Here is a 57,671-nt window from a genome sequence, read left to right as displayed (position 1 = left end):
ATTGCTCCCACCGCAAGGCCTACGAGTGCGATCGCAAGGTAACCCCAAATATTATCGCCACTGGTTTGAATGTTCTTTGGCGGTGCAGGAGTGTTTTCTGCAGTTAGAACGCTTTGGGTGTCGCGGCCAGAGACAATGTTGTCGATCCATTCGGCGGTGCCTGCAACTGTGGTGATTGCAGCACTAGGGGAGGGAAGGTCCGGATCCCCATTGGCAGTTCCAGCGGTAGCAAGTCCCGCAAGCTTTCCGTCGACAAAGAACGGGCCACCAGAGTCACCGCCCTGCATGCCAGCTCCAGAAACTGACTGCACATCCAAGATAGAGGTTTCGATCCTAGGCTGTATGGAGTTGTCGGCTGGGACTTCCGACATCCCCTCAGGATTAGACTCGGTTTGGCTGGATTCTGACATTCCAGGTTTTGACGGTAGAGCCTGTGGCGGGGCAGTCTCTGTAGACGCATCAGCGCCGGTAGGTGCCTTGGAATCGGAAGGAGTTTCGGGAGCACTCGGCGTGTCAGAACCGGAAGGTGCGCCACCTAGTAGCTCTTTGACAACCATTTTGGCCATTGGTAGCTGTCCAGATCGTGCCATTGACGAGCTGCTACTCCAACCGTAAAGAGTTCCCGTCTGACCTGGGGTTGGAATATCGTGGGAGATTTTTGCGGGGGTTGCGTTAGTCACTTTCTCAGTCAGGTGAAGTAACCCCGCGTCAGATGTGGGCGAAAGAGCCCAGGAATCAGCGTTGTAGACTTTTCCAGCGATGCGTGCCTGGGTGCCTTCATTGTTGACTGACTCTAGACAGTGGCGCGCTGTGAGTACCCACTGGTCGGCAATGAGTGTGCCTGTGCAGTCACCAAAGCTGCCGATTTTGCCCATTTTGAGCGCGGCAACGGAACTGCTTTCCGCATTATCGGGCGCCGGATCTCCATATTCGAGTGCGAGAGCCGGAGTGGCAGTCATTAGAAGGACGGCGCTGGCAATGGTCGCGATCGAAAAAGATGTTTTTTTCACGGTTAATTCCCTTTCTTAGAAGGAACAATGGCCTTGATCGTGGTGGCAACGAGTTTCTCAGCAGGACCCTGTCCTGCAAACTTCTTCCAGAGGCTGGCTGCGACGAGGAAGAATACGATGAAACCGATTGCTGACAAAGTGGAATGCAACACGACATTTTGCTGCCAGTAGAAAGCGGTGAGAATGTGCAGAATGTAAATGGTTAGCGACATTGTTCCCATGGCAGCGAAAGGGTAAACCAAGGTTGAAGAGAGATCGCCTATGAGCACACATAGGTGGATCACTACGGCTGCAACGGCAACGGAGAGGATAATCTCTCCGGCAACACCGGTGTGACCGGTAAAGCTGAGCCAGCTGGGAATGTCTGGGTCAAATCGGAAGTAGATGCCGATACCAGCGATGACAACGCTGATAGCGGTTACGATCCAGCTCAGTCGAGTGTTAGGGTTGCTGTTCTCATCGGGGTTGCGCTGTAGTCGGCCGCGCAGGTACACATCGAAAAGAAGCATGCCACCGATGAAGTATGCAATCCATGCCAATAGCGGATAAATCTGTGGCAGTTCGATGGGGGCGTAAACGATTGTTGCGGCGATTGTGGCGGCAATAAATAGACCGAGCCTCCACCACGTTCCCAATGCGGGCATCCAGGAAACTAGGATCATTACCAGGCCCATTACGATGAGAACCAATTGGATTTGTCCACCCACGGGCAGTAGTGCCAGGCCGATGAGGATGATTAAAGCGCCTCGGGCTATCAGCCGCAAGAAAGTGGTGCTGGTGTAGTTTCGTCCAATAATCATCATCGTCGCGCCGGCGATGATGGCAAATAATGATGCGGGTAGGCCAGAGAGTATTACTTTGGTACTCCAAAGTAGCGAGGCCATGTGGATAACTATCATTCCGATGATCGCGAGTGAGCGCGCTACATCAAGCCCCACGATTCGTGAAGGTTTAGACACTCAGTTCCCTCCTTTACTAATACTTTAGCGAACTGTTATTTGGTTAAAAATACTCCCTAAAACCGACGTGTCAAATTATAAATAACTGCCAAATCTGGCAAAATATTTAGAGAATTCTGAGTGTCTTTTGGTTTTTATTTTGACAGTTTGCGATAGCAAATCGAACGCGGGATTCCATAACACCAGTAGGCGGTTGCCATCCAAGACTCAGTTTTGATCTTATGAGAATGTGTAGAAGATGCTTCTATTCAAGGCTGACCTTGGCATGGAAGAAAGCGTGATGCCGTGATGGATTTGCTTACGATTTCGCCTCAGGTTCTGCATACGATCCGTTGGTTTCATTCATGCAGGTTAGACACCCAGGGGATGAGGGAGTTAAAAGCTCCCGTCTAATGCGAATATTTAATGCAGCTGGGGCGTACCAAAAGGCACGCCCCAGCGCTATGTGATTGTTGAAGTGAAGCGTACTGGGTTTTGTTCCTACTCGTTTTTGAGAGGATTAGGGATATGTCTAAGAGGTATTCTCAGGAGTTTAAGGGATCGGGCGGTGCGGTTGCTTTCTGATCGGTTGGCTGCTGATTGTTCGTGTTCGCAGTGGAGGGCGGTTAATGAGATAGCTGTGAAGCTGGGGATCGCAAACGAGTCACTGCGCCGCTGGTATGAGCAGCATTTGGTTGTTACGGGTGAGCGGCAGGGGTTCACGCGTGAAGAGCATGAGGAAATCAAACGTCTCAAACGCGAGAATGCGGAACTGCGTAGGGCGAATGAGATTTTGAAAACTGCTTCGGCTTTTTTCGCAGCGGAGCTCGACCGTCCGGCCCGATGATGATTGCTTATATTGACGAATATAGGGGTCGTTTCGGGGTCGAGCCGATTTGCCGGACACTGGGTGCGAGCCTGGAAGGAGGGTTTATTACCTCTCGCGGCTACCGGCTAGCGAAGAGCAGACCAGCAAGCGTCAGGAGCGTTCGTGATTGGATTCTTGCTGAAGAACTACGCGAGATTCACGCACACAATTTTGGTGTCTATGGTATTCGTAAGATGTGGCACGCAGCCAGGCGCGCGGGCTGGGATATTGGTCGTGACCAGGTCGCTCGACTCATGAAAATCGCTGGGATTGTTGGTGTTCGCCGGGGACGCACAGCAATAACAACCAGACCCGCTCAAGTACTAGATTCTCGCCCGGAATTGGTGAATCGGCAGTTCACGGCCAGTAGGCCCAACGAACTGTGGGTTGGGGATATCACGTATGTTCGAACCCTATCCGGGTTCGTGTATACAGCGTTCGTAACCGATGTTTATAGCCGAAAGATTGTAGGCTAGGCGGCGACCAGCTCAACGATGTAGGCCACCGGCGGGCAAAACACGCGCCAGGGGGTGAATGGCGAGGTCCCCAGGCCGGGGCTGACGCAGACGGTCATGCTCGCCCGGTCAGGTTCCCCAGTTTCGCTTTCGCGTCCGGGGCATGTATCGGCTTGCCACTCGAACAGGCCGGAAGCGAACTGGGGATCCAAATCACAGTTCGTCACCAGGGCGTGTCCGCCCGGTAAACAGACCTGCCCCCCGTGCGTGTGCCCACAAAACACCAGGTCGGTGCCGTCTGAGAGGAACTCATTGAGTACGCGTGCATAAGGGGCGTGGGACAGTCCCAGGCGGACGCTGCGGTTGGTGGCCCGCAAGTATTCATTGGAAAAGCCGACCTCACCGCCACTTGTGACCCCGGCTCTACCCGACACACCAGCGCTTGCCCCACCCTGGTGCGATCCGTCACCGCTTGTGACCTCACCACTCGCGACCTCGCCGCCTTGACCGCTCCGGCCCGCGCCACCAATCGAACCTAGTGAGCTTGAACCGCCGGCCTCAAAACCAACATAACGGTCGCGGCGCCCGTGCGGGTCGTTAACCCCGCTGAACTCCAGGCGCACCCCGCGCACATCCAAGCTGCCGTTCGCGTTATTGAGGTCCAACCAGCCGGAATCGGCCAGCAGCCGGCTGAGATGATTGCCCTGACCAGGCTCGCCGATCCGTTTGACGCCCGCGGGACCCGCCCCGGATTTTTCACTGGTATTCCATAAATACTTCAACGGATTGCCCACGCGACTGGCAAAGAAATCATGATCGCCGAACACGTAGGCTCCCGGCACCCCCGAATCGATAAACGGCTGGAGCGCCGGGGTCACCAAATAATCATCCCCATAACTCGACGACAGCATATCCCCGGTCAAAACAACCAGGTCAAAGTCCGTTCCTGCCCGTTTAGCCAGCACGCGCAACCAGCCGACCAAATCCTCACGGCCGCGATAAAAATGCGTGTCCGACAGGTGCAAAATCCGCAACCCCGGAAAGTGTGGCGTGCCCGCCACCCCGAAACGCGGCGCTGTTGCCTCCGCCTCCGGCGCAGCGATGGAACGTAAAGCCCGTCCGGGCACGGGAACAGTCACATGACGCAGCTGGTAGGAGCGGGAGGCGCGCGCTGCAGTCCACGCCACGGCTCCTGCCGCCAGCGCCCCGACTTTCATTGCGGTCCAGGTCCGTGTCCACGAGGAGGAATCCATAGGGTCTGCCTTCACTTTCCTTGTGCGCCGGTTATTTTGTTAGTTATTGTGCCGAGGGTGCGGGCTGGGCAGGAGGCGCCGGCTGGGTGGGCGCTGGAGGCTGCGGGGCAGGTGGCGCCGGGGTGTTGGCGCCAGGATTTGCTCCGGGGTTCCCCCCGCTCTCACCGGGGGTGGTTCCCGGATTACCTGCGCCGCTACCGGGGGCCGCCGGGCTGGCCGAATCTGAAGGCGTGGGAGTGGGACTCTCCTCAGTCTTGGGCTTGTAGCCCCCGCCCACAAACACGCCGGTAGAGCCGAGATTTACTTTCGGCAGGGGCTGGACCGGAACTCCCTGCAAGGCGGCAGTCATAAAAGTTCCCCAGGTCGGGGCCGCGATGGAGGAACCGTAGAGGGAACCGTAGTAGCGTCCCCCGATAGTTTGGTGACCCACCGGGATATTCGCGTTCGCGTGCCCGACCCACACCGCGGCCGCCAGTTGGGGGACAAAGCCCACGAACCAGGTGTTTTCGTTATGGTCGGTCGTGCCAGTCTTGCCTGCGGCCGGTCGGGGAATAGCAGCGGACCGCCCGCCGGCATGCAGAACTCCCTCCAAGGTCACAGCCACTTTATCGGCCACGTCGGGGGTTAGAACCTGGTGACAGTTCGCGTCTGGCACATCGTAAGATTTCCCGGAGGAATCCGTGACGGAAGTAATGCCGATGGGATTGCAATAGACTCCGTGGGCGGCAAAGGTTGCGTAGGCATCTGCCATCTGTAGCGGGGGAGCGGAGCCGGCACCGATTACGAAAGAGGGGTTTGGCTTGAAGGGCGAACCATCAGGTTCGTTCACCCCCATCTTGGCGGCGGTTTTCGCGATGTCGCACAAGTCTAGTTTGGTCGCCATGTTTGCGAACACGCCGTTGATGGAGTTCGCGGTGCCGGCCGCAATCGTCATCGCGCCTTTCTTGGCGCCGCCGGTTTCGGAGAAGTTCCAGGTGTTGGCCAGCTCCGGGGCACAGGAAATCTTCCAGTCTTTGGCGGGAATGCTGTAGCGTCCCCCGGCTTGGTCATAGCCGCCGTACCCGTCGATATACCACTGGGTCAGGGTAAACACTTTGAAAGTCGATCCGGTCATGAAACCGGCCGAACCGCCGTGAGCGTAGTCGGCGTTGTAAGAGTTTTCGGTCACCGCGTTGTTGCCCGGGTCGACACCGTAGTTAGTGTTTTGGACCATGGCTTTGATTTTGCCGGTGCCCGGTTCGACGCTGGACAGGGCAATCTTTACGTCAGAAGGGTCGCCCACCGGGATGCGTCCGGTAATTGTTCTGTAGGCGTCATCTTGAGTTTTCGGGTCGAGGGTGGTTTTGATGTTGAGCCCGCCGCGCAGCAGCAAGCGTTGGCGTTCCGCATAGGTGGCGCCGAACTCTGAGGAGGAGAGGATTTCCCCTACCACCCAGGCGCAAAAATATGAGGCGTTACCGGCCAGCCCACACCCCTGCTGCTGGTTCGAGACATGCAGCAGTTCCGAAACTGGTATTGACTTGGCTTTTTTGGCCTGTTCCGGGGTGATGTATCCGTCGCGAGCCATCGCGTCCAGCACCAGCCCCTGGCGTTTGGTGGCGGATTCGGGGTGCGCAATAGGGTCGTGCCCGTTGGGGGACTGGGGAATTCCCGCAAGCAGGGCGGCTTCGGCGAGGCTGAGGTCTTTGGCAGGCTTAGAGAAATAGTGCTGGGCGGCCGCTTCCACCCCGTAGACCGAGGGCCCGAACTGGGCAATATTCAGGTAACCTTCCAGGATTTCGGACTTGGTCATCTTTTGTTCCAAGCTCATGGCCAGTTTGGCTTCCCGGGCTTTACGTTCCAAAGTCGCTTCGCTGGCGTCTTCAATCATGTCCGGATCTCCGGACACCCGGCCCTGCTCAATGAGCAGGTTTTTCACGTATTGCTGGGTCAGGGTCGAGGCGCCCTGCAAGTCGTTGCCAGCCAGGTTAGACAGGATAGCTCGGCTCATACCCTCTATGTCGACGCCCTTGTGTTCCAAGAACCGCCGGTCCTCGATGGCGATAACCCCTTGTTGCAGGGTTTTGGCGACTTGCGCCAGAGGGATCACGATGCGGTTTTCCGCATAGAACTCGGCAATGGGGGTGCCGTCAGCAGCGGTGATGATGGATTTCATGGAGGGCTGCGAAGTGGTGAAGTCGGCGGGCAGGTCGTCGAGGGTTTCGGCACCTTTCGCGCTGACGATAGCAGCGGCGCCGACCACAGGCAGGGCCAAACCAGCGGTGAACACGCCCGCCACCGCGCTTGCCGCCACAAAAGCTACCAAAAGGGCGAGCACTCGCGATTTACGGGTCTTGGACAGTGCGGAAGTTGAACTAGCTGCTTTCCCCATAGGTCAATCCTAAAGGTCGGGCGTGATTCTTTCTAAATTAAACTCAGGCAGCACCACCTGAAAACGTCACCTGGCCGCTTTTGGGCAAAGATTTTTCACGCTCCTGGTGATGATTGGAAAAAGACTCAGTATGCTCAGGGTAAAATCTGTCCCGGAAAATTTACAAAAAATCACCCTTGAAATTCCTTTGACCGGCGGCTAAGGTGTTAAAGGCAAGCTGGCTTTCGAGAAAGAAAGATTCATATGTCAGTCAATGGAGACCAAACATGGGCAGCTAAAGCACTGTGTGCAGATTGCCCGCCGGATCAACTTTTTGTTCAAGGTGCAGCCCAACGTGAAGTCCGTTCTATGTGTTACGGATGCCCCGTCCGCTTGGAATGCCTAGCCGATGCGCTAGATTCCCGCGCTTCTTTCGGGGTTTGGGGCGGTTTGACCGAACGGGAGCGTCGCGCCATGTTGCGCCGTTATCCCGAGGTGCGTTCCTGGGAAACCTGGCTGCGTGAAGCCGATGATGAGCTAGCGGCGGAGCTGCGCACCAAGCACGCCCCCCACGTGCTGGCTCACGTTCGCGCCTCGCGCCGTCCAGCAGCGCTCTCAAAGTAGCTTTCACCAGTGTTTATGTCTCAAGAGTGAGGCGGTCGGTTTCCGGCTCGACCCGCCACGGTTTAGGCTGAGTTCATGACGAAGTGGGAATACTTGACGGCACCGGTGATGGTGCACAATACGAAAGCGATTCTGGACCAATTCGGCGCGGACGGTTGGGAACTGGTGGCGATAGTGCCCGGGCCGGGCGGTGGGGATTCCCTGGTCGCTTACTTCAAACGCCCCTTGGCGTAGCTCGGTGCCGTCTGCGGGGGTGCCGCGTTTGTTCTACGAGGCCCGATACCGCAGCCGCTCCTCATTCATAATGATGATTGACCTGCGCTTTTGAACAATCCAGCCGCGGGCGATAAAGTCTGCCAGCACCTTGTTGGCCGTCTCTCGGCTGGCTCCGGCCATTTGTCCTAACTCCAGTTGAGTCAGTCCGTGCGGTAGCCGCACCCCGCCGACAGGAAAAGCGGCTCGAGGCGGGTTTCCGCTGCTTGTGACCGCGGCGGGAGGCGCCATTTGTCCTGACATTTGCCCTCCGGTGAGGCTTTCCTCGGTTGGTCGGGGTTGGTTTGCGGTTTCGGCTTCCAACGGTTGTCCGAACCGCTCCATCAGTTCCAGCAGTGCCGCCGCGATACGTCCCGGCACGTCCACGTCCCGCAGGGCCATAGTGCGCTGGTAGAGCAGCTCAGTTTGCCGGTTCAGGGCGCGTAGCAGCTCCAGGTGCAGTCCCTGGTGTTTTGCCAAGTATTCCCGGGCATCCGTCACTAAGACCCAGTCCAGGTGTACCGGTTCCAGGGTGGTTGCGGTGGCAAACCAGGTTCGAGCTGCGTTTTGTCCCGCTGAACGGTGGGTACTGTTGGGGGTGGCGTTTCCCGAATCGTCGGGCTGTTTCGGTGCGGCGGCAGAGCGCTGGACAGAATTGGAATCGTCAAATTCCTCCACAGGGTCATCCGTGAGGGCGTTGAGGCCGAATGTGTCGGTTGGTCCCAGGACTTCCAGCAGGTGATCGCGGCCCATAGAAGTGGCGCGGGTCAGCTTAACTTTCCCCGAGTGCAGGTGAAAAATCCGGTCTTGGACGCTACCCTCGGCAGCCAGGCGAAAACGTGGATCCAAATCGGCCTCACGCGCTCTGGCGCCCAGTCCCGCCACCACCTCGGCCCACACTGCGCCGAGGCCTGCTAAACCGCTGTTTCGTGCCACCGAAGACTTCCTCGTCTAAACTCTGGATTGCCGCCTGGGGCTAAGCGTTTTCGGCGCGAGCCAAAGCCTTGTCGGCGATTTGGTCAACCCGGCCCTTGCGGCGGGCGGAATGTCCCACCACGCCAATCATTATCAACAGGATGCCGATGACGAGGAATTGTCCCGATGCCCCGGCTGACTCAATGAGGTAACCCAGCACCTTCAACGCCATCACCGGGCTGTCCTGCATTCCCTGCAAACTGGTGCCTACCGCACTTTTCATCGCTCCCGGAACCACCACGAAGGCGCCGCCCAGGACGGTAAATAAGATTCCCGACACGAACATTCCCAGCGAGGACAGTCGCACAAAGCTCCCGATGACTATGACTGCCACCAGACCCAGAATCAGGAAGACGAGCCCTTCCACAGAATATTTGCCCGTATCCCAAGCGGAATGGTTTGAACCGTAGAGCAGTCCTCCCGCGTGGCGCAGGAATGCCCACGCTAGGGGCACCCCGATGAGGCTAATCAGCAAGGACCAGGCGTGCGCCCCGGCCCGGCTGATTTTCGCCGGTTTGATGGAGGCTCCGGCCAGCATCGTGGATTCATTGAGCTTTTTGTCTTCGTTACCCAAAAGTTCTGGTTGACGTGGTTGCCATTGTGGGTCGACTTCCTCCGGGGTTTCGTTGGCGGCGTCTGTCGGTGCCGCGCCAGCCCCAGGGGCCGCTTCGGGTTCCGTTCCCAAGAGGGATTTGCGGCGCACCACCGTGGTTTCCAGTTCCTCGGTGGGTTGCGCGGGCGCCGTATCCGGAACATCAGAGTCAACCACGTCAGTGGGAGAATCTTTAGTTTCCGCCATAGTTTCTTCGTTCAAGAAAGAGGACCAGGCCTGCGTAGAGGTGTCACTCATCGAGTCAGGTTCCGGCTCGGGTTCCGGCGCGGGGGCGTCTCCCTCTGTCACTGGAGCCTGCGGGGTAACCAAGTTTTCGTCGTTATCTGAACCAACGGTGGTTGACTGACCCTCGGGTTCGCTGTCCTCAACCGGGTCGCTAACTGGCTGCTCGGCGATTGGTTCAGTCTGCGGGTCTGCCTCCGGGTCGATATCGGAGTCTTCGCCGGACTCGGCAAAAGCCTCAGCCCAAGCCTTGGCGGCATCAACTTCCTCGTCCAAGGTCTTATCGGCGTCCTCGGATGAGTCGCGCAGGTAGTCAGGCAATTCTGCCGGCTGATTTTCTTCGGTCACGGGAGTCTCCCTTCGTCAGTCACCTCGGAAAACACGTTAGCGCACGAACCCAGCCAATCTCACCAGGCGCGCTGGGGAAAACCGAAGAAAGCAACGAAAAAACCGGGGCAAACCCCTTGTGAACACCGTGGAAAAACCGGCTAGGACTGGACGGCGAGGTCTGCCTTTTCGTCGCGTTGCCCGGCTTGCCGGCACCACCACAACGTCAAAGCGCAGGCAATGAGCACAAAACCGAAGGTCGTCAGCGGTCCACCGGAAACGTGCATGGAGGCCGTGAGGTGGTCCGAAAGGAACCTGACCAGGCGTTCGGCCCACCCAGAAGTTGAGGCCTCGCCGAAAGCCAGAATTATACCGGGGATAATACCGCAGGTCACGCCCGCAAACAGTAAGCCGGCGGCGGAGCGGGAACCCGAATAAACCGCTATGAACAGCATGAGGATGCCCAGAATCGGCAGCCCGTAAGTCGCGACCGCCGGTAACTTGGACAAATGTCCGGTGGCTCCGGTGATAATCGCCAAACGGTCATGCAGTGGGATTAGCGCTAGCATTCCCGCAATCGTGCAGATGACAGCCACCACAATCGCCAGAATGTGGTTCTTCAGGCGTGACGGCGGGGCGATGGGAGCGCCAGGTTCGCGGTCGTTAATTTCGCGGAGCTGATGCTCCTGCAGGGCAAAGTCCCGCCCCTCCAGATAGGCAATCTGAGACGCCAAAGATGCCCCGACCATGACTATTGCCATGGTGGGGAATAATCCGGATGCTGTCAACGTGGAAACTCCATCGAGGAAATCCCACCACAGCGAGTACTGCGAGGCTCCTGTCAAAGTGTCGTTGTGGGTGGCGACCAAGCCGCGAATCGGGCTGGCCAGGACGGTCAGCAACACTGGCCAGAGCGCAGAAATGGCCCAGGACAGTGACGAATAGTAGCCCGTGACCACGCCGGTTATTGACAGCAGCGCGGTTCCGGCCAAGATTTCAAAAATCCCCAAAAAGATGGCGACAACTCCCGCGCCGTAACTGGCGTCCATTACGGTTTTCGTACCCCAAATCAGGAACATCATCGAGATGGGCGCCACCAGTAGGCCGGTGAGAATCCCGATGAGGTTGGCGCGCAAGGTGCTGGGTGGAGGATTCGGGGCTCCCGTTTTCGCTAGGGTACGAGACTGATCGCGCAGGTAAGCCAACCGTTTCCAGGTGCCGGGGCGCTTGGAGGGTGCCTCCGGGGGGGCGGGTTCGGGGCTCAAGTCCTCGGGGACCTGTTCGACTTCGTTTTGAGCTGCGGCGGCAGCGAGTTCGATCCGCCAAGCTGCGGCTTCGGCCTCATCGATGCCTACGTCCGGCAAGACGGTCGGGGTGCCGGCGGCGGTCGGGGTGAGCGGAGCGGGGTGGGACTGGGCGGGTTGAGCGGGCTGAGCGGGCTGGGGTGAGGGAATCACCGGGGATACTGCGCCCTCGGGATTTGCCTGACCGGGCTGGACGTTGGGTTGTGGGGTCGCGGCGCTCTGCCCCGGGGGAGTCACCAATCCGCGCCGCACCGCGGAACGGGACGGCAACACTCGTGGCTGAACCGTTTTTTGGCTCGAAAGCTGGGAGGGAACAGGCGGATTGCCAGATGTTTGCGCAGGCTGCAAGGAATTAGCCGGGGCCTGCGGGCGGGCATGAGGAGGCGCCGGTTGCTCCTGGCGGCGGCGCTGCGAGCCGCCGGTCTGCCCGGGAACCGGATTCCTGGGAGGCTGTGGAAGGTTATCGGACACCGAGCCATTGTATAACGCGGGGCTACAGCGATACTTAACTTCCCCAAAATTGGGTCAAGTTTTAGCGGTTTTCCCAGTTTGTGCCATGTTTTATTGAGTTATCCACAAGGCCGCGATTTCGGGGTTTTCCACAGGTAAAAATTTTTCTGCTTTTGCCATGCCGGTCGGGGACGAAAACTGGGGGGCATGGTCAATACCTCCAAAACGGTGACGCTGCTGTGCGAACCGCACGAGAAAGCGTGGCGGGAGCAGCTCGAAATGCTCGCTACGCTGGCGGGCGCCGATTTGCGGGTCATAGCACCGCGAAACTGGTCCGGGACGTGGCCCGGCCCGGTCTTTTGCTCTACCCAAGCGGCTGCCGCCTGTCCAGGCAGGCTCGCGGGGGGAACCTACCTGGTGAGTCTGCAAGGTGAGACCAGCGGGGGCGCAGAGGCCGGGCCCGCTCTGGTGTTGCCCGCTGATGAACGCGAAGTGCTGAGCCTCATGCTCCAGCAGTCCGGCAACGCTTTCACCGTGGCGGTTCGCGGCCTGGTGCCCGGAGTCAATACGACGGTCATTGCGGGGTTGCTGGCGCGCGCCCTCGCGGTGGCGGCAGAGGGCGAAACCGGTAGCGAACACACTCGTGAACACACGCGAGAAAGCGGGCGTAACCGAAACAGAGGGCTCGGGGGCAGCTATGCGACCGGTCGCGACTCTATTGGCGACGGCGAGGGGCACAGCGGCACTCCCCCGGTTTGTTGGGTGGACTGCAGTGGCTCCTACCTGCCCTTAGACGCCTGGGTGGCGCCGGTCAGCGGGGCGGATTTGGATTGGAACGCTTGGCAGGTTACGGGACAAATTCCGGGGTTTCGCGCGGCGGCGGGACTGCCGACGTGGGAAAACGTAGCGTTGCTGGGCGGTTCGGGGTCCCTAGTCCGTGCCGAAACTGTTCCGGGTGTGATGCGCGATTTGGCGGGGATTTTCCCGTGCCTAGTACTGGATTTGGGTTCCGGCGCCGGCGCGCAGGTGCTATCCGGGGCGGGGATGCCGCGCGGAACAGTGGGGACGGATGCTGTCGTGTGGGTTGCGGATTATTCCCGGGCGGCGCTGCTGGCTTGGGAAACGCTACCCCCGGACTTGCCCTGCCCCGCACACCTCGTCGTGGTTCCGGGCGGAGGTTTGCCCCCGCGTCAAGCCCGCCGGGCATTGCGCGGAATTCACCCAGAAATCGCCGTTTCAGACTGGTCCTATTCGGCACGCATTTGGGACAGTTTCGGCTGTGACGGGCTCATCGCCCCGCTGCCCCGAAAAGTGGCGCACCTCACAGAGAACCTCGCGGCAAGTCTGCTGCATTTGTAACAAAGGACACGACGATGAACATTAGTGAGATGAGACGCCTGGTCGCGGGCGGTTTGGATCCGGCACAGGCCGTTTTACAGACGGCTCCGGCAGCCACCACAACCGGCGAGTTAGCACAGGGCGCCCGCGGGCTGCGCCAATCCTTGGAGGGGGTCGATGAGCCGCTCGGTTCCCTGCTGACTCGACCCGGAGTCACGGATTTGCTGGTCAATGGCCCCGAAGAGGCTTGGATAGATGCCGGTGCGGGATTGGAAAAAGTCCCGGATTTCTGCATGGGTTCGGCGCTGTCTCTGCGCCGGGCGGCGGTGCGGATGGCGGCCGCGGCCGGGCAACGGCTCGATGACGCGACCCCGATTGTCGATGCGACCCTGCCTTCGGGAGTGCGTCTGCACGCCGTGTTACCGCCGCTGTCAGGGGATTCGACCGTGATTTCGTTGCGGGTGCCCAGTCCGGTGGCTCTGCCTTTGGAGGCGGTGGTGGCATCTGGCATGGTTTCCCCCTGGCTCGCTGAAGTGCTGCGCCAATTGGTGCAGGTGCGGGCTTCGGGGTTGATAACCGGGGCTACCGGCACGGGGAAAACGACTTTGTTGGCTTGTTTGTTGGGGTTGGCGGCCCCAGATGAGCGTCTCATCTGTATCGAGGAGGTTTCGGAGCTGCGCCCGGCCCACCCGCACGTGGTTCATCTGCAGGCACGGGGTGCCAATGTGCAGGGGGCTGGCGGGGTGTCTTTGTCCGACTTGGTGAAGGCCGCGATGCGAATGCGCCCGGATCGTTTGATTTTGGGTGAGGCCAGGGGTGGCGAAGTGCGGGAGATGCTGTCCGCGTTGAACACGGGTCACCGCGGCGGTTGGGCGACGGTTCACGCCAATTCGGCGCTGGAGGTGCCGGCGCGTTTGGAGGCTCTGGGGGCTTTGGCGGGTATGAGCCGCGAGGCTTTGTGCGCCCAATCCCTGCCGGCTTTCGATGTCATCGTGCATCTGCGCCGGTTTCGTGATCAGGACGGGCGGGTGCGTCGCGCGGTGGTGCAGTTGGCACGTCTGACGCGCGGTTCTGACGGGGCGTTGGCGGCAAAAGCGGTGTTGGATTTCGATCCCCAGACCGGGGCGGTGCAACGGTTGGAGGGCTGGCGGGACTTTGCCGCCCAGTTTGAGTTGCCCGAACCACCATTGGATCCCGCGCCGACTGTTTCCCCTGCGGTAGGCTCCCCCGCCACCGGGGCGGACACGACCAGCCGCAGCAACGACCTTGTGACCCCGAGACCGGAACACGCAAACCCAAAACTCGAACTTGTGCATACAGACCCAGAAATTTTTCACCCAGAACCGGAACTGGCAGAAACCAGCCGGGTTGCCACCCCAACACCGCCACCGAAATGGCAAGTTCCCCACCTGGAATGGAATCCTGTGGGGGAGCGCAATCAGGTGCCGAACCTGTCCGCCCACGAATTTGCGGGTACTCAGGGGGTGCGCTGATGGATTCGACACAGCTGGTTACCGTGGTGGTGGCCGTGGTGCTGCTGGCAGGTGCGGGACTGTTAGCGGGGATGGGTTCACGCAGCGGGCGTGAACCGCAACCACGCGACCTGTCCTCCCGCGCCGCAAGGGGTGTTCGCGGCGCAAAACGTTCGGGAGGCGCAGCACCCTGGTTCACTGTGTTTTCCAGGCGAAGCGAGCGCCAGGTGCCACGGGGGCTGAGGGATTTGGACGTGGGGCTGCTGTGTGCAGAAATCGCCACTCGTTTAGAGGCAGGAGCCAGCATTGAAAATGCCTGGGCCACCACCTTGCATCGCCTGGATGCGCGTCTGGATTTCGCCGCGATACAAGCCTTTGTGGCTCATCCGCGGCCGGGACTGCGGGAACGCTTCGTTTACTTGCGGGCGGGGCGAGAGGCGGAAACAAACCCGCTGGCTCGGGTGCGTCACCCGGAAGCGGCCGCTCAAGCCTTGCGGGGTATGTTGATTGCCACCCAGGTAGCGACCCAGGTCGGAGCCCCTTTGGCCGAGATTTTGAACCGGGTTGCCGACGGGATTGCCGCCACGCTAGAGACCGCGGCGAAACGTCACACCGCGCAGGTCGGCCCCAAAGCTACCGCTCGCCTGCTGGGGGTGTTGCCTTTGGCGGCGCTGGGAATGGCCCAGTTTATCGGGGTGGATGTCATCGATATGGCTTTTCGGGGCGGTATCAATACCTGGGTTTTTGTCATCGGTTTGAGTCTGATGGTGGTGGGAAACCTGTGGTCAGCAGCCATGATTCGCAAGGCTACCGGCAGCCCCACGCCGGGCCTCGATCCGACTTTGGCGATGGACATCATCGCGGCCTGTCAACAAAACGGAGTGTCATTGACGTCCACCCTGCAAGCTGTGTCCGTCGCCAGCGAGGAGGCGGATTTGGCGGTGGTGGCGCGAATGCTGCTGTTGGGGGCGGACTGGGATGAGGCGTGGGCGCAGGCGGATACCAAGTGGGTTGATTTGGCCACCGTGTTGCAGCCGGCGTGGGAGGAGGGCGCATCCCCGGTGCCGCTGCTGGTGCGCGGGGCTTCGCGGACTCGGGCCGCGGAGATTCACCGGGCTTTGGACGCGGCGGAACGTTTGGGGGTGCGGCTGATGATTCCCCTGGGGGTGTGCCTGCTGCCGGCGTTTTTTGCGCTGGGGATTGTGCCGGTGGTGGTGTCCACGATTGAGGACCTCATTTCGTGAGGGCCGAATACATACTTCCCTTTGTCAACGCACAAGGGGGTGCCAGTTCGTCACCGTGACTGCTGGTGGTCACGCGGAAGGTCCGCGAGACAAATCGGAAAAAGGAGAGAGAAAATGAACAAGATTAGCGCATTGCAAACGAAGGCACTGTCTTTTTGGGCTCGTCTCAAGGGCGAGGAGAACGGCATGGCCACCGCGGAATACGCCATCGGTACTCTGGCGGCGGCCGCTTTTGCGGGACTGTTGCTGATGATTATGAAAGGCGGCGAGTTGAAAGGCGCGCTGCAGTCCATCATCGAAGCGGCTTTGCAGGTCTGAACATGATGATGAATGTCGGGAAAGGTTGGCGTCAACAGCTCAGTCGGCGCCTAGTGCGCCGTTGGCTGGCTCACGGGCGACGCCTCAGTTCGGAAAACGGGATGGTTACGACCGAGCTCGCGCTGACCTTCCCCGCAGTCATCATGATTGTGGTGGCGTTGGCGTTGACCGGGGCAGCCGGAATGGCGGGAGTCCAGGTCAACGCGGCAGCGCGAGCGGCTTGCCGGTCGGTAGCGATTGGTGAGGACAGCGCGGCGGCGGTTGCAGCCGGCAATCGGTTGCTCGGGGGTGCCGGAGGTTCGGCTGGTGCGGTAAGCGTGAACACCACTGGCAAGGACGTGCAGTGCAGCGCCACCAAGAAAATGCCCGCGATGCTCGGAATGCTCGGCATGAGCGCAAAAGCGCAGGCGGTGATTCCTCGTGAAGATTCATGGTGAAACCGCCGGTCAAGAGTCGCTCCGAGAGAGACTGCGTGATGAGCGCGGTTCGGGAACGGTCATGGCGTTGGGGCTGATTCTGTTGGGATTGGCTTTGACCTTGGGTTTGGCTCAGGTCGGGGTAGCTGCGGCGGGTGCCACTGCCGCTCATCAGGCCAGTGATTTGGCTGCCATTGCGGGGGCTACCGCCGTGTTGACCGGTGGGGACGGTTGCGCGACCGCCGGCGAATACGCCACCAAGAACGGTTCTCACCTGGAGTCTTGCACGGTTTCGGGATGGATGGTGACTGTTCGGGTAGCCAAACCGTTGAAAATCGGGCTGGTGGCGGAGGCTCCATCGACATCCCGGGCAGGCCCAGAATTCTTGGGCTAGGAGGTCTGGTTGAGCGCACGGTCCTGGCAGAATCGGCAACTAGCTTGAGGCTCGGGCAGGTCTGGCAGGATTGGCACTCTGGCAGAGCTGGGGGACGGGCAAGCCTTGCGAATTTTCCGGTTCTGCTGGTCATAACAAGAGGCGTGGTCCTGGCATTTCTGGAAGTCCTCGCCGGGCTCGCGCTCAGCTCAGGCTTTGGCGCACTCGGGCGGCGGTGCCGCGCGCCCAGCCGGTCGTGGCCACCACCGCGATGATGGCTACCGCCGCCCCCAAGGCGATGGTGATGTACCAAGCCGGGTGGGCGGCCTCGTGAATGGGCAGGCCGCGCGCCACCCCGAGGTTCATGAACGCGCCGAAGCCCGCAATGCCCAGGGACATACCGATTTGGCGGGCGGTGGAAGTCGTGGCGGAAGCGACCCCGGCTTGACTTTCCGGCATGGCTGCCAGCACCCGGTTCGTCACCGGCATATTGGTAAATGCCAACACCACACCCGCCAAGGTTGTGGCCACGAACAGCAACACGACCGGGCCGGTGCTGTTCAGAGGTAGCAGGCAGACACCCAACAGCAGGGTGCCGATGCCAGCTACCAGGAACGCCGCGCGGTAGTTGCCTGCGGCGACGATACGTCCCGCCGCCACAGCCGCGATGGTGTTGGCAATCGCTAGGGGCAGCATCATCAACCCGGCCTGCAACGGGGTGAAACCGAGGTCTAGTTGCAGGTAGAGGGCAAACACGAACATGAAACCGCCGTGAGTAATGAAAACGAACTCCATGACGGACAGGGACCCGACGAAAGGAACGGAACGGAAATAACGAAAATCTAGCATCGGCCAGGGCGTGTGGGTTTCTCGCCACACGAAACCGAGGGAGGCCGCCACAAATATCCCCGCCAAAATCCACTCGCGGAGACCAAAAATGCCTTCCCCGAAGCTGATGATGTCATAAGTCAGGGCACCCATGAGTACCGCGGTCAAAATTTGGCCGGGAATATCCAGGCGGCGTCCGGTTTCATCACGCGATTCGGGGACTTCCCGGATGATGCCCGCCAGGGTCAAAGCCAGCAGCGGGAGCGGCGCCCAAAACACGGCGCGCCAATCGACCCAGGTCACCAAGGCTCCAGCCAACACCGGCCCGGCGGCTAAACCGACTCCGAGCAGCGCATTCCAAAACCCGATGGCTTTCGCGCGTTCCACCGGGTCGCGAAACACCTCGTTGATGACCGCGAGGCTGATAACCGGCAGCATACACGCCCCCAGCCCTTGCAAACCGCGGCCGACTATCAGCACCAGCGGCACCCACGCGGCGGCAGCCAGCACGGTGCCGGCCGTGAAAGTCGCCATGCCCACAATCATGGTGCGGCGGCGTCCGAAACGGTCACCCAAAGCTCCGGTCACCATCAGCATGGCCGCCAAAGCGAGGGCATAGATGTTCAACGACCACTGCAGCTCCCCGGTGCTGGCGTGCAAATCCGCCCGTATCGCCGGTAAGGTCACGTTCATCGCGTTCAGATACAGCTGGGTACACACGACGGTCATCGAGCACACCAACAGCACTCGTTTGCGTCGAGCCGGCGTCAAAGCGTCAGCATCACCCTCAGAAGCCACTTTGCACCGTCCCTTCGCTGGCCTCCCTTAGTCTAGCGTCTTTACGCCCAGCGCCAATCCGCCAAAAAATTGAGTACCACCCGGTTCGCGCCGCGGTGCCACACGCCTAAAAACCTGGCGAAATCACAGGTGGACGCGGTTTAGGCGCAGAGAGTTCAGCACCACCAGCACCGAACTGGACGCCATGAAAGCCCCCGCCAGCCCCGGATTCAACATCCCCGCGGCCGCCAGGGGTATCGCCACAATGTTGTAACCAAAAGCCCAGGCGAGGTTCTCTTTGATATTTCTCAGGGTGGCTCGAGACACGTTGATGGCCTGGGCGATGGCCCCCAAACTGGGGTTCACCAGGGTGATGTCCGCGGCACCGATAGCCGCATCGGTGCCAGTGGCCAGGGCAATCCCCAGGTCGGCAGCGGCCAGAGCGGCTGCATCGTTGACGCCGTCCCCGACCATCGCCACGATTTTCCCGGCGTCTTGCAGTTCCCGGATTGCGTCGACCTTGCCTTCCGGGCTGACTCCCGCCACGACGGTTTCGATTCCGGCCTGGTCGGCCGCTAGGCGTGCCGGTTCGCTCTGATCCCCGGTCAGCAGGACGGTTTCGATACCGGCCGCTTTCAAGCCGGCTACCGTGTGTGCGGCTTCGGGTTTGACCGGGTCGCTGAACGTAAACACGGCGAGGGCTCGCGCCTGCACCAGGTCTCCCGCCACCGCGGCGATATTGTTTTCGCTGCGCCGGCCCGGTTTGGCCACGGTTCCCGCACTGTCCAGCAAACTGGCCCCGTAACCGGCCTTTTCGACCTGTGCAATCAGGGTTTCAGCCGGGACATCCACGGTGAGTGTCACGGTGGCGATTTCTAAGGGGAGGTTCACCGAAGCCGAAACCCCGTCGAGTTTATTGAGTCGCTTTTCCACTCGGGCCACGCAAGACGCGCAGGTCATTCCCGTGACTTTCAAGGTCATTTCCGTGCTGTCCCGCTCCGCCGACAGCTGTCCGTTACCGGCGGGCTCGCCTGACAACACCGGGGAGGCGTCCCCGGAAACATGTGAAGACCAGTCCGCACCCGTAGCCAACACCGCCACGGTCCGGCCTTGTGACTGGGCGGCCCCAATCGCCGCACCCACGTCGGGGGGAATGTCCGCGCCCATCGCCGTGAGCCACTCCGGTTTCCCAATCGCATAGGCCACGCCGTCCACGAAACCTCCGGCACCGCGCCCGATGAACGTGGCGAACCCGGTCGGGGCACCGAGTCCGCTCCCGCAGTCTCTCGCTTTTGCGGCTGCGACCAGGGCTTTTCCAATCGGGTGGGGGGATCCGGCCTCCAGGCTGGCCGCCAACGCGAGAGCCTCGGTGTCCCCCAGCGACTCCATCCCCGCAGGTCTCGAAGCGGACACCGTCACGTCCTCCAGGCGCATTTCCCCGCTGGTCAGCGTGCCGGTTTTGTCCATGACCAGGGTGTTGATGCGCCGGGTTTCCTCCAGAATCTGGGGGCCTTTCAGCAGGATGCCTGCCCGGGATGCCCGGGTGGACCCGACCAGCAAAGCCATCGGGGTCGCCAACCCCAACGCGCACGGACAGGCGATGACCAGCACTGATACCCCGGCGGTGAAAGCGGCAGGGAACGGTTGTCCGTGTCCCAGCCACAGCGCGAAAGTCAGGACAGCCAGGACGATTACCACCGGGACGAACACTGCCGAGACCCGGTCCGCTAGGCGGGAAACCGGGGCTTTCTCGGCTTGAGCGCGGGTCACCAGTCGGGTGATTTGGGCCAGTTTCGTCTCCGCACCGACCTTGGTGGCCTGAACGACCAGCATTCCTTGGACGTTGATGGTGGCGCCGGTCACACTATCGCCCACAGATTTTTCGACCGGGATGGGCTCGCCGGTCAGCATGGATTCGTCAACGGTGGAGTGCCCCTCGAAAACGATGCCGTCAGTGGCGATTTTTTCCCCGGCCGGTACCAAAAAGTAGTCCCCCGGCTGTAGCGCGGCGACGTCGACAGTTTCAGTTTCCCAAGGCGTGGTCGTGTCACGAGGGTCGCCGGGACGGGTGACGCGCACGGCCTGTTTTGCCCCTAGGGACAGCAAAGCGCGCAGCGCCGAGGTCGCCGAGGACTTAGCCCGAGCCTCCAAATACCGTCCGGTCAGCAAGAATACGGTAATCATCACGGCGGTTTCAAAAAAGATTTCGCCCCCGGAGCCTGTTTCGTGCGCTGCGGCGAGCGGGTTCAGGCTCATGTTCATGGTCATGCCGATACGGCCGGCGGGGGTGAAAATCAGCGCCCCCCAGGAGTACAGCGTCGCCACGCTCACCCCCAACGCGACCAGGGTGTCCATCGTGGTGGACCCCCCTCGTGCCGCCCGCAGAGCCCCACGGTGGAACGGCGCGGCGGCCCACCCCACCACCGGCAGACTGCAAACACCTACAACCCACTGCCAAGCCGGGAACTGCAGGACTTCCAGCATGGAGATCGCCATCACCGGCAGACCAAAAATCACGGCCACCACCAGGCGACGCCCCAGGTCTTTCCGGCGCAACCCGGTCGGGTCCACCGCCGGATCCAGCGCCGGGTCAGCGGAGGAATTAACTGTCGTTTCGTTGTGTGTCATCAAACCACCGGGCCGTTCCCGCGCCGCCCCAACACCACCGCTGGAGACAGCGAAGGAAACAAAATCTACCGGTCGATGGACACGACGCGGTAGTTGCCGGCGTCCTGCACGGTTTCGGTGAGGACCTGGTCGGAGGGCAGGCTTTCGCCGGTCACGGTAGCGACACCGCGGCCCTCGTCACGCACCACTTCAACGCGCTCAACGCCCGCTAGGTCGCTGAGGTCAGCGGTGATGTGCTTGACGCACATGTCACAAGTCAGTCCGTCGAGGTTCATGGTGAGGGTTGCCATTAGGGGTTCCTTTCGTTGCTGTTTTGCGATATTGGCCGCTCGTAGGGCCACTGTCTATTTTAACCACCGGTTGCGCCGGATTATTCCCACCCGGCGGAACCGGAATCGGCCCTGTTTGGTGGGCTGAGCCGGCTTACTCGAGATAGTCGACCAGCTGGGCGGCCAGCCCGGTGTAGGTCGCAGGAGTCAGGGCCTGCAAACGTGCGGTTTGCTCTGGGGGAAGCCCCAGGTCAGCAATGAACTGGCGCATCCGAGCCCCGTCCACCTTGTGCCCGCGGGTCAGCTCTTTTAAGCGCTCATAGGGGTTATCCATACCAGAAACTCCGGCAATCCCCGCCACACGCATGGTCTGTTGGACCGCCTCGCCCAACACTTCCCAGTTGTCGTCCAAATCGGCTGCCATCACGGCCGCATCAACTTTCAGCCCGGCCAGTCCGCGCCGCAGGTTATCCATCGCCAGCAGGGAGTGGCCAAACGCGGTCCCGATATTGCGCTGGGTAGTGGAATCGGTGAGGTCGCGCTGCATCCGGGTCGTGACCAGGGTCTGTTCCAGCACCTCGAACAGGCCGGAGGAAATCTCGAGGTTCGCTTCGGCGTTTTCGAACCGAATCGGGTTGATTTTATGCGGCATGGTCGAAGACCCGGTCGAGCCTTGCGCCGCCAAATCCTGGGCAAAATACCGCAGGGAAATATAGGTCCAAATGTCGGTAGCGAGGTTGTGGGCGATGCGGTTAAAGTGCGTGACCGTCGCATAAAGTTCCGCTTGATAGTCGTGGGACTCAATCTGGGTGGTCAAAGGATTCCAGGTCAGTCCGAGCCGGTCCTCGACGAATCCGCGCGACAGCGCCGCCCAATCCGCTCCGGGCACCGCCACCGTGTGCGCCGCAAAATCGCCGGTCGCGCCGTTGATTTTGCCCAAGTATTCCTGGGTTTCGACGCGTTTCAGCTGACGGTTCATACGCCAGGCAAACACGGCAAGTTCGTGTCCCAAGGTGGTGGGGGTGGCGGGCTGTCCGTGGGTGTGGGCCAGCATCGGCACGTTTGCATTTTCCCGGGCCAGGTCGGTGATTTGGGTTTGCAGGGCGCGGGCGGCGGGCAGCCACACGCGTCCCACCCCGTTCTTTATCAAAATCGCGTAGGTCAGGTTGTTGATGTCCTCGGAAGTGCAGAAAATGTGCACCATTTCTTTCAGACTCGGCAGTGCCTGGCCTTCCGTGCCGCCTAACGCCTCCGGGGCGGCCTCAAGGGCGGACTTCAACAGGTATTCCACCGCTTTCACGTCATGCTTGGTTTTCGCTTCGGTTTGGCTCAGGGTAGCGATTTCGTCTGCCCCGAAAGTCCCGACCAAGCCGCGCAGATACGTTTTTTCCGCCGCGCTCAACACCGGCGCGCCGTCCAGCACTTCCTGGTCCGTGAGCCAAATGAGCCACTCTATCTCGACGAACAGACGTGCCCGGTTCACCGCCGCTTCGGAAAACCAGTCCACCAGCGGGGCTACGACCCCGCGGTATCGTCCGTCCAGCGAACCAAGGGCAATCGCCGGGCTTAGTGCCCCTAAATCAACGTGTGCGGTGGGAAATTCAGTAGCCATTTGTTTTGCTTTCAATAGTTGTGAGGGATAGTTGGCGCCTAGGTTTAGGCCTGGGGCGGTTTAGCGGTGGCGGCGGCCTTCGCGGCGGCCGGAATCGCATCCAAGATCCGGTTGATGGCTCCGTCGTCACCGAAGTGGGCCGCGGAAACAAACCAGGCTTCAAACACGGAAGGCGGTAGCATGACGCCTTGCCGGTAAAACTCCCAGAACATCGGGGCGAACCGCCAGGTTTCCTGGGCTTTCGCACCGGCATAATCGGTGACGGGAGTCTCAGAAAAGAACACGGAGAACAGCGATCCGGCTCGCCCGATGAAGTGGGGCACGCCCTCGCGTTTCAACGCTGCGTCCAGAGCGCCCGCAATCGTGTCAGCCACCGCATCAACCTTGCCGTACACAGAAGTGTCGGCACCTTGTAAAGTAGCTAACCCGGCCGCGCAAGACAGCGGGTTGCCGCTCAGGGTTCCGGCGTGATAGACCGGGCCGAGAGGGGCGAGCTGATCCATCAGTTCGGCGCGGCCTCCGATGGCGGCCAGGGGCATTCCTCCCCCGATGACCTTGCCGAAAGTCAACAAGTCCGGGGTCCAACACTCGCCGAAGGTCACGCCTTTGTTTTGGGCGGCGACCCCTATCGGGAACAGTCCCGCCGGCCCGGACGTGGTGCCCTCTGGACTTTCCAGATATTCCCGCCCGGTGGACAACCCCCACCAGCCCGAACGCGACACCCGAAACCCGGTCAGCACCTCGTCTTGAATCATCAACGCCCCGTACTCGCGACACAGCCGAGAAATTTCGGGCAGGAATCCCGCCCGCGGTGCCACGACACCCATATTCGCGGCGGCGCCTTCCACGATGACCGCGGCAATCTCGGAGCCGCGCCGGGCAAACACTTCCTGCACAGCTTTCACATTGTTGTAGGGCACCACCAAGGTCAGGGCCGAAATTCCCGCCGGTACTCCCGCGGAGGAGGGCAAACCGCCGGTGGCAACCCCGGAACCGGCCTCGCTGAGCAAACCGTCAGAGTGTCCGTGATAGTTACCGGCGAACTTGATAATCAAATCCCGACCGGTCGCCCCCCGCGCCAGGCGGATAGCGGTCATAGTCGCTTCGGTCCCGGTCGAAACGAAACGGACCTTTTCCGCCAGCGGGACACGTTGACGGATCGCCTCGGCCAGCAACGTTTCTGACTCGGTGGGCGCGCCAAAACTGAGACCCGCCTCAGCCGCCCGCGTCACGGCCTCCACCACCCGTTCATCGGCGTGACCCAGCAGCATCGGCCCCCAGGAACAAACCAGGTCAACGAACTCGTGACCTTCCGCGTCCCACACGCGCGGACCTTTGGCGCGAGCCACGAAAGCCGGCACGCCCCCGACCGAACCGTAGGCGCGCACGGGAGAATCGACCCCGCCGGGAATGACGGCTTGTGCCGCCGCAAACAAATCAGCATTCGTTGTCATTTTGCCCTCCTTTGGGTGATGAAAGTACTGTGTCACAAGGTCTTTTGGGTTACGTGTTCGGATAGCTCACCGTGGCACGGACTCAGTTAGGCCAAGCCTTGCGCCGCCTCAATCGCATAGTACGTCAACACAATGTCTGCCCCGGCCCGAACAATCGAGGTCAGGGACTCGTCGATGACGCGAGAACGGTCGATCCAGCCGTTAGCGGCTGCCGCCTCAATCATCGCGTATTCACCGGACACCTGGTAGGCGGCCACCGGCACCGGCGAAGCCGCGGCTACGTCAGCCAGTACGTCCAGATACAGCGAAGCGGGCTTAACCATGACCATGTCGGCGCCTTCTTCAATGTCCAGCAAGGTTTCGCGCAGTCCCTCACGACGGTTGGCGGGGTCCTGCTGATAGGTGCGCCGGTCGCCTTTCAGGGCACAACCGACCGCGTCCCGAAACGGCCCGAACAGGCCGGACGCATATTTGGCGGAGTAGGCCATAATCGCCACGTCACTGTATCCGGCTTCGTCCAAAGCCTCACGAATAGCGGCGACCTGGCCGTCCATCATTCCGCTGGGGCCGACCGCGACCGCCCCGGCCCGCGCTTGTGACACCGCCGTGGCCGCGTAACAGGACACCGCCCAATCGTTGTCTACCACACCGTCAGGGCGCAGCGGCCCGCAATGCCCGTGCGAAGTCGTCTCATCCAAGCAGGTGTCGGCCATAACCACCAGCTGGTCCCCGACCGCATCGGCGAGGGCGGCAATGCCCCGGTTTTGAATCCCGTTGGGGTCCCAAGCTGCCGAGCCGGTTTCGTCTTTGTCAGCGTCGGTGGGGACTCCGAACACAATCATGCCCCCGATGCCGGCATCCGCCGCTTCCCGTCCCAACTGCGCCAAAGACTCGGGCGTGTGCTGATATTGGCCGGGCATGGACGGAATCTCTACCGGTTCGCTAATCCCGTCACGCACGAATACGGGCAGGATCAGCTGTTCAGGGCTCCAGCGGGTTTCCGCCACCAGGCGACGCATCGCCACGGAAGTGCGCAACCGGCGGGGACGCACAAAAGGGGTCAGGCCGTGGGGCAGTTTCCGCGCGGGCACGACCTTTTCATTCGTCCCGCCCTTGGCCTCGGTTTCACAAGTCCCGGTGTGCCGTCCTCCGGTAGCGCTCGGAGTGGTCGGTCCTACCCCCAAATTTGCGGCGTGCGGTAATCCTGTCATAGTTATCCCCTAATCTTGTGCGGCTTTCTTTTCTTGCTCTCTAACAGCGTCCTCGTAAGCCCGAACGACCCCTTCGGTGTTCGTGGTTTCACAAACCTCGGCGGCTGACCAGCCCAGTTCCCGCAGCACAGCGGCGGAAGATTTCCCGAAAGCGATGGGTTCAGGCCATTGTTTCACGCCGGCTTTCGTCAGCAGTTGATGGGCGGCGTGTGCCACCGAACCGGCTGTAATCAACACGTAGGTCAGCGCTCCGGAAGCTAGGGCGGTCTCCCATTCCAGCGGTAAATCGGGCAGGGACACGGATTCATAGAGCCGGAGCTTTTCCACGTTATACCCCTTGCGGGTCAGCCCTTGCCCCAAGGTCGGTGCCGCCCCAACTGCACCGGGTAGCAGCACCGTTCCGGTTCCCTCCGGAAACACCTTGACCAGCGACTCGGCACAGGCCGGATCGGGCCCAACCAAGTCAACATGACCGTCAAGCTGACGGATGGCTTCGGCGGTGGCGGCACCCACGGCTGCGACCTGCACTTGAGCAAACAAATCTTCCAAGTCGTAGTGAGCGTCCAGGAACGTGGCTGTTGCCACGCTAGAGAGCACAACCCAGTCGTATTCCCCGCTCTGCAGCCGCTGCATCGGCTCAAACCAGTCCTCGCTGGGGGTGGGCACTTTTTCGGTCACGGGCGCGCACACCACCGGCAGCCCCGCCTTTTCCAGTCCCTGTGCCAACACGTCTCCCGGTACTCTGGGCACCAACAGTTTAGGTTTCATCAAATGTTATTCCCCCCACAATTCCTTTTCATTATCTACAGTCTGATTCGCACCACTCTGGGTTGTCTCGGGTTTAGCGGCCTTGAGGTCGGCGATTGTTGCTGCTCCGGCCGCTAACAGTTCCCCAGCCAAATCCACCCCCAACTGTTGGGCAGCGGCCAGCGCGAAATCACGCTGCGCGGCTTCAGCCCCCAGCAACACGGTGGTTTCCCCGTTGACTTCCAAGACTTCGCCCTGATTTCCGATCACTCGGGCAGTCAGTTCCAGGCGTCCCGAGGGCGCTTCGACACGGTTGTCCCAGGTCACCATTCCTCGCACACCCAAGGGCGCGGCGCAGCCGGCCTCCAGGTAACGCAACAGGGCGCGTTCCGCACTGACCTCTAAACGGGTGGGTTCGTCGTCCACAAACTTGAGGATTTGGGCGAAGTTTCGCCCTTCTGCGGCGTCCAACAGTTCGGGGCGGGTTTCCAGGGCTAGCGCGCCCTGTCCACCGGCCGGAATCACCGTGCCTTCCAAGGAGTCCGTGATGGCCTCGTCCAATCCCAAGCGGCGCAACCCGGCTCGTGCCAGCACCACCCCGTCCAAATCTTCCGCGGCCTTGCCCGGCTGCAGGCCGGCCCGTTCAGCCACGGTAGCCAAACCTTTCACCCGTCCGACTCGCGTAGGGACGTTGCCGCGAATGTCTACCAACGTAATATCCGGGCGTGCGGCAGCAATCTGGCGGGCCCGGCGCGGCGAGCCGGTTCCCAGGCGCGAACCGGCGGGCAAGTCCGCCAACCCGAGATTGTCGCGCGCCACCAGCACGTCCCCCGGATCTTCACGAGTCGGGGTGGCCGCCACCACCAGACCGTCTACGGGCACGGTGGGCAGGTCTTTCAGCGAATGCACCACCAGGTCGCAGTGGCCCTCCAGCAGCGCCACCCGCAGAGCCGCCGCGAACACGCCGACTCCGCCGAGGCTAGCTAGGGAAGCCCGGTTGATGTCGCCCTCCGTGGTAAAGGTCTGGACGTTCACGTGCAGTCCACGCTGTTGTAGGTCGGATGCCACCGTGCGGGTTTGGGTCAAAGCTAGGGCAGAGGCCCGGGTGCCAATCACGAGCGGACGCTCAGCGCTGCCAATCGTTTGCATAAGCTCTAGCTTAGGACAAAGCAGGGTTAAGTTGTAACCGGAGCGGCAAACCAACCTCCCATTTTTCTAGCATTCATGGTAGAATTTTTCTATGCCGATGCTGACTATCAAAGATCCCCAGGTGTATGAAAACGTTCGCGAGCTCGCGAAACGTAAAGGCATGACTATGACCGCCGTGGTGCGCGAACTGGCCCAGCGGGAACTCGAGACCACGCGCCGACCGACTTATGAGGAAAAACTGCAGGCCATCAGGGAAATTCAAGCCCAAGTGGAGGAGGAAGGGATTACCTTCTTGACTGATGACGACCTCTACGATGAGGACGGATTACCGAAGTGATTGTAGACACCTCAGTTTTAATCGCCATTATGGCTAAGGAACCCGGCTACCGAGAATATCTCGAAAAAATCCTCCGTAGCGACAACACGAAAATCAGTGCGGGAACCGCAGTTGAATTCGAACTCGTAGCGCGCAAGTACGGTGATCCACCACAGGTTCTCCACGCCCTAGGTATTGAAATCACCCCCGTGGATCAAAACCACCTCTATTGGGCTCGCTACGCCATCCAGAATTTCGCGCGCGGCTCGGGCTCTCCAGCCAAACTCAACTTCGGGGACTGTTTTTCCTACGCCGCCTCCCGCGCCCTGAACGAACCGCTACTGTTCAAAGGCACGGACTTCAGCGCAACCGACGTCATCGCCGCGTGAGCGCCCGGCAACCGTGCGCCCCGCCCTTATGAATCGGCCTATTGAAACTGCAATCCACGAGCGACCACGGCGGTAATCCCGGTCCCAGCAAACAACGCACCTTCCAGATCCAAGCCCTCCACGCGCTGGGCCGCGGCGGCAATCTGGTTGAGCACGGCGCGTTCCTCGGCGTTGGGGTGGGTCATGGCGTCGCCCCAAAAGATGCGGCGCGAATCCAGGACCTGGTCCATCGTCAGTTCCACTCCCAGCATCCGCGACGCGTCAGCCAAAGCCCGCTCCACCGTAATCTGGTAGACAAAACCGTCCGGGTCGCCTTCTCGACCGTAGGAAATCCGCAGGATATGCGTGTGGGGGGCAGCTCCCGCCATCGTGCCGGGCCATTTCGCGGAATAGTTCGTGATGGCTTTGGCCTGCAACACGTTCGGGTCCTCATCAGGTCCGCAGGGCGGAGGCCCGACCAACATGCCCGACCCGCGCGGCGGGTTGTCCAGCTGGGGTGCATTGACTGCCAGGGTCACATTCATCACGTGGGTGCCTTTATGCAGCTGAAATCCGGTGGTCAAATCGCCGATTTCTTCCAAAGCCGCCGCGTCAAACCGTAGGGTGGCGTCCCGGTGGTCGCGTTCGGCGTGGAACTTCTGACGCAGCATCGAGGCCGCGGCCGAGTTCAGCACCTTCAATGCACTGTTGCCCGGCAGCGCCACCACAATCCGGTCGGTCGCCAACCCGAAAGCGTTACCGGTTTCTTCCGGCGGCCCGCCCTGGTACTTGGTGTTGGAAATCGTGTGTTTGCACCACACGACCCAGCGCGGGTTCTCCGCTCCGATACCGGCTTCGACATGCATGACCCGTACGTGGTTGTCGATGCGTCCCCCCGCGTCGGTAATACGTTTCACCAGCTCGTCTACCAGCTTGAACATGCCGCCTTCGGGCATCATCACCACGATTGAGTTGGGTTTACGGGTGGCGGCCACCGCCTTGGTCAGTGACCCGGTGCGTGCCAGGGCGGCGCGCAATCCCGGTGCGACCCGGTCGGGATCCAGCCCGTTGGGGTGCGTGGAGTGAATGCCTCCCGCGAACGGGGTCACGAACGCGTCCAGCACGGCTTTCCCCAGCCGGGCTTCTACCAGTTCCCCAAAACTTTTCGCGTCCGCGCCGACTTCCGCGGGCAGCGTCAAATCCTGTCGGGCGCGCTCCAGGGCTTGTGGCCCGGCGATGTGGGTCAGTCCCTCCACGAATACCGGGTCGTCAAGGTCGGCGGGAATCCCCAGAGTTCCGAAGGGAATCCGCACGGCATCGTTGCGGCCGTGGTCCCACACCCAGGAGTCGCTGTGGGGGGCGACCGGGTTCAAACCCAGTTCCCGGCACAGCTCGGTGACTTCGGGGGTGCGAGTGGCGTAGGATTCAGCCCCGATATCCACGGTGGCTCCCCCGAAAACTCCCGAACAGACCAGGCCGCCGGGGCGTCCGCGTTCCTCCAAGATGAGGGGGCGCAGCCCGCGTTTTGTCGCCGCGTATCCGGCAGCCAGCGCGCCGAGTCCGCCGCCGAGGATAATCATGTCAAAGCCTTCGTCAGCCATGGTGTTTTCCCTTCACAAGCGTTATCTGGTGGGTTTGGTGGGTTTTTGAGAGTTTTCGGTGGGGGACGTGGCCGGGGCTCGCCAAGCGTGAATCCTCGCGGTCAGTTCGGTCAGTACCCCGGGGTCGGTGTCGGGTCTCACCCCGTGTCCCAAGTTGAAAATGTGGGCGGGAGCGGCCAGCCCGGCCTGCAGGACCTGTTCGGCTTCGCGCCAGACTCGTTCCATGTGGTCAGTCGGTTTCGCCTCTGTTGGGGTGGCGTCAGTTTGTGCCGGGTGTTCCGCGGGGACCAGCAGGTCCGGGTCGAGGTTGCCCTGCAGGACTTTCCCGGGCAGGCGCCGCGCGGCGGTATCCAAGCCCAAGTCGGAGTTGACGGAAACGACCTCGGCGATTTCACCCATCGCTTCGATGAGGTGAGCGGTGCCGACCCCAAAGTGAACGTGCGTGGCTCCCGGCGCACCCTGAAAGGCTAGTGACGAATAGGGCAGGGCGAAGCGGCGGTATTCCTCGGCTGTCAGAGACCCCGCCCAGGAATCGAAAAGCTGCACCGCTTCGGCGCCACCGTTGATCTGGGCTTTCATGAACTGGCCGGACAGTTTCGCGCACCAGGTCGCCAGTTTGGTCCAGGCGGCGGGTTCCGCCTCGATAAAAGCGCGGGTTTCCAAGCATTCGCGCCGCCGCGGCCCGCCGGCTTCCAACAGGTAAGACGCCAGGGTGAAGGGTGCTCCGGCGAATCCCAGCAGGACTTTTTCATAAGGCAGTTCGCGGCGCACGTGAGCGGCGGCTTGCTCGATGACCGACCAGTCCGCAACTTCCAGTTCGGTCAGTTTTTCTACCTCGGCGGCGCTGGTCAGAGGCTGTTTCAGTACCGGTCCGCGGCCGGGCACGATATCGATGTTTGCGCCGGCCAAATACAGCGGCACCACAATATCGGAAAAGAACACGGCCGCGTCGACGTGGTGGCGGCGTACCGGCTGGAGGGTAATTTCGGCGGCAACCTCGGGGGTGGTGCAGGCCGCGAGCATGGATTTTCCCTCACGCAAGGCACGGTATTCCGGTAGGGAACGCCCGGCTTGGCGCATAAACCACACCGGGGTGGTGACCGGTCTGATTCCGCTCAGCGCAGCACGCATCCGCGAACCGGAGAATAGTGGGTCAAGACCCAGAGGGGCTCTAGTCAAAACATATTCCTAACTTAGGATTGCCTTACTAACTGTTTTGCGGGGGTTAATATATTTAAGGTATAAAAAGGTTGATGCCTTTTCAACTTTACACCGTCAATCACCTGACCCACAGCTTGGCTGAAGTGGCACAGGCGGCGGCTCAAGCTGCAGAAAAGGAATCGGAATGGCTCGAGACGCCGGGAGTGCATTCCCTGGTGCTGGTCTCGACCTGTAACCGTGTGGAAATTTATGCTTCGGCCGATCCGGGAGTGCGCTTAGTTCCCGCCCATGAACTGCCCTCCGAAACTCAACAGCTCGAAGCTCCCCACCCGCCTCATGCCGAAAACGACGCTCTGGCCTGGAATTTCATTGAGGGTCGCGCGGTCGCCGAGCACCTGTATCGGGTTGCCGCGGGATTGGATTCCATGGTGGTGGGCGAGGCCGAGGTCGCGGGTCAGGTACGCCGTTCCTTCACGCGAGCCCAAGACTTGGGGGAAGTGCACGGGCTGATGGTGCGGATGTTTGAGGGGGCGCTGTCCACCGCGCGTAAGGTCGCCAGCAAAACTGAACTGACCGGACTAGGGCGTTCCGTGGTTTCCGTGGGGTTGGACGTGGCGGAGGCGAGCGGGCGGCTGCCCGAATGGCGACAGGCACAAGTTCTTTTGGTCGGCACCGGCGCTTATGCCGGAAGTACGGTCGCTCAGCTGCGTGCCCGCGGGGTGCGCGACATCGCCAATATTTCGACTTCCGAGCGGGTCACGGCATTTGCCAAGAATCACGGAACCCGCGTCGTTCCCGCCGCTGATTTAGTGCCTGCGCTGCGACAGGCGGATTTGGTCGTCACCGCGCGGGGAATCGGCGCCCCGGTGCTGCGCCGCGAACAGGTGCGCGACAGCTTGTCGGGTCCGGAGAGTTCCTTGACCATTTTGGACCTGGCGCTACATCGTGACGTCGAGGAAAGCGTGCGAGACCTGCCGGGAGTCGCGTTGTGGGATTTGGAGGATATTCGCCACCGGGTTCCGGCTTTGGCGGTGTCCCAAGTGCGTCGGGCGCACGAAATTATTGAACAAGGTTTGAGTGAGTATGACGCGGCGGTGGCCGCACGGCACATGGATCCGGCTATTGTCCAACTTCGCGCCATTTTCCAGCAGGCGGCTGCGGCCGAGATTGACAGACTTCCCGCTGGCGACATGATTTCTCGCGAGGCCGCGGAGGCCGCGATTCACCACGTCATTGCCAAACTGGCGCATACTCCTACTGTTTCCGCCCACATGGCGGCCGAGGCAGGCTTGGGCTCCGAGTGGGTTGATGCCCTAGCGACCGTGTGGGGACTGATCCCCGAGGTACTCGAAGCCGCGCTGAATGCTGAAGTCAGGTAATTTGCATGAATAGTTTGGCTCCTTATGATGCGTTGCTGCTGGTCAGCTACGGTGGTCCGAACGGTCCCGAGGACGTGCTGCCGTTTTTGCGCAATGCTACCGGCGGGGCAGGTATTCCCGATTCTCGCCTGGAACAAGTCGGCGGGCACTATCGACTTTTTGACGGCATTTCCCCCATTAATGCCCGCAACGCCGAGCTGCTGGCCAGCCTGCACCAACGCCTCGGCGATGACCTCCTCTATGCGGTAGGCAACCGTAACTGGCACCCGTATTTCAGCGAAAGCCTCATTGACTTGGTTGACCGGGGAGCGCGGCGGATTTTGACGCTGTTTACTACCGCTTACACGTGTTATTCGGGATGCCGACAATACCGGGAAAACCTGGCCCAGGCGCTCGCTGACCTGCGCGCTGCCCGCCCCGAGGTGGCCGGTGAAGTCACGCTGGACCGAGTGCGGCCTTTTGCGAACACCCCCGGATTCGTCAGCGCTAATGCCCGCGCTATCGCGGCGGCAGCCCGGGACCTAAACGTGACTCCCACTTCTGACCAATCCTCCGCGGCGTCACCCTCACCGGTTCACCTGGTTTACGTAACGCATTCGATTCCCCTGGAAATGGCGCGGCATTCCGGGCCGTCCCTCTCTGCCCACAGCACAGCCGCGGCTTCCCCGACGGTGCGGAAACCGGCCCTGTTCGACGACCGTTTTGACACTCCGGTCAGCCGCCCCCGCGTCCCCTTGCGCCAGCGCCTGACAGACTTTTCCCCCGAAGCCCTCAACGCTTTGCCGGTGGTGACCCGCGAGCAAGACGCCCTGGGGCAGGGCTGGACCTACCTGGCTCAACACCTCGCCATAGCCTTAGCCATTAACCGGCATCTGTCCGCACAAGGGCTGGAAATGCCGTGGTCGCTGGCGTTTTGTTCCCGTTCCGGTTCCCCCCACCAGGCTTGGTTGGAACCCGACATTAATGATCATTTGCGCGATTTGGCGGCCGCCGGGGTGCGCCGGGTCATCGTGGCTCCCTTTGGTTTTATTTCGGACCACATGGAAGTTGTGTATGACCTCGACACCGAGGCCGCCGCCACTGCCCAGGAACTTGGCCTGGCATACCGTCGGGCTGCCACTGCGGAATCTGACCCTGAGTTCCTGGATGAACTGGCTGACCTGGTTTACGAACGGGCCGCCTTTGCGCGCGGGGAACACCCCCAACAGTCTGTGGAGCCCGACACCTACCCGCCCTTGGCGGAAACTTGCGGACCGAACTGCTGCCAGTATCCGCGTCCTCACCATTCTCGTCCTCATCACACTGTTAACCCAACCCCAATCAAAGGAGAAACCATGGGACATCCCCAATCCGTTCAAACAGCTCCGGAAATCACCGGCGACCCGCGCGATTACGCAGTCGATTATCACGAAGTCAACGCCAGAGAGAACTATTCTCTGCACATGGTGTTTCGTCGGACTCGGCCCCTGCCCACCGACCCGCAGCGCTTGGAACGCATTACCCACCGTTTGGAAGAAGCGGTGCAGGGCGTGGTGGTGCGCGGCTGGTATGACGTGTCGGGATTCCGCCCCGACGCTGACCTGATGATTTGGGCGCTGGCTGACAATACCGAGGCTTTGCAAGAGGCGTTTCGCAAGGTGGGCGCCATCGGGACGTGCCACGGCCGGCCCGCTTTGTTTGAGCCGGTATGGTCGGCGATGAGCCGCCACCTGCCCGCTGAGTTCAACGAATCGCACCTGCCGGCCTGCTGGGGCGGTTTCGCCCCGCGCAAGTACGCCACGGTCTATCCCTTCGTGCGCTCTTGGGATTGGTACTACCTGCCCAAGGCGCGGCGCAACGCCATCCTGAAGGAACACGGTATGAACGGCCACGATTTCAATGACGTGGCGGTTTCGACCCTGGCGGCGTTTGCTCTGGGGGATTGGGAATGGACCATCACCCTGGAGGCCGACCGTTTGGATCGGGTCATGGGTGTGCTGCGCAAACAGCGCGAGGTTGAAGCTCGCCTGTTCGTACGGGTCGACACCCCGTTCTTTACCGGGGTTCGCGTAGAGCCTCGCGAGTGGGTGGATTTGCAGCCCAAGCGCGACGACACGAGCTGCCAGTGCGGCCAGTCTGACGAGTCTTCCTGTGGCTGCGGCCAGTCCGAGGAACCGTCCTGCGGTTGTGGCCAATAACCCGATTTTCCATCCTTAGATTCGACCCCTGCGGTGCTGCCTGGCACAGTCCGCAGGGGTTTAGTCTTGTCGCGCGCCAGGGTTCCTCGGGTCGTCTCGGTGTGCAAATGACCACACAAATCTGGCGTAGCGGACAAAAGTAAAACGTAACCTATTTTTTCATTGAGTAATGTATGAGAGTTTGCTGGGAATTGGGCCGACAGCACCAGACTTTCCCGGTCATGTTGTGAACACGTACAAATCAATAATTATTTTAGTGTTCATTAGGTGTCATATCTGAACACAAAACCTAACAAAATTGGCACTATTTTAAGGATTTGTAAAACCACGGCTCCCACCTGGGCTTTTATCACTTTTTTTGAATCAGAAAATCCTACCCTGAATGTTTCTTTGTTTTTTAAGAATTTATTCACTAAATTATCAGTTAACGGTTTTTGTTCCTGATAGAAACCGGGAGTCATGCCAACAACCTTGGCTCCGAGAACCTATAGCTCTAGGAAACACATGATGAAATTATCAAAGATAAAAGTGGGACTTGTCTCCCTACTAACCATTACGGGATTGTCTTTCAGTGCTTCAGTGCCCTCCGTGGCAGCAACTGATTCCAACACTGCACTGAATCCCAGTCTCAACGCGGACCTGACTGTAAACGAAGCTCCGCTGAACCCCAGCTTTTCCCATGACCGGAGCCGCACCCGCAGCTACTACAGATTCCCTAAGGCTTCTGGCAACCGTGAAAATGGTCAGCGTCAAGACCCGGTTAGGATCAACACCAACTACAACTTGTTGGGCGGTGCGCGCGCACCGATGCGTGCTAGCGCTCCGGCAGAGCTGCCGGCTCGTTATGACCTACGCGAACTGAATCGCTCTACCCCCGTGCGCGACCAGGGACCTAACGGCTCTTGCTGGTCTTTCGCCGCGAATGGCTCCGAAGAATCGATTGCGCTGTCTAAAGGGCTCGACTCGAACCCGGACTACTCGGAAGCCAATATGCGTAACACCCACGGCTTTGACTGGGGCCCCAACGACGGAGGCACCGAACAGGTCGCGGCGGCTTACTTGGCGCGCTGGAGCGGGCCTGTTGCCGAGCGGGAAGATCCCTACAATCCTTACTACTTCCGTTCTCCGGACAACCTGAGCCGGCTATTCGACATTGACGAGGTGCTTTACCTGCCGACGATGCGTTCGGGAGCGGACACCGAAACCATGAAGCGCGCCATCATGGACTATGGAGCGCTGTACACCACGGTCTACGGCGGCACGAACTATCTGAACTTCCGCACCATGGGTCATTACGACCGCGGCTACGGAACACCCAACCACGCTGTAACCATTATGGGCTGGGACGATAACTATTCCGCCTCAAACTTCTATTACCGTCCGCCGGGGAACGGCGCCTGGATTGTTAAGAACTCTTGGGGAGCGAACTGGGGCAACGACCACGGTTACTTCTACGTTTCCTACTACGACGGTGTGATGGGCAAAACCAATAACGCTGCCTTCGTCCTGAAGCCCAAGACCGAAAACGGCACCATCTGGTACTACGATCCGCTGGGCATGACCGGCACCATCGGGCAGGGCCCGACTGGTTGGTTCGCCAACGTCTTTGGTCCCACCAAGGAAAACGTGGACGTCAAGGAAGCCGGTTTCTTCGTGCCTTCCAACGGCGCCAGCTACGAAGTCTACGTGGACCCGAACTTTACGCCGTCGAAAGGTTTTGATACCACTCACCAGGTAGCTTCGGGTAACTTTACCTTTGCGGGCTACCACACGGTCGACCTCGACCCGCAAACCGTCGCGAAGGGCAGCAGCTTCGCCATTATGGTGAAGCTGACCACTCCGGGATACAACTACCCCATCCCGATTGAGCAGCCGCAGTGGGGCTATTCCTCACGCGCCACGGCTCGCTCCGGCCAGTCCTACATTTCCTACGACGGTAGCTCCTGGGGCGATTTGACCCGGTTCCGCGCCAATTCGAACGTAAGCTTGAAAGCTATCACCGTTCCGGCCGGTACCGCGCCGAAGCCGGGCGATGAAACCCGTGTCGACGGCATCATGCTCAATCCCTCCCAGCTGTCCCTGCAGGTCGGGTCCAGCGATACGGTACAAGCCACCGTCACCCCTGAAAACGCCACCAACAAGACGTTGAAGTGGTCCTCCAGCAATAGTTCGGTAGCTACGGTTGACGATTCCGGTAAGGTTAGCGCCGTTTCTGAGGGCAGTGCCACCATCACCGCGCAAGCGACTGATGGTTCAGGGATTTCCGCTTCGATGAAGGTCACTGTCACGGAACCGGCTCCTACGGTTCGCACCTTGAAACTGGTCGCCACTTTGAGCGCTACCCAAGTCGCGAAGAATAACGGTTTGAACGTGAACCTGGCGGTTAAGGATCAAGCGAACATTCCGGTGGAAAACACCAATGTGAGCGCGACGGTAACGAATCCGAAAGGCGTTTCGCGGAGCTTGAGCGGCACCACGGACCGCAGCGGTAAGGCTACCCTCAACGTGCCCGCCTCGCTCAACACGGTGGCCGGGAAATACACCCTCACCGTAGCGGTCGTGAAGGACGGCTACGAGTCGGCTCGCCAGTCGTTTACCTACACCGTTTACGAAAACAAGCCGAAACCTGACGATGGTGGTGTTGATCCCACCGCTCCCAGCTTAAAGGCGAAAGTTTCCGCAGACCGTTCTGTGGTAGCTCGCGGAGGAACCATCAACTTCTATGTCAGCACCTGGCAGCCGCGCCGTTACGCGGCGGGCGCTGAGGTAAAGGTGGACATCGTTGACCCCTCAGGTCAGGTCATTCACTCTGACCAGGGTAAGACGAACTACCAGGGGGCGACGACCTACAGCTACACCACGGCTCGTAACGCCGCACCGGGTACCTACCTGGCTCGTTTCACCACGAAACAACCCGGTTTCAACCGGGGCGTAGCGACGATGTCTTTCGATATCGTCAACCAAATCAACCCCTACACCCCGATGGTGTATTTCCAGTCGTCTTCGACCCAGTACGACTTCGGACAGCGGGCTCAGGTTTCGATTACGGCCCGCAACGCCTACGGCTACGCTCTGCCTTACGCGACCGCCTACATCAATGTCACCGGTCCTAATGATTTCAAGGCTAACCTGGTGAAAAGCACGAACTATTACGGCCAGACCTGGGTTTCCATCCAGCCGAATTCGGATATGAGCGAAGGGCGTTACAACGTCGAAGTCACCATCGCCGCGAACGGATACTACCGGGGCGTGGGTCACTATTCGGTAGTCTTTGGTTCCGAATATCCTCAGCCGGATCCGGTCGATCCTAATGATGGAAAACAGAAGATCTACAAGATGATTGAGACCGATGAAGCCGCGACTATGCTCGGTGAGCGTCTGGGCAAGGATGACTTCGCGCTGCTGGATATGCGTACCAAGGCGGAATACCTCGAGGCGCACATTGACGGTGCCGTGAACCGCGACTACTACGCCGATGGCCTGTCGGAATGGTTAGATACCCTCGATAAGGACAAGACCTACCTGTTGCTGTGCCGTACTCAGGTACGTAGCGGGGCCACCGCCAAACTCATGCAGGAAAAGGGCTTCAAGTACATTTACTGGATAAATGGCGGCATGACCAAGTGGCTCAACGAGGGTCGCGCTGCCGTGTTCCCCGAATACACGAAGTCTCTCGATATCGTGGCCTCCACCGATGCTCCGGCTTACCGGGCTGGGGACACCGCTAAGGTCAATGTCTTGGTCAATGATTTGGACGGCAACTACATCCGCAAGGCCAATGCCAAAGTCACCGTCACGGATCCCTCAGGTCGGTCTATTGCCTCCCAGGATTTGACGGTGAGTAACCGCGGTGAAGCCACCATGGATGTGAAGCTGCCGTTCAACGCCTCCAAGGGACTGTATCGCGTGGCGGTAACGGCCACTAAAGCCAACTTTGTTGACGGCAATGGTCTGGCCCTGTTCCGGGTCACCGCAGACGGTAAAGTCGAGCCCAATTCTGGGTTGGCCTGGTTGACTTTCGACCAGCGTGAAAAGCGCGGAGATTTCAAGGGATTGAAGCACACCGATGTGGCCTACGAATCCTTGACCCACCACTATGGCAAGAACTTCTTGCAATACCGGGTGAAGGACGCTTCGGGCCAGGTAAAGACGCTAGAGTCCCTGGTGGACCCGAACAAGACCACCGTGCTGATGTTCGGCTATCCGGGCTGCGGGGCTTGTGTGAACACCTGGAAGGAAATGGTCAAGCTCGACCATTCCAAGTACAACTTCATCGAAGTTGTAACTTCTGTGGCGGAAAATATGCAAGAGACCGTGAACATGGTTGACAATGTCATCTCTGAAAACGGGCTGGAAGCCATGCGTCCCCATATCTACTATGATGCGGTGGACACCATCTGGGCCGCCCGGGCGGACTTCCTGACCACGCCGAACACGCTGCTGTTGGACGCTAACGGCCGCTTGGTCAACATTGGCGGGTCCCAAACCGCGGCGTCCCTGCCGGCGTTTGTGGAGCGTACGTTTAGTGACAAGGCCGACCCTGTTGACCCCGACGACACCAAGCCGACTCCAGATCCGAACAAACCGACTCCGGATCCGACTGTGGATCCTGACGACCCGGGCGATAACGGCGGCGACACCGGTGAGCTCACCACGCTCAGCTACGCTCAGCGCGACGCTAACGGCGAGTTCTCGCACCTGTCGGGCAGCGACTTGGCTTACAAGATGCGCCGCGCCTACGCCAAGAATCTGAACGATTACACGATTCAGTCTCTGGACGGCAAATCGCTCAAGGTTAGCGACCTGGCTGACGGCAAGCGTCCGACCGTGGTGGCTTTGGGACGTCCCGATTGCTCGGCCTGCCAAGCCAGTTGGCGCCAGCTGCACGACATCAACAAGTCAGGGTTCAACTTTGCCGAAGTGATGTTGTCAGGGAATTCTTCCACGGTGCGCAACACGCTGAGCCGCTTGGGTCTGTCCGATATGGAAAGCGATTTCCATCTCAACGGCTACCCGCTGTTCAACGTGGTAGGACCCAGCTACGTGCCGGTGTTGTTCTTCCTCGACAAGGACGGCAACCTGTCTAACGTGGCCTACTTTGACTCCAACTCTCAGGTGTTAAAGATTGTCAAGAGTGTGAAAGGGACTTTGTCCAAGTAACCTCTGAGATTCTCAAATAGCGAAAGCCCCCGGCGGTACCCCGTCGGGGGCTTTGCTTTCAGCATTGGGTCCGGGTTAGGGGTTTGCTCATGGGTTTGGGCTGCGATGCGGCGCAGGATTACGTTTCGGGTTCGTCACAAGTGTGGTCACGGGTGTGGTCACGGGTGCCGTGAGGTTTTTCAAGCCGTGTGTTTGCGCCGGTTCAAAGCGCGGTGCAGCTGGCGTTCCTGGGGCAGCTTGGCAGACAGCAAAGCATGAAATTCGGGACCGTGGTTGGGGTGAAAATAGTGCGTGAACTCGTGCGCCACCACGTAGTCGAGGTATTTCGGGTCTTTCGCGCTCAGTTCCAGGTTGAACGTGAGTGCCCGCGTGCGTGGATTGCATGACCCCCACCGTGACTTCATACGTCTAATCCGCACCGTTCCGGGTTCTGTCTCGAAAGCCGCCGCCCACTTGGCCACTACCGGAGCCAGCCGGATTTCCAGAGACGTTTTGCACAATTTGTCCAAGGCGCGCTGGCGTTTTTCCAGCGAGGCTCCCACCGGTACGTTCAACACAATCGCCCCGGCGCCCACTTCCGCGACGGCACGAGCGCGGGGGTGGGGGTTTTCCACGACCTTGAGGGGAATGTCTTGACCCCACCACGCTACCGTCTCGCCATCCAACAGCTGAGGCTGCGCCGCTTGTCGCCGTGCGAACCGCTCCTGCTGTCGAACGATCCAGTCGGCCTGTTCGTGCAGGAAGTCCCGGGCCAGCGACATCGGCGCCCGCCAGGGGATAGAGAGATGGAACTCACCGCGTCCATCGATGCGTAGCCGCAGGTTCCGCACGTTTTTTCGCGTCAGGTACACCGGAGTGTCGCCCAGCCAGTACACGCCCTCATCGCGTACCCGACGGACTTTATTGTTGCTTCCGGCCTTAACAGACATCGCCCTATGCTACCCGACCGGCGGCAAATCCATGTTCTAAATCGACCTTTGTGGCCATATCAACCACCAACCCCGAGATAAAGACGGACTTCATCAATAATCTCGACTACCCGATGGCGGGGCAGAGCGAGCCGGCCTGTTCCCAGCCACCGCAAGCCCCACCCAAGGGCCAGCCACAAATAAGTTTCGGTGCCAGGCCAAGCCTGACACCGAAACCTAGGGAGATGAAAGGGAGGTTCCCCTAAAAGACTCAGTACTGTCCGAAGTTCTGGACCGTGTACACCCACTGGCGGCCGGTGGCCGTACCAATGCCGGTGCGGTTGAAGCGCCGATCCATCAGGTTGCGGTAGTGACCGGGAGAGGCCACCCAGGCCTTCGTGGAGCCCGCGGCGTATGCGGCCGGCTCAACATTGTAGAAGCCCACCATGTTCTCGCCAGCGAACTTCCAGCCTGCCGGGAACAGGTCCGCGTACTTCAAAGCGCCGTTGGAGTGTACAAACACATCCGTGCGGGCGACTTGCTGCGCCCAAGCGCGAGCCGCGTCATCCATCACCGGGTCGCGCGTCAAGGAAGGAATACCCGCAGCGTTACGTGTCGCGTTGATGGAGTTGAACACCGCGTCTTCACGAGCCTGGTCGGCCGGGGAGGGCTGCATCGAGTACTTGGTGTAAACCTGGGACACACCGGCAACCGGTGCTGCCGCTGCCGGCGCCTGTTGGGGCTGGGCAAAGCCGGCGGCGACATTCAAGACGTTGTCGGAAACCGCGCTGGCGTCCCCGATTGCGGTCACTGCCGGGTTACCGAAAGTCGTCACGAAGTCGCGAGTGTTGCTCCGCGCGTTGGCGGGAACCAGCAGTACCGGACCGTCACTCAACGAGCCAGAAATCAGCGGGTAAACCAGGTCAGTGCCAGAAGCCAGGTAAACGTGGCTGGCGTTGGAGAATACCGTCCGGTTGATAGCTTGAGCGGTCAGGTAACGATCCGCTCCGGCAATACGTCCGGTCGCAGCCCCGTTCGCCACCTGGCTGAGACGAGAACTGGGAACCACAGCTTCGCCACCCAAAGCTACGACCTGAGAGGCGCCCAGAGCTTTCACCGTGCTGGCAGCAGTGGCAATGTCGCCGCCGTTACCGCTGACGGTGATAATCGGGCCGTCACGCAACACCCCTGCCACAGCTGCGTCGGGGGAACCCAGACCGTTGGCGCCCATCGCGTCAGCGACGTAAACTTTGGCGTTGCCGTTGGGGTAGGCATACTTGGCAATGGCCGCCGCAGTAGCCACACGGTTCGGTCCTGCCAAACGGGTCACATTGGCGACTCCGGTGTAGGTGCTGAGTTGACCGGCTACATCGGCACTAATCGCACCTTCGCCACCAAGAACCACAACCTTGGAGGGGTGCAAACGCTTAATTTCGTTAAAGACATCGGCCGGGACATTACCCGAGGGCGGGACCAGCAAAATCGGGCCGTTGGGCAGCACGGAGGCCGCCAGTGCGTCAACCGGGTTATCGTTACGCGCCACATAAACTTCAGAGGCTCCACCGGGGAAAGCGGTACGAGAAATAGCAATCGCAGTCGCGGTAGGACCGCCGCCGCCGACACGGTTCGGCTTAGCGGGAGCGGAGTCACCAGGAGCCAAGGGCTCAGCAACTGAGGAATCATCTGCGCCGGCGCTTGCGGTCTGTTGGGGCTGACCCAACATGGGCGAACGGTTCAAATCGGGGCTACCAGCCAACATGGCGACAGCAACCATCGCCACGAGTGCGGTTCCGCCGACCAGAAAGCGCCCAAAACGCACGCGGCCATGCACCATCGGGCGCATCGCTGCGCCGATCTGCGAACCCTCGTTCGCCTTTACATCCATGTTTGGGGTCTTCGGTTTCATAATCCTTATTCACCTGTCCCTGTACCTTATTTGGTATCTCCAAGACACCACTTGTTCCCTCCAATAGTAACGTTTTAACCCCCTCGAACGGAAGAGTGTTTGCCCTGGATATCAATGAGAAATGCCTGAAAGACCGCAATTTGTTTGCTGTAGAATTAACTTTCCAAACGAGATAACCTGCAATTCTTCTAAGATTTATTTGCGTGTCATTTCGAACCGCTGAGAGTCCGCAAACACGATTTTGTGGTTAAGATTCATGTCATTGTTACGACATTTCAGGAAATAATCACCTTGCGAATAGTGTGCGTTCAGGAAATCGTCTGCCATATTGGCATAAACCGAATCTCGATTGTGTGCCTCGGGAATGTTGAACAGGCTGCCCCGGTTGCCCCACACGGTGACATGGTTCGCCGAACCCGGGTTCAGTCCCGCCTCCAGCTTGGGCACCAGGTCGTTGCTGTTTTCAAACGAAATCATGTGGATGTTTTCGGGCACCCGGCCCATCACCCCCGCCACCGGTGAACCGGCCGTAATCACCGAACGCACGTTATAGTGGCTGGTGAAGGACGGATCGGCCGCCAGGTTTGCCGCCACAATACCCGCTTGGGAGTGCCCCACCAGTTCCACCGGGGTCGCACTATCCACCCCCATGCTCTGCAGCGCCGCCGTGACCGCCCGCGCCGGACCGGTTTCCAGTCCCGCCACCGCTTCCGTATTCGTCAACATATCCTGAGGCATCCCCGAACCGGCGTCCCAACTCTCGGTGCCGCGCAAAATGACCCGCACTCCCTTCTGACCCGCGGCGTTGCGCCACCGTTGAATCTCAAAAGCGCCGTTGTCGCCGTAGGGGTCAATCGTGTTGGAGTAGCGGAACACGTCGCCAGGTTTTTTCGGAAAAGTTCGGGTAGCCCCAGCCGGACTTCCCTCCAACGTCCACCCCTGGCCCGCGCCTCCGCCTTGTACGCGGGGGTTGTAGTCTTGGGTCGCCAACAGTTTGCGTTCCAAACGTTGGGCTCGGTTGATTCCGATGAGCTTGCCGGTAGGAGTTTGGGGAAAGTTCGCCCGGCGGATGTCACGAGTCTCTTGCTGGCTGGCGGCAAACTTGGCATACGCACTCTGGTCATAGGTTCGCAGCCACAGTGCGGGCAGCTGTTCGCCGAAAGGCATAGTTTTTCGCGGCACGACACCGGTTTTTTCCAACACAGCCCTGCCGGTAAAGAACTGTATCGGTCCAAAGAGCAATATCCCGGCCACGGTGAGAGGGTCATCCCACTCGTAGGCATGAATCAGTTCTTGAGGAGTGACTTTGTCGAACCAGCCGTCAAAAGCGGCGTTCAGTTCCGGAGAATCCTCAAAGCCGGGGGTGTGCAGGATGGTGTTGCTGCCGTTGCCGCTGACCTGCAGCGTGTTTGATACCCCGTAGTACTGGGTTCCGAGCTTTGCCTGCATCCACGACAGGAATACCGCAGCCAGCTCCGTATCGCTCATCTGTTTCGTGCGGTACACCCGGCCATCCACCGTAAAACTGGCGGGGAAGTATTGTCGTAAAGCCAGATGTTGAGCTACCAGGTGCATCATAATCGTTTCAAAATCAAAGGCTCCGAACAGGTTTCTGAGGTCGTCCTCGGTCAGCTTATACATTCCCGTGGCCCGTTCGAGCTGTTGGAACAGCGACTCGATTTTTTGGCTCAGAGCCACGGTACCGCAGCTGCCTTGACACGCCAGCACCGCCGCGTCCTCGAACCGGACCCACGCCGATTCCAGGGCCGCCAGCAGCGGGCCATATTCGGCGGCGCCTTCCGGGGTTTCACACAACCTCACCAACCGGGCGTGCACCGTATAATATCGGTGCGCCAGGCGGGATTGCTCGGCCGGTATCCAGTGGCTCAACACGTCTAGGGCTTGCGCACTGTGCTGCAGGCTCGCCCCCATGCGTTCCATCTCATCGGTGTCCACGCACAGACCGGGCCCCCCGCCCACCAAAAAATCTTGGGGGTGGCCCACCACCGGACTGCGGTCATCCCCGATGGACACATCATCGAGCCAGCTCACAGCAGTGCCTCCAGACTGGCTTTCGCGTCCTCCAACTCGTTTATATAGTCGCCGAAAATTTCTAAGTCTCGAAGCAGGTCTCGCCACCGCTCGTTATAGCTTTCTGCCGCCAAACCCAACCACGTCCGGTTTTCGGCTCCAGAAAAATAAGCTACCGCCTGCGCGTGTTGCCGACTGAACAGTCCCCAGTAACACATCTGCGCCATCATCTTCCCCTTTTTTCACCGTCACCCGTGAGGCTCCGCACACCCAAGGTAACTGGAGAAACTGCCCCACCGTACTTGTGACAGATTTAAAAGTGGATAACCCCACCTGGCCGCGCTTGTGGAAAACCCGCAACACCCGGACTTTTGCGTGAAAAACCGCTAAAAACCCGCCGGCTCGGCCAAGTTTTTACAAAACCTTGACCGAGCCGGGACCCGCAAACCGGTTTTAAATATTTTCGGGAACCATCGAAATCGCCCCGCACGGGCATTCTTCGGCGCAGATACCGCAGCCCTTGCAGTAGTCGTATTTGAATACGTAATCGGTGGGTCGAATCTTGGTGATGGCGTTGTCCGGGCAGACCCCGAAACAGTTGTCGCACCCGAAACAGTTTCCGCAGCTCATGCAGCGGCGAGCCTCGAATACGGCCGATTCTTCGTCCAGGCCCTGCACGACTTCATCGAAAGTCGAGGCGCGGCGCGGCCCCTCAATCTTGTCGCGAATCCGGCGGGGAGCGTCCGCATAGTACCAGGTGTTCATATTTTTGATGGAGGCGTCGGGGGCTTTGTCCCCCGCCCGGTATTCCTCGCCGTGGAGATAGGCGTCGATACAGCGGGCGGCCTTCTTGCCGTGGCCAATGGCGATGGTGACGGTACGCTCGGAGGGCACCATGTCGCCCCCGGCAAACACGCCTTTCATCCCGGTCATCATGCGGGAATCGACCTTCACCACGCCTTTTTCAATCTCGATACCGGGGGCGTTCTCGACGATACCCAAATCGGTTTCCTGGCCCAGCGCCATAATGACGGAATCGGCGCCCAACTCCTCATACTCGCCGGTGCCGACCGGGAAACCGTCCTCGTTCAACACCATTTTTTCAATCTTGATGGCCCCGCCGTCCACGTGCTTAATTGTGGAGAGCCACTTCATCATGACGCCTTCTTCCTCGGCCTCCATGATTTCCGAATCGTGGGCGGGGGCGCGGTCGCGGGTCCGGCGATACACAATGATGGCTTCCTCGGCGCCCAGGCGTTTCGCGGTACGAGCCGCATCCACGGCCGTGTTCCCGCCGCCATAAATGACGACGCGGCGTCCCAACATCGGTTTTTCGTCGTTCTCCATGTCCGCCAACATATCCACCGCGTCCATGACTTTCGCGGAATCCCCGGCGGGAATGTCGGCGTGACGTCCCATCTGGGCCCCGATAGCCAGGAACACGGCATCAAAATCGCCGGCGACTTCAGCCACGTTCTCTACCTTCGAGTTGAACTCAAAAGTGACCCCCATGTCCGCGATGCGCTTCACTTCCTGATCCAGGATGCCGCGCGGCAGCCGGTAGGAGGGAATGCCAAACCGCATCATGCCTCCCGCCATCGGACCGGCGTCTCGCACCGTGACGGTGTGGCCCATCCGGCGCAGATGGTAGGCGGCGGACAGCCCGGAGGGACCCGCCCCCACGACCAGCACTTTCTTGCCGCTTTCCGGGGCGAGCAGGCCGACCGTCCACCCTTCCAGCAGGGCCTTGTCCCCCACGAAACGTTCAATCGCGTTGATACCCACCGCTTCGTCCACCATGCCGCGGTTGCAGGCGGTCTGACAAGGGTGGTAGCACACGCGTCCCATCACCGCCGGCAGCGGGTTGTCGGCCATCATCTGTTCCCAGGCCTGGCGATACTTGCCTTCTTCGGCATAAAACAGCCACCGTTGGCAGTTTTCGCCGGCCGGGCAAGCCTTGTTGCACGGCGGCAAGTTGCTCACATAGACGGGCCGTTCGGTGCGCCACGAACCGGTTTCGTTCTCAAGGGAAGAACCGACTTCGAGGGTGATCGCAAAAGGAATGGTCTCTTCCTTCTTCAGTTCAGCTTTGGCTTGTGTCATCTTCGTTTTCCTCTAACTTCTTCAATAGGTTCCGGGCGCCCGTTAGTCGGTTTCGGGTTCGTTGCTCACGTCCATTGCCTGCCGTCCGGGCAGCGCCGCAGCGAAACGACCGGCCGGATCGTCGGGGGCGCTCAAGATGCGTTCCCGCACGTCCTCGTCCAGCGAATCCATCTCAATCAAGCCGTACCGTTTAATATTGCGGTCCGCGATGGCTTGAATCCGTGCCAACACTTCATGCGAATCCGGCCCTTTGAACACGTGAGCAAAACGGCGCTGTGGCTTTAAGTACGCCTCGACCGGGGCGGGACGGCGAATCTTGGTGACGGAAGTAATCTCTCCGTTCTCCGCTTCATACACCGGAAACAGCCCGGTCTGAATGGCCAGACGAGCCAAGGTGACAGTCAGGTTCGAGTTCGAACCCCACCCCAACGGACAGGGCACCAAAACGTGCAGGTAGCGCGCCCCACGGTAGGTCATGGCCTTTTGCACCTTGTATTCCAGGTCACGCAAATCCGCGACGGTCGCGGTGGCGACATAAGGAATCTCGTGGGCCATCGCAATCCGCGGCATGTCTTTACCCTGGGTGAATACGTTACCGGGATGTTCACCGACCGGCTGAGTCGTCGCGGTACGTGCCGCCGGGGGGGTCGCGCCGGAACGCTGTACCCCGGTGTTCATATAGGCTTCGTTGTCGTAACAGATAAACAGGACGTCATCGTTGCGTTCAAACATCCCGGACAGGCAAGCCATGCCAATATCAACAGTACCGCCGTCCCCGCCTTGGGCGACGACGCGAATATTGTCCTTACCCATCGCTTTCAAACCCGCGGCCGCTCCGGCCGCCACGGCCGCAGCGTTGCCGAACAGGGAGTGCATCCACGGAATCGTCCACGCGGTTTCCGGGTACGGGGTGGAAAACACTTCCAAGCACCCGGTCGCGTTGATAGCCACCATTTTGCCGTTGGACGCGGCCGAAGCGGTATCGATAGCGTAGCGGGCTCCCAGCGCTTCGCCGCAGCCCTGGCAGGCGCGGTGTCCCGAAGTCAGGGAGTTTTTCCGGTTCGGGTCGGATTGCAAGGAACGCCACTGCAGGTCAGCCAAACGGTTACCCACCGCGAACGAGCCGACTTGATAGAACTTGACCTGTTCGCGAGCCGGAATTTCAGTTTGTGCAGATTGAGTGATTTCAGTCATTTTTTCTCCTCTGTTCCGGATTATTCAGCCTGATCGGGATCTACCGACACGGCGTCTTGCTTGATGGATGGGGAAGCCACGCGCGGGTTGCCGACCTTGTCCGCCTTGGGTTTCGGCCCGGACTCGGCAATTTTGGCGTTGGTGCGCAACACCCGTTCGCGTTGCACGTTGGTGGCAAAAGCGCCGGAGCGCCGGGTCGCGGCCTCCCGCTCCAGTTCCCCTCGCACCAGTTCCATATCCAGGTCCATAAAGGTCAGGGGCTCGAGGGTATCCGCCACGGCCTGATCCAGCATGGCGTGCAGTGAATTCTTGGTAATGTTGCGGCCACCCAGCCCGGCGATGACTTCATAACAGGTAAACGGCAGTCCGCGCATCGCCGCGCGCAGCTCGGAGGAAACAATCCCGCCAATCCCCAGCTGGAAAGCCTTTTCGACACACACCACGCGCTTCGCGTTCTGCAACACCTCGCGGATAGCTGCAAACGGGAAGGGCCGGAAGGACACGAGGGACATAATGCCGATTTTTTCGCCGTTCTCGCGCCGCTGGTCCACCACGTCCTTTAGCGTGCCGACCACGGAGCCCAGCGCCACGATGATGGTTTCGGCGTCCTCGCAACGGTAAGTGTGCAGCAGGCCGCCGGAATCTCGGCCAAAAATACTCTTAAATTCGGACTGGACCTGGGGGATGAGGTCCAGGGCCTGGAGCATCTTGTGGTGGGCGATGTAGCGCACCTCGGTGAAGGCTTCGGGGCCGACCATCGCGCCAATAGACAGCGGGTCGTCGGGGTCCAGTACCTGACGCGGTTCGTAGGGCGGCAGGAACTGTTTGACCTGTTCCGGTTCCGGCAGGTCGACCTGTTCGACCGCGTGGGTCAAAATAAAGCCGTCCATGCACACCATCACCGGAACGCTGAGTTCTTCCGCGATGCGGAACGCCTGTACGTGCAGGTCCGCGGCCTCCTGATTGTTTTCGGCGAACAGTTGTATCCACCCCGAATCGCGCTGGCTCATCGAGTCGCTGTGGTCATTCCAAATGTTGATGGGCGCGCCTATGGCCCGGTTCGCGACGGTCATCACGATGGGAAAACCCAGACCGGCAGCGTTATATACGGCCTCGACCATATAGAGCAACCCTTGGGAAGCGGTGGCGGTGTAGGAACGCGCCCCCACCGCCGAAGAGCCGATACAGGCACTCATGGCCGCAAACTCGCTCTCGACGTTGACATATTCGCAATGTTCCAGCTGCCCGGACTTCACCAGGGCGGATAGAGCCTCGACAATGTGGGTTTGGGGACTGATGGGGTAGGCGGCGACCACGTTGGGCTGGCAAGCCGCGACGGCTCGAGCGATCGCCTGGGAGCCTTCGATTTGTTTCAGCATTGTTTCTTCTTCCTTTTATTCTCAAGTCCGGGGCGCACCACATCGTCCCGGTACCGCTGGCATATCTCAGGCCATGTGTGCTTTCACGTATTCATAAGCGGCTGCGGCGGCCTCCACGTTGGAGTCGCCGACTTTGCCTTTGAACTTGCCGCGGATGGCGTCCTCAACCGATTCCAGTTTGATAATCCCGGTCAGAGCCGCCAATCCGCCCAGCAAAACTGCGTTCGGCAGGGGACGTCCCAGCTTTTCCAAGGCGATTTCAGAAGCGGGCATCGCCATAAAGTGACCCCGGGGCAGCTTCGCCTCCAGCTCAGGCACGCCCAGTTCGGCAGCGGTCTTTTGGGAGTTAACCAGCGCGTATCCGTCGTCTTTCAGCCCCGAAAACGGATCCATAATGGCCAGCAAGGTCGGGTCTTGCACGATGACAATGTCGGGATCCAAGATGGGTTCCCGGGAGCGAATTTCTTTATCTTCAATCCGGCAATAGCTCACGACGGGAGCGCCGGTCCGTTCCGACCCGAAAGACGGGAAGGCTTGGGCGTGGTGGCCGTCAGCGAAAGCCGCGTAAGCCATTAGATCGGAAGCGGTAACCACACCCTGACCACCGCGACCGTGTACTCGAATTTCAACCATGTTTCGAGCTTATGTTGTCCGCCCGGTTTTGTCCCGTTCGCGGGAAAAACCGGGCTTTTTCAGTAAACAATTTTGGGCGGCTATTGAACTGCGTTTGCCTTTAAAAGCAGTCCTGACTTTTCAAAAACGTTACCACGCCTCGATTTCCCCATATTTTAGCCATTTAGCGCTAAAATTGTGACACGCACGAGCCAATGGGGGCAGCGATGACACAGCAAGAAGACACGCGTATTCGCGTCGGAGTGGTCGGATTCGGCAACTATGGCAAGGCGGCCGCCAAAGCGGTCAGCAAGTGCCGTGACCTGGAGCTGGTGGCGATTTTTTCCAAACGTGACCCGCAAAAACTCCAAAACTCCTACGCCAAGGTTTACCCCACCGATACCGTAGCCCAGTTCGCCGACCGTATCGACGTCGTCATTATCTGCGACACCGTGGCGACGAACCTTCAGCAAGAAACCCCCCAGCTGGCCCAATATTTCCACACAGTCGACGCCCACCCCTTGCGCGGCAAACCACCCACCGCCGAGGAAGTCGAAGCGAAACGCAAGTTCCGCCTGGAGGAACTCGAACGGATGGCGAAAGACATCGCCGAACGCCAGGCGGCTCGTGACGCCGCGGCGGGCGTAGAACAAGAGGCTGGCACGCCTGAGGCAGCTCCAGACGCGCCGCCGGACACAAACGCGGCACCCGACACGACTGATGAGGAAAACCCTGATGAAGCCATCCACGAAGTCTCGGGCATGATGCTGCCGGCATTCATCAAAGAACCCGTTTTCCAGCCCGTCTATCAGCCCTTCCCCGACTATTTCGCAGCGGTGGACGAGGCGGGGCAATCCGCCAAACACGTGTCTTTGTGTGCGGTGGGTTGGGAACCGGGCCTGATGTCAATGTTCCGAGTCATTTCTGACTCCCTGTTCCCGAAAACGAAAACCTACACATTTTGGGGGCGCGGCATTTCCATGCAGTGGTCCAACGCGATTCGCGCCTTTGACGGTGTGTTAGATGCGGTGGCGTACCAGGTTCCCAAAGAGGATCCCCTCACGGCAGTATTGAATGGGGAACCGATCTATGATGATTCCCGCAAAGCCCTGCACTATATGGAGTGCTACGTAGTGGCTGACCCGGCCTATGACAAGGAGCAGCTACGTGAGGAAATCATCGCCATGCCGGGCTGGTTCGCCGACTACGACACCCAGGTCACGTTCTTAAGCCCCGACGAGATGCGCGAGTATCACTCGCGGCTGACCCACGCCGGGCTGATTTTGTCGCGCGCCACGACCTCCCAAGGCATCAACGAACAGATTAAGTTGGAAATCGACATGGACGACAACCCCGAGTTCACCGCCTACGTCATGGTGGCAGCAGCCCGGGCGGCTTACCGTGCCGGGCAAGCTGGCTGGTCAGGGGCACACACCATGATGGAAATTCCTCCCATCTGGTTGCACCCCGACCCGCCGGAAAAGCTCCGTTTCCAGACTTCCGGGTCATAGGTATTCCTTGGTGTCTTGGTGACACCACCCGGCAATACAACGCCGGCGTTCACAGACTAACAGTTCAAGCAGTTTCTGATGCCTCTATAATTGCTGATGAACACCAATTTGAACTGGAATCGAAGCCTAGACAGATGTGTATAAGTGTGCGACCTAATGCTTGTCTTTGCTGGCTAGAAGGTCATAAAGCTTACTGAGCATTTCCTGGGTTTCGATGAACTCGCTGCTTCCAGGTTTACCGTTTTCTTTAAACCAGTTTTTCAGCATATTAAAATCTTTCAAGCCCAGCTCGCCGCTGATGATGCCTTTTTCCTTTGACAATGCAACGGTTGTTGCTAACATCCCGATTTGACCGATGCCCATATCTGACCCCTGCGCGGCCTCAATGGTTTGAACTTCGTAACGCGTCAACTGCGCCAAACGCTGCACCGTCCTTCGGTCATCTGCCAAAGTTAAAACACCGTTAGGCAGCAAAACACCTTCCTGCATTTTGTATGCTGCATTGGCCGCCAGACCAGGCCCCTTCAAATCAGAGACCGCCTTATAAATTTGGCTGCGATCAGTAACTTTCTGTGTCAAATAGGCTCGCTCATCCGCACTGATAAACCCGTGCTTTTCAAGCTTGTCAAACATATAGCTCAGATCGACCTTAGTTCCCCAGGCTTCCACCCCACCTGGGGAAACAGTCACTGATGAGGTCGTTTCCATCGATTTCTGAAAGCCCTGCGCGGTCGAAACGTGAGGACTGACATTAGGCATCGACGTCCCTTGGAACGAACCAACATTAATCATTGCAAAGCCCCTCTACTCATATGACACCTCAATAGATTGCTTGGAAATAACCGTAACAGGAAAAATCGGTTGATTTTTGCTGTCCATAACGCCCCATTTAAAATAGAACGAGGTAGCGGGGGGATAGCCTGCAAAATCTGTAATGGTGCCATTAACACTAGCGCCATAAACAAACTGGGTAATGTCGGCGCAGTAATATTCAGAGTAGCCAACAGGGCACAACCCTGCAGCTAAACCCTGACCGACGGTCGGAGGATTTGTAATGGTTGCGCGAACTTTTATGTTGGTGATTTTGCCTACCAGGTCATTAGTCCAGGGCTTCAACTTTGAAGAATCGTACCATTGCTGCGTTCTGTATAAGCTGGGAGCACCTGTTACTTGATCCATCCAGGAACCTGGTCCGACGGCAACAGCACTTGGGATTCCGACAGAAAATGCCAACATAAATGCCGCTACTGTTCCAGACAGGATTTCAGGAATACGTTTTTTCATAATTTGTTCTCCTCACACGTAAATTGTGGCCAGTTTGGCCGTTGCCTCCTACACTAGAGCAAAACCACGGTCGTGAAAATATCCCAAAATTGGGGTATTCCACCTCGGAGAGGATTCCGATAGAGTGCGCTTAAACGTCTTTACGAGGAGGCTTTGATGCGTATTATTGCTGTTCTAATTGCTTTTCTAAGCACCGTGGGTCTGACTTTCGGAGCCTGTGGGCCGCACAGCGACTTGATCGCCGAGGAACACTCTGAAATAACAATCTGCGACATCATTCCACAGCTATGCTGAGTCTAAGCATCATGGGGAGGGAAGTTTGCACCTTACAAAACCTTGTTTATCCTGGATTTCCAGGAATAAGATTCTTCTAGCTGTGCTGTTCCTTGGTGTTGTTCTTGACTTCAGCATTACCCGAATTCGTGACAACCCCTGGAGTGTTTTAGGTGAACTAATCGGATTCGTAGTTTTCCTTGGCTACATATTTTTCCCTCGCGTAGGTGGATGGGTTTTTATTGCTGCAGTCGTTGCTATGAATGTGGTTCCCACGGTTGAATTTGGTCTGGTGGTGTACTTGACGATTCCGGTGATTTTTGACTGGTCATGGCGCGGCTGGTGGAAGCAAAGCTTGATTGCAACGCTCGTCAGTTCACTTGCGATATTGATTGGTTTTGCTGGTAAATACAATACGATTGCCAGCGTTTTTTACGCCTTGCTCCTGCTTTTTGCTCTCGGGGCAGGTTTTGTGCTGCGCCGGTACATTGAAGAAAATCTGCGGCTGAACATTCATTCGGTGATGGAACAACACCGTTACGAATTAGCTCTATTACAGACCAAGCAGGAATTGTCAGCAGAGTTGCACAACCATACGGCAGGAACGCTCTCCCGATTGACAACTCTGTCGGCCAAAATATTGGAAGATGCCAAGGATTCTCCCGAAACAAGTGAGGAAACCCGACTACGCTTGGAGTTGCTGCATGGAGAGTCTGTGCGAGCCCTCAGCGAACTGCGAAGAACATTAAGTGTGCTGGGACAAAACCCTACACTGAAAGCAACCCCCACACCCCTCGCCACCTCGCTAGATACGGCTAGAGACGTCGCGACGGGATTTGGCTTCAACGTAGAAATCGACACCGACCCTGAGAACCTGGGCACACTGAGTACCGCCGTCACCAGCTTGTTGCGTGAATGTGTCCGTGAAGCCCTGACGAATTTGATAAAGTACGGCAACCCTGAAAAGCCGTGTCGTGTGTCTATTGAGGTTGACTATACGGAGGGGATAGTAGATTTCACGATGATGAATTCAATTAGTTCTTTCTCTGCCAATCCGGTGTTGAGCAGCGGCAGGGGTTTGAAACTTTTGGGGGAGCAACTTCATATTTCAGGTGGTGTCCTCGAGGCGGGACGGACTGGGGAGCATTGGGTGTTACACATCACCATCCCTCTCGAGATGGAAGTGACAAAGTGAGCGGACAGGAAGTTATTAGGGTCATTTTTGCAGATGATGATGAGCTTTATATGCACGAGATGAGCATCCTCCTGAACAGTTTGGATTACATAACAATCGTCGGCAAGGCCGGGAACGGTCTCGAGGTGATGAATCTCATTGAGAACACAAATCACGATGTGGTGCTATTAGATGTGGCCATGCCGGGGATGAGTGGTATTGAAACGGTTACATCCGCGCTGACACACAATCCGGACGAACGGATTATTATGCTGACCGCTTTTGAACGTCCCGATATGCTACGTGCGGCCTTAACAGCCGGAGCAAAAGGATTTCTGACCAAAGAGACTGAGTTCCGTGAGATTGGTGAGGCCATTAAACGGGTGTACAGAGGCGGGAACGCCCTGGATAACAAGCCGTTATCGATGGTTATGGACTATTTCGTGTCCACCAATCCTCAACCTGCAAACCTGCAGCTGCAATCCCAAATCGATGCTCTACCCCAGCATTTACGTCAAGTCGTTCAACTCATAGGCAAGGCTTACTCCAACAAAGAAATCGCAACCGAAACCGGACTTTCCATAAATACCGTGAGTACGTACGTGAAATGTGCCCTCGCAAAACTTGGTATGCGCCGCGGAGAATTGACCATGCAGATAATCCGTCTGGGTCTGGACCAGACACCACCGGTTTAACCAAACGTGTTACAAATTCCCACCATGCTTTGACAAAATTGTTTTGAATGAAACGTGATTTCCGGCAATATCAGTTCCGCTCCCCAAGTCAGCTAAACTGCCTCTGTGACGGATTTTGCGCAGCGGCTGCTGGGGCGCCCGGCTCTGACCGGTCGGGTCGTCGGCCTGGATATGGCTCGCGGCCTGGCCATTTTGGGCATGTTCACCGCGCATATGTGGGTTTCGGTGCAAGGTCCCGTCTCTAGCGTGATGGCCTTGTCTCACGGACGTTCCGCCCCGCTCTTTGCACTGCTCGCGGGGGTTTCGATGGGCATCATGCAAGACCGTATGGCCCGGCGCTTTGCCGACTCCCCCGCGCTGTCGCGTCGCTATTACGGTGAAAAAATCCTGGTACGTGCCGCTGTCTTAATCCTCATCGCCGCCCTGCTCAGCCTCTTCAACACCCGTATCCTGCTGATTCTCGATAACTACGGGGTGTGGATGGTTTGCGCCCTGTTGCTTTCAGGCCTCTCCGTTCCGGGCCTGGTGTGGATCATCGGACTGTTGCTGGTGGCGGGCATTCCGCTGTGGCACTACCTCAACCTGCTGTTTGTTCCGCCCGAGATCGGCGTGGTCCTGGGGCTCAATGACTATCAGATGCCCACCTTCCTCATCTATGTACTGACCGGGCTGATCCTGTGGCGTTTGGGTTGGGCGGGGGCGAGCCCGCGGTCGCATCGACTGCAGAAGGTGGGGGCGGGCCTCGGGCTGGGTGTGGCTTTCGTGGTTTTCGGGGTCGGCACCGCCATTGATTCGCTACGTCTGGGACGGGTTTCCGGGGTCATTCTCAATCAAGACACCCTGTCCATCGCCAACCCCACCCCGGCCCAGTTTTGGTATCAAACCCTGGTCTATATCGCTCCGCACACGGATTCTGTAGCGGAAACCGTGGCCAATACCGCTTGGTGCATCGGACTGACTTCCCTGTTGTTGCTGGCAGGGCCTACCTTCAACCGGTTTATGTCCCCGGTGGCGGCGTTAGGTTCGATGGCGCTGAGCACCTATACCCTCCACGTCATCTGGCACACCATCACGTTTCGCGTGTTCGGCTATCCCGGACTCATCCCCTCCCTCATCATCATGATGATGGTTTTCCTGCTGGCCGCGAGCCTGTGGCGGTTACGGTTTGGCAAGGGTCCGCTGGAGGCTTTCCTGGCTCGCCTCAGCGATCCTCCCGCTGTTAACCACACTGCTGAGAATTCTGACGGGTCTGCTCCGACCAATCTGGCTTAGGCCCGAGTCTGTTCAAAACATAGCGATGACCCAAAAATCCCTTAAACATTTTCAATCAAATTTGAAACATAACACTATTTCAGCGCTAAAGTGGATTTGGCTGGTTCATTTACAAAGAAAGGGAGCTGAATATGAAATCCAAAAAAATCTCACTGGTTTCTCACCTAAGACTTTCCCAAAAAATATGGAGTTTAGTCATCATATCGACCGTCATCATGGCGTTCTTGGCTGTTATCAGCTTGATTATGGGGGTACGCATTGAATCTGACACTACCAGGGAAGCGAAACTGTCCGAGTTTCAGGTTCCCCTAACTCAACTCAACACCGAAATAATGCGCAACCGTATGAATATTTCTGATATCTGTTCGGTTCCCAATGACGTGGCCCCAGAGATTATTCAAGTCATGCATGATACGGATGCGAAAGTACTTGACCTTTACACTCAGATTCTCAATAAGGGAGGCAAAGAGGCACTACCCCCTATCGTAGGTTTTGACCAGAAATACCAAGACTGGATTTCATTCCGTGACAAGGAAATCACACCCCTGGTCCAAAACAAAGAGTTGGCGCAGTACTTTACCTTGGCCACCGCTAAGGGACCCGGCTCCAACCAGGAACAGATCGGCAACTATACTGCAATGGTAGACAATTCGCAGCAAATGATGCTTAAGGAAATGGCCCAGGCCCGTAGCGATGTCATTCAATCGCGCACTATTTTGCGAACCTCTATCCTGGGTGCCGGAATTCTGGGCATCATCATTATGTCGCTGTTGGGATGGTCGACCGTACAGTCGATTACACGTCCCCTACGCGAAATCCAGAACTCTCTAAACGCTATGAGCCAGGGTGATTTGACTCAAAATCCGCAGGTGACCTCTCATGATGAAATTGGCCAGATGTCGCAGTCCCTTACTGCCGCACTGGCTTCGTTGCGAGGTCTGATTTCTCATACTGTCGAAACGGTGGATCAAGTGGAGGGCACTGTCAAGGTCGTGAAAGAGACCAGTGACCAGGCGGTAGCGGCTGCGGCCAGTTCGCAGGATGATTCTCAACGCGTTGCCGCTCAAGCTGACGAAGTATCCAGCAGTATTCAAACCGTAGCGGCCGGCTCGGAAGAAATGAACGCGTCTATCCGCGAAATTTCTTCCAACGCGAACGAAGCTGCGCGTTTTGCGGCCGATGCTGCTCAAGCCGCCCAGCAAACTAATGAGGTTGTGTCTCGGCTGGGCGATTCTTCCCAAGAAATTGGGGAAGTCATTAAGTCTATTACTTCCATCGCCGAGCAAACTAACCTGTTAGCTTTGAACGCGACCATTGAGGCCGCACGTGCCGGGGATGCCGGAAAAGGATTCGCGGTAGTTGCAGGGGAAGTGAAGGATCTAGCTTCTGAGACTGCAAAAGCTACCGAGGACATCGGAACCAAGATTGAAAAAATCAAGTCTGACACTGATGATGCGGTCCAAGCCATCGGCAAGATTGGAGAAATTATTTCTTCCATCAACGACTTCCAGACGACCATCGCGGCGGCGGTAGAGGAACAAACCGCCACTACGAACGAGATGTCTCGTTCGGTATCGGAGGCTGCGGAAGGCTCGTCTACAATCGCGGCTTCCATCTCTTCGATTGCACAAGCAGCATCCGGGGCGGTGCAAACCTTGGACGCTATCAATCAAAGCACCCAAGAGTTGAG

Annotated in this window: 48 protein-coding genes and 1 pseudogene (2 of these 49 cut by a window edge); 21 read left to right on the top strand and 28 right to left on the bottom strand. The window is 59.1% G+C overall.

The features are described 5' to 3' along the window. Positions 1-1,010, bottom strand: partial view of a trypsin-like serine protease gene (locus tag RDL66_RS00720; RefSeq protein ID WP_297591277.1) — the 5' portion only. It extends 31 nt beyond the left edge of the window; only the first 1,010 of its 1,041 coding nucleotides appear in the window; its start codon is at positions 1,008-1,010; its stop codon lies off the left edge, out of view. Between the two features lie 2 nt (positions 1,011-1,012). Then, complete coding sequence (locus tag RDL66_RS00715; protein ID WP_308534572.1) at positions 1,013-1,969, bottom strand: DUF418 domain-containing protein; 957 nt, start codon at positions 1,967-1,969, stop codon at positions 1,013-1,015. A gap of 445 nt (positions 1,970-2,414) precedes the next feature. On the opposite strand from RDL66_RS00715, the gene RDL66_RS09010 reads away from it, so the two are divergent. Both RDL66_RS09010 and RDL66_RS09005 read left to right on the top strand, forming a co-directional pair. Next, entirely contained in the window at positions 2,415-2,795 is a 381-nt protein-coding gene (locus RDL66_RS09010; RefSeq protein ID WP_374042880.1) for a transposase, read from the top strand. Next, positions 2,792-3,292, top strand: a complete 501-nt coding sequence (locus RDL66_RS09005; RefSeq protein WP_374042879.1) for an IS3 family transposase — start codon at positions 2,792-2,794, stop codon at positions 3,290-3,292. The genes RDL66_RS09010 and RDL66_RS09005 overlap by 4 nt, the downstream gene beginning before the upstream one ends. Here the strand turns inward: RDL66_RS09005 and RDL66_RS00705 are convergent. Then, the gene (locus tag RDL66_RS00705) at positions 3,289-4,524 is read right to left on the bottom strand and encodes a metallophosphoesterase (protein ID WP_308534594.1); all 1,236 of its coding nucleotides are present in this window, start codon (positions 4,522-4,524) and stop codon (positions 3,289-3,291) included. The genes RDL66_RS09005 and RDL66_RS00705 overlap by 4 nt on opposite strands. A 43-nt stretch (positions 4,525-4,567) precedes the next feature. After that, the gene (locus tag RDL66_RS00700) at positions 4,568-6,895 is read right to left on the bottom strand and encodes a transglycosylase domain-containing protein (RefSeq protein ID WP_308534570.1); all 2,328 of its coding nucleotides are present in this window, start codon (positions 6,893-6,895) and stop codon (positions 4,568-4,570) included. A gap of 243 nt (positions 6,896-7,138) precedes the next feature. On the opposite strand from RDL66_RS00700, the gene RDL66_RS00695 reads away from it, so the two are divergent. Together RDL66_RS00695 and RDL66_RS00690 are read left to right on the top strand one after the other, a co-directional pair. Further along, a complete protein-coding gene (locus RDL66_RS00695; RefSeq protein WP_308534569.1) occupies positions 7,139-7,498 on the top strand; it encodes a WhiB family transcriptional regulator in 360 nt (119 codons plus the stop codon). 75 nt (positions 7,499-7,573) lie between these two features. Then, positions 7,574-7,732: a DUF4177 domain-containing protein gene (locus tag RDL66_RS00690; protein ID WP_282922509.1), complete on the top strand. Its 159-nt coding sequence runs from the start codon at positions 7,574-7,576 to the stop codon at positions 7,730-7,732. Between the two features lie 33 nt (positions 7,733-7,765). On the opposite strand, the gene RDL66_RS00685 is transcribed toward RDL66_RS00690, so the two are convergent. The 3 genes from RDL66_RS00685 to RDL66_RS00675 form a co-directional block, all read right to left on the bottom strand. Continuing rightward, entirely contained in the window at positions 7,766-8,686 is a 921-nt protein-coding gene (locus tag RDL66_RS00685; protein WP_308534568.1) for a Crp/Fnr family transcriptional regulator, read from the bottom strand. A gap of 40 nt (positions 8,687-8,726) precedes the next feature. Further along, the gene (locus RDL66_RS00680) at positions 8,727-9,908 is read right to left on the bottom strand and encodes a hypothetical protein (protein ID WP_308534567.1); all 1,182 of its coding nucleotides are present in this window, start codon (positions 9,906-9,908) and stop codon (positions 8,727-8,729) included. A 140-nt stretch (positions 9,909-10,048) separates the two neighbouring features. Further along, positions 10,049-11,662 (bottom strand): hypothetical protein, encoded by a 1,614-nt coding sequence (locus tag RDL66_RS00675; RefSeq protein ID WP_308534566.1) that lies wholly within the window; start codon positions 11,660-11,662, stop codon positions 10,049-10,051. A gap of 186 nt (positions 11,663-11,848) precedes the next feature. Between RDL66_RS00675 and RDL66_RS00670 the strand changes: the two genes are divergently transcribed. The 6 genes from RDL66_RS00670 (at position 11,849) to RDL66_RS00645 (ending at position 16,823) form a co-directional block, all read left to right on the top strand. Further along, entirely contained in the window at positions 11,849-13,000 is a 1,152-nt protein-coding gene (locus RDL66_RS00670; protein ID WP_308534565.1) for a hypothetical protein, read from the top strand. Positions 13,001-13,014: 14 nt separating this feature from the next. After that, complete coding sequence (locus RDL66_RS00665; protein ID WP_308534564.1) at positions 13,015-14,472, top strand: TadA family conjugal transfer-associated ATPase; 1,458 nt, start codon at positions 13,015-13,017, stop codon at positions 14,470-14,472. Beyond that, entirely contained in the window at positions 14,472-15,695 is a 1,224-nt protein-coding gene (locus RDL66_RS00660; protein WP_308534563.1) for a type II secretion system protein, read from the top strand. The genes RDL66_RS00665 and RDL66_RS00660 overlap by 1 nt, the downstream gene beginning before the upstream one ends. A gap of 114 nt (positions 15,696-15,809) precedes the next feature. Further along, a complete protein-coding gene (locus RDL66_RS00655; RefSeq protein ID WP_308534562.1) occupies positions 15,810-16,013 on the top strand; it encodes a DUF4244 domain-containing protein in 204 nt (67 codons plus the stop codon). Between the two features lie 2 nt (positions 16,014-16,015). Then, on the top strand, positions 16,016-16,450 hold the full coding sequence (locus RDL66_RS00650) for a pilus assembly protein (protein ID WP_308534561.1): 435 nt from the start codon (positions 16,016-16,018) through the stop codon (positions 16,448-16,450). Beyond that, positions 16,434-16,823: an Rv3654c family TadE-like protein gene (locus tag RDL66_RS00645; protein WP_308534560.1), complete on the top strand. Its 390-nt coding sequence runs from the start codon at positions 16,434-16,436 to the stop codon at positions 16,821-16,823. The genes RDL66_RS00650 and RDL66_RS00645 overlap by 17 nt, the downstream gene beginning before the upstream one ends. Before the next feature lie 183 nt (positions 16,824-17,006). On the opposite strand, the gene RDL66_RS00640 is transcribed toward RDL66_RS00645, so the two are convergent. From RDL66_RS00640 to hemC, 8 genes are all read right to left on the bottom strand, one after another. Further along, the gene (locus tag RDL66_RS00640; RefSeq protein ID WP_308534559.1) at positions 17,007-18,428 is read right to left on the bottom strand and encodes an MFS transporter; all 1,422 of its coding nucleotides are present in this window, start codon (positions 18,426-18,428) and stop codon (positions 17,007-17,009) included. Between the two features lie 123 nt (positions 18,429-18,551). Next, positions 18,552-21,035, bottom strand: coding sequence for a heavy metal translocating P-type ATPase (locus RDL66_RS00635; RefSeq protein WP_308534558.1), 2,484 nt, complete (start codon positions 21,033-21,035; stop codon positions 18,552-18,554). A 65-nt stretch (positions 21,036-21,100) separates the two neighbouring features. Further along, positions 21,101-21,325 (bottom strand): heavy-metal-associated domain-containing protein, encoded by a 225-nt coding sequence (locus RDL66_RS00630; protein ID WP_296181360.1) that lies wholly within the window; start codon positions 21,323-21,325, stop codon positions 21,101-21,103. Positions 21,326-21,458: 133 nt separating this feature from the next. Further along, positions 21,459-22,916 carry an adenylosuccinate lyase gene (purB, locus tag RDL66_RS00625; protein ID WP_308534557.1) on the bottom strand — a complete coding sequence of 486 codons (1,458 nt, stop codon included), beginning with the start codon at positions 22,914-22,916 and terminating at the stop codon, positions 21,459-21,461. Between the two features lie 44 nt (positions 22,917-22,960). Then, entirely contained in the window at positions 22,961-24,370 is a 1,410-nt protein-coding gene (locus RDL66_RS00620; protein WP_308534556.1) for a glutamate-1-semialdehyde 2,1-aminomutase, read from the bottom strand. Positions 24,371-24,456: 86 nt separating this feature from the next. Next, positions 24,457-25,581 carry a porphobilinogen synthase gene (gene hemB, locus RDL66_RS00615; RefSeq protein WP_308534555.1) on the bottom strand — a complete coding sequence of 375 codons (1,125 nt, stop codon included), beginning with the start codon at positions 25,579-25,581 and terminating at the stop codon, positions 24,457-24,459. A gap of 9 nt (positions 25,582-25,590) precedes the next feature. Then, a complete protein-coding gene (locus RDL66_RS00610; protein ID WP_308534554.1) occupies positions 25,591-26,349 on the bottom strand; it encodes a uroporphyrinogen-III synthase in 759 nt (252 codons plus the stop codon). Between the two features lie 6 nt (positions 26,350-26,355). Then, positions 26,356-27,477 carry a hydroxymethylbilane synthase gene (hemC, locus tag RDL66_RS00605; RefSeq protein WP_308534553.1) on the bottom strand — a complete coding sequence of 374 codons (1,122 nt, stop codon included), beginning with the start codon at positions 27,475-27,477 and terminating at the stop codon, positions 26,356-26,358. 91 nt (positions 27,478-27,568) lie between these two features. Between hemC and RDL66_RS00600 the strand changes: the two genes are divergently transcribed. After that, the gene (locus RDL66_RS00600) at positions 27,569-27,814 is read left to right on the top strand and encodes a type II toxin-antitoxin system VapB family antitoxin (protein WP_297346317.1); all 246 of its coding nucleotides are present in this window, start codon (positions 27,569-27,571) and stop codon (positions 27,812-27,814) included. Positions 27,815-27,843: 29 nt separating this feature from the next. Beyond that, positions 27,844-28,182, top strand: coding sequence for a type II toxin-antitoxin system VapC family toxin (locus RDL66_RS00595; protein ID WP_308534552.1), 339 nt, complete (start codon positions 27,844-27,846; stop codon positions 28,180-28,182). A gap of 38 nt (positions 28,183-28,220) precedes the next feature. Here the strand turns inward: RDL66_RS00595 and RDL66_RS00590 are convergent, their stop codons facing one another. Both RDL66_RS00590 and RDL66_RS00585 read right to left on the bottom strand, forming a co-directional pair. Beyond that, positions 28,221-29,762, bottom strand: coding sequence for an FAD-dependent oxidoreductase (locus tag RDL66_RS00590; protein ID WP_308534551.1), 1,542 nt, complete (start codon positions 29,760-29,762; stop codon positions 28,221-28,223). A gap of 21 nt (positions 29,763-29,783) precedes the next feature. Beyond that, on the bottom strand, positions 29,784-30,893 hold the full coding sequence (locus RDL66_RS00585) for a uroporphyrinogen decarboxylase family protein (protein WP_374042885.1): 1,110 nt from the start codon (positions 30,891-30,893) through the stop codon (positions 29,784-29,786). A 122-nt stretch (positions 30,894-31,015) separates the two neighbouring features. On the opposite strand from RDL66_RS00585, the gene RDL66_RS00580 reads away from it, so the two are divergent. The 3 genes and pseudogenes from RDL66_RS00580 (at position 31,016) to hemQ (ending at position 34,479) form a co-directional block, all read left to right on the top strand. After that, positions 31,016-32,302, top strand: a complete 1,287-nt coding sequence (locus RDL66_RS00580; protein ID WP_308534549.1) for a glutamyl-tRNA reductase — start codon at positions 31,016-31,018, stop codon at positions 32,300-32,302. Positions 32,303-32,307: 5 nt separating this feature from the next. Continuing rightward, positions 32,308-33,603: pseudogene (locus tag RDL66_RS09000) on the top strand (ferrochelatase); the annotation flags it as partial. A gap of 33 nt (positions 33,604-33,636) precedes the next feature. Further along, a complete protein-coding gene (gene hemQ / locus RDL66_RS08995; protein WP_374042883.1) occupies positions 33,637-34,479 on the top strand; it encodes a hydrogen peroxide-dependent heme synthase in 843 nt (280 codons plus the stop codon). 263 nt (positions 34,480-34,742) lie between these two features. Here the strand turns inward: hemQ and RDL66_RS00570 are convergent, their stop codons facing one another. Then, a complete protein-coding gene (locus tag RDL66_RS00570) occupies positions 34,743-34,940 on the bottom strand; it encodes a hypothetical protein (RefSeq protein WP_308534547.1) in 198 nt (65 codons plus the stop codon). A 43-nt stretch (positions 34,941-34,983) separates the two neighbouring features. Between RDL66_RS00570 and RDL66_RS00565 the strand changes: the two genes are divergently transcribed. Further along, positions 34,984-39,639, top strand: coding sequence for a lectin like domain-containing protein (locus RDL66_RS00565; RefSeq protein ID WP_308534546.1), 4,656 nt, complete (start codon positions 34,984-34,986; stop codon positions 39,637-39,639). 179 nt (positions 39,640-39,818) lie between these two features. On the opposite strand, the gene RDL66_RS00560 is transcribed toward RDL66_RS00565, so the two are convergent. The 8 genes from RDL66_RS00560 to RDL66_RS00525 all read right to left on the bottom strand — a co-directional run bounded on the left by RDL66_RS00560 (position 39,819) and on the right by RDL66_RS00525 (position 49,793). Continuing rightward, positions 39,819-40,568 carry a SprT family zinc-dependent metalloprotease gene (locus RDL66_RS00560; RefSeq protein ID WP_308534545.1) on the bottom strand — a complete coding sequence of 250 codons (750 nt, stop codon included), beginning with the start codon at positions 40,566-40,568 and terminating at the stop codon, positions 39,819-39,821. 250 nt (positions 40,569-40,818) lie between these two features. Further along, the gene (locus RDL66_RS00555) at positions 40,819-42,453 is read right to left on the bottom strand and encodes a cell wall-binding repeat-containing protein (protein WP_308534544.1); all 1,635 of its coding nucleotides are present in this window, start codon (positions 42,451-42,453) and stop codon (positions 40,819-40,821) included. Between the two features lie 195 nt (positions 42,454-42,648). Beyond that, on the bottom strand, positions 42,649-44,505 hold the full coding sequence (locus tag RDL66_RS00550) for a hypothetical protein (protein ID WP_308534543.1): 1,857 nt from the start codon (positions 44,503-44,505) through the stop codon (positions 42,649-42,651). Then, entirely contained in the window at positions 44,502-44,714 is a 213-nt protein-coding gene (locus tag RDL66_RS00545) for a hypothetical protein (RefSeq protein ID WP_308534542.1), read from the bottom strand. The genes RDL66_RS00550 and RDL66_RS00545 overlap by 4 nt, the downstream gene beginning before the upstream one ends. 223 nt (positions 44,715-44,937) lie before the next feature. Next, on the bottom strand, positions 44,938-46,587 hold the full coding sequence (locus RDL66_RS00540; RefSeq protein WP_299294817.1) for an NAD(P)-binding protein: 1,650 nt from the start codon (positions 46,585-46,587) through the stop codon (positions 44,938-44,940). 42 nt (positions 46,588-46,629) lie between these two features. After that, positions 46,630-47,781, bottom strand: a complete 1,152-nt coding sequence (locus RDL66_RS00535) for a thiamine pyrophosphate-dependent enzyme (protein ID WP_308534541.1) — start codon at positions 47,779-47,781, stop codon at positions 46,630-46,632. Positions 47,782-47,801: 20 nt separating this feature from the next. Beyond that, on the bottom strand, positions 47,802-49,160 hold the full coding sequence (locus tag RDL66_RS00530; protein WP_308534540.1) for a transketolase C-terminal domain-containing protein: 1,359 nt from the start codon (positions 49,158-49,160) through the stop codon (positions 47,802-47,804). Positions 49,161-49,226: 66 nt separating this feature from the next. Next, on the bottom strand, positions 49,227-49,793 hold the full coding sequence (locus tag RDL66_RS00525; RefSeq protein ID WP_308534539.1) for a 2-oxoacid:acceptor oxidoreductase family protein: 567 nt from the start codon (positions 49,791-49,793) through the stop codon (positions 49,227-49,229). 206 nt (positions 49,794-49,999) lie between these two features. On the opposite strand from RDL66_RS00525, the gene RDL66_RS00520 reads away from it, so the two are divergent. Next, positions 50,000-51,283 (top strand): diaminopimelate dehydrogenase, encoded by a 1,284-nt coding sequence (locus tag RDL66_RS00520; protein WP_308534538.1) that lies wholly within the window; start codon positions 50,000-50,002, stop codon positions 51,281-51,283. 153 nt (positions 51,284-51,436) lie between these two features. On the opposite strand, the gene RDL66_RS00515 is transcribed toward RDL66_RS00520, so the two are convergent. Beyond that, entirely contained in the window at positions 51,437-52,075 is a 639-nt protein-coding gene (locus tag RDL66_RS00515) for an antitoxin (RefSeq protein ID WP_308534537.1), read from the bottom strand. Between the two features lie 12 nt (positions 52,076-52,087). Then, entirely contained in the window at positions 52,088-52,567 is a 480-nt protein-coding gene (locus RDL66_RS00510; RefSeq protein WP_308534536.1) for a hypothetical protein, read from the bottom strand. Positions 52,568-52,943: 376 nt separating this feature from the next. Here RDL66_RS00510 and RDL66_RS00505 point away from each other — a divergent pair, with 376 nt between their 5' ends. The 4 genes from RDL66_RS00505 to RDL66_RS00490 all read left to right on the top strand — a co-directional run. Then, a complete protein-coding gene (locus tag RDL66_RS00505) occupies positions 52,944-54,035 on the top strand; it encodes a hypothetical protein (RefSeq protein ID WP_308534535.1) in 1,092 nt (363 codons plus the stop codon). Then, the gene (locus tag RDL66_RS00500; RefSeq protein ID WP_308534534.1) at positions 54,032-54,709 is read left to right on the top strand and encodes a response regulator transcription factor; all 678 of its coding nucleotides are present in this window, start codon (positions 54,032-54,034) and stop codon (positions 54,707-54,709) included. The genes RDL66_RS00505 and RDL66_RS00500 overlap by 4 nt, the downstream gene beginning before the upstream one ends. Positions 54,710-54,814: 105 nt before the next feature. After that, a complete protein-coding gene (locus RDL66_RS00495) occupies positions 54,815-55,981 on the top strand; it encodes a DUF418 domain-containing protein (protein ID WP_308534533.1) in 1,167 nt (388 codons plus the stop codon). Between the two features lie 131 nt (positions 55,982-56,112). Beyond that, positions 56,113-57,671, top strand: partial view of a methyl-accepting chemotaxis protein gene (locus RDL66_RS00490; RefSeq protein WP_308534532.1) — the 5' portion only. It continues 49 nt past the right edge of the window; only the first 1,559 of its 1,608 coding nucleotides appear in the window; its start codon is at positions 56,113-56,115; the stop codon falls past the right edge of the window.

This window comes from uncultured Mobiluncus sp., assembly GCF_902488535.1.
Lineage (GTDB): Bacteria > Actinomycetota > Actinomycetes > Actinomycetales > Actinomycetaceae > Mobiluncus.
The sequence above is the reverse complement of the archived record's forward strand: the minus strand, read 5'-3'. Positions and strand labels throughout refer to the sequence as shown.

Excerpts from the sequence above, each read along its gene's own strand:
- RDL66_RS09005 (WP_374042879.1), top strand. The coding sequence starts at position 2,792 with ATGATGATTGCTTATATTGACGAATATAGGGGTCGTTTCGGGGTCGAG.
- RDL66_RS00705 (WP_308534594.1), bottom strand. The coding sequence starts at position 4,524 with ATGGATTCCTCCTCGTGGACACGGACCTGGACCGCAATGAAAGTCGGG.
- RDL66_RS00700 (WP_308534570.1), bottom strand. The coding sequence starts at position 6,895 with ATGGGGAAAGCAGCTAGTTCAACTTCCGCACTGTCCAAGACCCGTAAA.
- RDL66_RS00695 (WP_308534569.1), top strand. The coding sequence starts at position 7,139 with ATGTCAGTCAATGGAGACCAAACATGGGCAGCTAAAGCACTGTGTGCA.
- RDL66_RS00690 (WP_282922509.1), top strand. The coding sequence starts at position 7,574 with ATGACGAAGTGGGAATACTTGACGGCACCGGTGATGGTGCACAATACG.
- RDL66_RS00670 (WP_308534565.1), top strand. The coding sequence starts at position 11,849 with ATGGTCAATACCTCCAAAACGGTGACGCTGCTGTGCGAACCGCACGAG.
- RDL66_RS00665 (WP_308534564.1), top strand. The coding sequence starts at position 13,015 with ATGAACATTAGTGAGATGAGACGCCTGGTCGCGGGCGGTTTGGATCCG.
- RDL66_RS00660 (WP_308534563.1), top strand. The coding sequence starts at position 14,472 with ATGGATTCGACACAGCTGGTTACCGTGGTGGTGGCCGTGGTGCTGCTG.
- RDL66_RS00655 (WP_308534562.1), top strand. The coding sequence starts at position 15,810 with ATGAACAAGATTAGCGCATTGCAAACGAAGGCACTGTCTTTTTGGGCT.
- RDL66_RS00650 (WP_308534561.1), top strand. The coding sequence starts at position 16,016 with ATGATGATGAATGTCGGGAAAGGTTGGCGTCAACAGCTCAGTCGGCGC.
- RDL66_RS00635 (WP_308534558.1), bottom strand. The coding sequence starts at position 21,035 with ATGACACACAACGAAACGACAGTTAATTCCTCCGCTGACCCGGCGCTG.
- RDL66_RS00630 (WP_296181360.1), bottom strand. The coding sequence starts at position 21,325 with ATGGCAACCCTCACCATGAACCTCGACGGACTGACTTGTGACATGTGC.
- purB (WP_308534557.1), bottom strand. The coding sequence starts at position 22,916 with ATGGCTACTGAATTTCCCACCGCACACGTTGATTTAGGGGCACTAAGC.
- RDL66_RS00620 (WP_308534556.1), bottom strand. The coding sequence starts at position 24,370 with ATGACAACGAATGCTGATTTGTTTGCGGCGGCACAAGCCGTCATTCCC.
- hemB (WP_308534555.1), bottom strand. The coding sequence starts at position 25,581 with ATGACAGGATTACCGCACGCCGCAAATTTGGGGGTAGGACCGACCACT.
- RDL66_RS00610 (WP_308534554.1), bottom strand. The coding sequence starts at position 26,349 with ATGAAACCTAAACTGTTGGTGCCCAGAGTACCGGGAGACGTGTTGGCA.
- hemC (WP_308534553.1), bottom strand. The coding sequence starts at position 27,477 with ATGCAAACGATTGGCAGCGCTGAGCGTCCGCTCGTGATTGGCACCCGG.
- RDL66_RS00600 (WP_297346317.1), top strand. The coding sequence starts at position 27,569 with ATGCCGATGCTGACTATCAAAGATCCCCAGGTGTATGAAAACGTTCGC.
- RDL66_RS00595 (WP_308534552.1), top strand. The coding sequence starts at position 27,844 with ATGGCTAAGGAACCCGGCTACCGAGAATATCTCGAAAAAATCCTCCGT.
- RDL66_RS00590 (WP_308534551.1), bottom strand. The coding sequence starts at position 29,762 with ATGGCTGACGAAGGCTTTGACATGATTATCCTCGGCGGCGGACTCGGC.
- RDL66_RS00585 (WP_374042885.1), bottom strand. The coding sequence starts at position 30,893 with ATGCGTGCTGCGCTGAGCGGAATCAGACCGGTCACCACCCCGGTGTGG.
- RDL66_RS00580 (WP_308534549.1), top strand. The coding sequence starts at position 31,016 with ATGCCTTTTCAACTTTACACCGTCAATCACCTGACCCACAGCTTGGCT.
- hemQ (WP_374042883.1), top strand. The coding sequence starts at position 33,637 with ATGGGACATCCCCAATCCGTTCAAACAGCTCCGGAAATCACCGGCGAC.
- RDL66_RS00570 (WP_308534547.1), bottom strand. The coding sequence starts at position 34,940 with ATGACTCCCGGTTTCTATCAGGAACAAAAACCGTTAACTGATAATTTA.
- RDL66_RS00565 (WP_308534546.1), top strand. The coding sequence starts at position 34,984 with ATGATGAAATTATCAAAGATAAAAGTGGGACTTGTCTCCCTACTAACC.
- RDL66_RS00560 (WP_308534545.1), bottom strand. The coding sequence starts at position 40,568 with ATGTCTGTTAAGGCCGGAAGCAACAATAAAGTCCGTCGGGTACGCGAT.
- RDL66_RS00555 (WP_308534544.1), bottom strand. The coding sequence starts at position 42,453 with ATGAAACCGAAGACCCCAAACATGGATGTAAAGGCGAACGAGGGTTCG.
- RDL66_RS00545 (WP_308534542.1), bottom strand. The coding sequence starts at position 44,714 with ATGATGGCGCAGATGTGTTACTGGGGACTGTTCAGTCGGCAACACGCG.
- RDL66_RS00540 (WP_299294817.1), bottom strand. The coding sequence starts at position 46,587 with ATGACACAAGCCAAAGCTGAACTGAAGAAGGAAGAGACCATTCCTTTT.
- RDL66_RS00535 (WP_308534541.1), bottom strand. The coding sequence starts at position 47,781 with ATGACTGAAATCACTCAATCTGCACAAACTGAAATTCCGGCTCGCGAA.
- RDL66_RS00530 (WP_308534540.1), bottom strand. The coding sequence starts at position 49,160 with ATGCTGAAACAAATCGAAGGCTCCCAGGCGATCGCTCGAGCCGTCGCG.
- RDL66_RS00525 (WP_308534539.1), bottom strand. The coding sequence starts at position 49,793 with ATGGTTGAAATTCGAGTACACGGTCGCGGTGGTCAGGGTGTGGTTACC.
- RDL66_RS00520 (WP_308534538.1), top strand. The coding sequence starts at position 50,000 with ATGACACAGCAAGAAGACACGCGTATTCGCGTCGGAGTGGTCGGATTC.
- RDL66_RS00515 (WP_308534537.1), bottom strand. The coding sequence starts at position 52,075 with ATGATTAATGTTGGTTCGTTCCAAGGGACGTCGATGCCTAATGTCAGT.
- RDL66_RS00510 (WP_308534536.1), bottom strand. The coding sequence starts at position 52,567 with ATGAAAAAACGTATTCCTGAAATCCTGTCTGGAACAGTAGCGGCATTT.